Genomic DNA, 55,914 nt, shown 5'->3' on the forward strand with positions numbered 1-55,914 from the left:
GCGGGCCGGGGCTAGGGGTGGGAGGGGCGGGGCGGTGGGCAGGCGCGGGTGAGTTCCACGAACACCCGGCCCGGCGCCGACCAGCGCCGCGACGGCGTCCAGCCGGAGGCCGCCGCGTGCGCGGCCAGCGCCCCCGCGCCGACCCGCGCCCACGGGAACGGGGAGCCGAGGCCGCCGCGCCCGTCCGCGACCCGGACCTCGCAGCGCTCGTCCACCTCCACCTCCGCGCACTCGACCACCAGCGTGCCCGTCCGGGCCAGTACCTCCGCCATCCGCCGCAGCAGCGCCGCCGGGTCCCCGCCGATCCCGATGTTCCCGTCGATCAGCAGGGCCGTGTCCCAACGCCCCTCCCCGGGAAGGGAGTCGAAGACCGACCGGTGCAGGGCCGTACCGCCCGAGCGGGCCGTACGGGCCACCGCCTCCGGGCTGACGTCGATCCCCAGCGAGCGGTGCCCCCGGGCGGCCAGCGCCGACACCAGCCGGCCGGGGCCGCAGCCGATGTCCAGCACCGCTCCCCGGCAGCGGTCCAGCACCGTCCAGTCCGCCCCGTCGGGCTCCTCGCACCAGCGCTCCACGTCCAGCGGCAACAGCCAGCCGTCCCCCCGCCGCAGGAACAGCGGGCCCCGGCCGCTGCGCAGCGCCACCGTGTACGGGTCCGCCGACCAGGCCGCGACCGCCCCCGGCGCGCTCATCGGCGGGCCGCCGGGGCGAGCTGCGCCAGCCGGGCCGCGAACGCGCCCGCCGGGGCCTGGGCCGCCACCAGCCGGGCGTCCTCGGCGGTGTCCACGTCCCGCAGCACCGGCAGCCGCCCGATCCGCAGCCCGGCCGCGCGCAGCCGCTCGTACTGGACGGCGCCCGTCCGGGCCACGGACATCGGAACGCCGCGCAGCAGCGCCGGATCCGGGGCCGCCAGACCCAGCGCCCAGAAACCCCCGTCGGCGGCGGGCCCGAACCACGCGTCGCGCTCCGACCAGTCGACCGTCAGCAGCTCGGGCGTGACCTGCGGGGTGTCCATCCCGATGAGCAGCGCGGGCCCGGTGCAGCCCGCGAAGGCGGCGGCGAGCCGCTCGTCCAGGCCGCCGGCCACCTGCGGCACCACCTCGAACCCGGGCGGCAGCCACGGACCGGGCCGCCCCTCCAGTACGAGCACCCGCCGCTCGGCGGGGGTCCGGGCCACGGCCGCCAGGGTGTCCGCCAGCGCTGCCTCCGCCAGCGCGGCCGCCTCGGCGGGGGTGAAGGGCGGGGTCAGCCGGGTCTTGACCCGGCCCGGCAGGGGCTCCTTGGCGATCACCAGCAACGTACTCACCGGGCACCCCCGGCCACCGGGCGGCCGCCGGCGGGTTCCGCCAGCACCCGGCTCATGTCCCGCACGGCCTGCCAGGTGCCCCGCCAGGTGCCGGTCACCTTCGACTTCCCGGACCGGGGCAGGTACGGCACGTCCACCTCCCGGACCCGCCACCCGGCGTCCGCCGCCCGTACCACCATCTCCAGCGGGTACCCGGAGCGCCGGTCGGTCAGGTCCAGCCCCAGCAGGCCGGTCCGCCGGGCGGCGCGCATCGGGCCCAGGTCGCGCAGCTCCAGGCCGGTGCGGCGGCGCAGCATCCGGGCCAGCGCCAGGTTCCCGGCCCGGGCGTGCGCGGGCCAGGCCCCGCGGCCCTGCGGACGGCGCCGGCCCAGTACCAGATCGGCCTCACCGGCGGCCACCGAAGCCGCGAACCCGGTGAGCAGCCCCGGGTCCAGGGAGGCGTCGCAGTCGCAGAAGCAGACGATGTCCGCCTCGGCGGCGAGCAGCCCGGCATGGCAGGCGGCGCCGAAACCGCGCCGCTCCTCGTGCACGACGGTGGCGCCGAGCGCCCGGGCGATCCCGGCGGAGCCGTCGGTGGAGCCGTTGTCCACGACCAGGGCCCGCCAGCCGGCGGGAATGCGGTCCAGCACCCAGGGCAGGGCCTCGGCCTCGTTCAGACAGGGGAGTACGACGTCTACGGTCGCGGTCATGGTCACGCGATCACCGTAGGAAGCGGAAGGCCACGATGGGGCTCGGGAGTCCTTACGAAACGCGGACGTCACCCCCACCGGCCGGGCGGGCGCTCCCGCGCCCGGGCCCCGGATGGGAGGCTGTACGGCATGAGCATGGAAGCGCCCCCCGCCCGGATCCTCGTCGTGGACGACGACCCGACCGTCTCCGAGGTCGTCGCCCAGTACCTGCGGCGCGCCGGGTTCGCCGTGGAGGAGGCCGGTGACGGACCGTCCGCCCTGGACCACGCCGGGCGCGCCCGCCCCGATCTGGTGGTCCTGGACCTGATGCTGCCGGGGCTGGACGGGCTGGAGGTGTGCCGCAGGCTGCGCCTGGCCGGTCCGGTGCCGGTGATCATGCTGACCGCCCGGGGCGACGAGGACGACCGGATCGCGGGCCTGGAGGTGGGCGCGGACGACTACGTCACCAAACCGTTCAGCCCGCGCGAGCTGGTGCTGCGCGTGACGTCCGTACTGCGGCGCAGCCGCGCCGCCGGGCCCGCCGGAGTGCCGCGGGTGCTCGTGGGCGCCGGGCTCGCGCTCGATCCCGCGACCCACCGCGCCACCAAGGACGGGCAGGAACTCACCCTGACGCTGCGGGAGTTCGACCTGCTCGCGCACTTCCTGCGGCACCCCGGGCGGGCGCACGGCAGGGAGGAGCTGATGCGGGAGGTGTGGGGCTGGGACTTCGGGGACCTGTCCACGGTGACCGTGCACGTCCGGCGGCTGCGCGCGAAGATCGAGACCGACCCGGGCCGGCCGCGGCTGATCCAGACGGTGTGGGGGGTCGGCTACCGCTTCGACCCCACCGGCGCCGCGGATCCGGCTCCCACGGGCACGGGGGAGCCGGCATGAACGACATCCTGCTGATCGCGCTGTTCGCGCTCGGCGGGGCCGCCTGTGCCGGGGTGCTCGGCGCGGGCGTCCTGCGACTGGTGCGGCACCGCTCGGCCGCCGTCTCGCTCACGGTCGTCGCCGCCGTCACGGTCACCGCGATGCTGGCCGGAACCCTCGCCGTCGCGCAGGCCATGTTCCTGTCCACGCACGATCTCGGTGTGGTGACGCTGGTCGCGGCGATGGCGGCGGTGGTCTCCCTGGGGACCGCGCTCGTGCTGGGGCGGTGGGTGGTCGCCCGCAGCCGGGAACTGTCCCTCGCGGCCCGCGACTTCGGCGACGGCGGCAGCTTCGCGGCGCCGTCCGGGCAGACCACCGCCGAACTGGACGCGCTGTCCCGCGAGCTGGCGGCGACCAGCGCGAAGCTGGCCGCCTCACGGGAGCGGGAGCGCGCGCTGGAGGCCTCGCGGCGGGAACTGGTGGCCTGGATCTCGCACGACCTGCGGACCCCGCTGGCGGGATTGCGGGCGATGTCCGAGGCACTGGAGGACGGGATGGCCGCCGACCCGGGCCGCTACCACCGGCAGATCCGCACCGAGGTGGAGCGGCTGAACTCGATGGTCGGGGACCTGTTCGAGCTGTCCCGGATCCACGCGGGCGCGCTCAGCCTGACCCCGAGCCGGATGTCGGTGTACGACCTGGTCGGGGACGCGCTGTCGGGGGTGGACCCGTTGGCGCGCGAGCACGGGGTCCGGCTGGTGGGGGACACCGTGGAGCGGGTGCCGGTGGAGGTGGACGGCAAGGAGATGACCCGGGTCCTGGCGAACCTGCTGGTCAACGCGATCCGGCACACCCCGGCCGACGGGACCGTCGCGATCGGCGCCGAACGGCAGGCCGGGGCGGTCGTGCTGTCCGTCACGGACGGCTGCGGCGGCATCGCGGCCGAGGACCTGCCCCGGGTCTTCGACACCGGCTGGCGCGGCACGACCGCCCGTACGCCCCCGGCCGGAGCGGGGCTGGGCCTCGCCATCGTCCGCGGCATCGTCGAGGCCCACGCCGGCCGCACCACGGTCCACAACGTCCCGGGCGGCTGCCGCTTCGAGGTGACCCTGCCGCTCCCGGCCTGACCGCGCCCGGTGCCCCGGCGGTGTCGGAGTCGCCCGAGCGCGCCCGGCACCAGGTCGACGCGCCCCGGACCGGCCCGGAGGGGGCGTCCCGACGGAGCCGCCGGCCCCACGTCACGCCCCGGCCGGGCGGGCCGGGGCCCGGCGGTGCCGGGCCGGGCAGGTGGGGCTCAGGCCTGGCGTTGGGGGGCGTGGGCGAATTCCGTCATGCCCTTCTCGAAGGGGACCTCCGGGTGCCAGCCCAGGTCCGCGCGGAGGCGGCGCGAGTCGGCCGTGATGTGCCGGACGTCGCCCAGGCGGAACTCGCCCGTCACGACCGGTTCCGGGCCGCCGTGCGCGGCCGCCAGGGCCGCGGCCATCTCGCCGACCGTGTGCGGCTCGCCGCTGCCCGTGTTGTACGGGGTGCACGCGCCCGCCGGGAGCGCGCCCGCGGAGCCCAGCGCCTCCAGGGCCACCACGTTGGCCGCCGCGACGTCCCCGACGTGGACGAAGTCGCGCCGCTGGGCCCCGTCCTCGAAGACCCGCGGCGCCTCGCCCCTGGCCAGCGCCGAGCGGAAGAAGGAGGCCACCCCCGCGTACGGGGTGTCGCGGGGCATCCCCGGCCCGTACACGTTGTGGTAGCGCAGCGACAGCGCCCGGCCGTCCACGCACCGCGCCCACGCGGCCGCCAGGTGCTCCTGGGTCAGCTTCGTGGCCGCGTACACGTTGCGCGGGTCGGCCGGCGCGTCCTCGGCCACCAGGCCCGGCGCGAGCTCCGCGCCGCAGGCGGGGCAGCGCGGCTCGAAGCGGCCCGCGGAAAGGTCCGCGACCCGGCGCGGCCCGGGCCGCACGACGCCGTGGCGGGGGCATTCGTAGCGGCCCTCCCCGTAGACCACCATCGAGCCGGCGAGGACGAGTCCGCGGACTCCGGTTTCGGCCATCGCCGCGAGCAGGACCGCCGTCCCCAGGTCATTGGCCCCGACGTAGGCGGGCGCGTCGGCGAAGTCCTTACCGAGCCCGACCATCGCTGCCTGGTGGCACACGGCGTCCACCCCGCGCAGGGCCGCCCGTACGGCGTCGGGATCCCGCACGTCCGCCCGTACGAAGTCGGGCCCCGGCGGCTGCTCCGGGACGGGATGGGCGGCCGGCAGCAGGGCGTCGAGGACCACGGGGTGGTGCCCGCGCCGGCGCAGGGCCGTGACGATGTGCGAGCCGATGAACCCGGCTCCTCCGGTGACGAGTACGCGCATGCACCGGACGCTACGGATTCCGCCGCCCCGCCGGCGGCTCCGGCGCGGCGCCGTAAGGGTTCCGTCACTTCTCCGCAGCCCTGCGGCGGACCGGGCGGCGGACGGACGGGCCAGGGTCGCGGAAGCGTCAACTCCCCATAACGGCAAGGGATCCGGCGCATCTTCGGCCGCCCCGGGTGGCTTGAGGGCGCCGTAAGAAGGGCATAAGTCCGGCCTGGGGTCGCTCCTGCGGGAGGAGTGGCCGAATCCGCTCCCTGGGGGGACCCGTGCACTACTACACGGACATACTCAAGCGCTACGCGGACTTCCAAGGCCGGGCCCGCCGGCAGGAGTACTGGATGTTCGTCCTGTGGAACATCCCGATCGTCGCCGTCCTCACGGTCATCGACTTCGCGCTCGACAGCTACCCCGTCATCACCTGGATCTACTGCCTCGCCATCCTGCTGCCCAGCCTGGGCGTCTCCGTGCGCCGGCTGCACGACACCGGCAAGTCCGGCTGGTGGTACCTGGTCAGCCTGATCCCCTTCATCGGCGGGATCTGGCTGATCATCCTCCTGGCCATCGAGGGGAACCCCGGCTCCAACCAGTACGGGCCCGACCCCAGGCAGGTCGTCGCCGCCTGACCCGCGCCCCCACCGCACCGCCCGCTCCGAGCGCCGCCGCTGGCTGGAAACAGCCGGAGGCGGCGCTTTCGCGCGAGGGTGACATGTCTCTCGTGACCTCGCGGCCGGGGGGCTGTCCGGACCGGCCCGATCACGAGATATCTTGATGTCGAGCAATGTTGCAGACGAGAGACGCAGACTGTGGAGCGGAGCATCCGGTGACTGACTCGACCATCATCTACACGCACACTGACGAGGCCCCGGCCCTCGCGACGTATTCGTTCCTGCCTGTGGTCCAGGCGTACGCGTCGACGGCCGGTGTGAATGTCGAGACCCGTGACATCTCCCTGGCCGGTCGGATCATCGCCAGCTTCCCCGAGCACCTGGAAGAGGGGCAGCGCATCGCCGACGCCCTCGCTGAGCTCGGCGAGCTGGCGAAGACGCCGGAAGCGAACATCATCAAGCTGCCCAACATCTCGGCCTCGATCCCGCAGCTCAAGGCCGCGGTCGCCGAGCTCCAGGGCCAGGGCTACGCCCTCCCGGACTACCCGGACGACCCGAAGACCGACGAGGAGCGCGAGATCCGCGCCCGCTACGACAAGGTCAAGGGCAGCGCCGTCAACCCGGTCCTGCGCGAGGGTAACTCCGACCGCCGCGCCCCCGCCTCGGTCAAGAACTACGCCAAGGCCCACCCGCACCGCATGGGCGCCTGGAGCCCCGAGTCGAAGACGAACGTCGCCACCATGGGCGAGCACGACTTCCGCTCCACCGAGAAGTCCGCCGTCATGGCCGAGGCCGGCACGCTGCGGATCGAGCACGTAGCCGCCGACGGCACGACCACCGTGCTGCGCGAGTCCGTACCGGTCCTCGCCGGTGAGGTCGTGGACGCGTCCGTGATGCACGTCGACGCGCTGCGCACCTTCCTCAACGACCAGATCGAGCGCGCCAAGGCCGAGGACGTCCTGTTCTCCGTGCACCTCAAGGCCACGATGATGAAGGTCTCCGACCCGATCATCTTCGGCCACGTGGTCCGCGCCTTCTTCCCGAAGACCTTCGCCCGCTACGGTGACGCGCTCGTCGCCGCGGGCCTGTCCCCGAACGACGGCCTCGGCGCGATCCTCAAGGGCCTGGACGGCGTCCCGCTCGGCGACGAGATCAAGGCCTCCTTCGAGGCCGAGCTGGCCCACGGTCCGGCGCTCGCCATGGTCGACTCGGACAAGGGCATCACCAACCTGCACGTCCCGTCCGACGTCATCGTCGACGCCTCCATGCCGGCCATGATCCGCACCTCCGGCCACATGTGGGGCCCGGACGGCAACGAGGCCGACACCCTGGCCGTCCTGCCGGACAGCAGCTACGCCGGTGTCTACCAGGCCGTCATCGATGACTGCCGCGCGCACGGCGCCTTCGACCCCGCCACCATGGGCTCGGTCCCCAACGTCGGCCTCATGGCGCAGAAGGCCGAGGAGTACGGCAGCCACGACAAGACCTTCGAGATCGCCACGGCGGGCACCGTCCGCGTCGTCGACGCCGACGGCAACGTGGTCCTGGAGCAGGACGTCGCCGCCGGTGACGTCTTCCGCGCCTGCCAGACCAAGGACGCGCCGATCCAGGACTGGGTCAAGCTCGCCGTCACCCGCGCCCGCGCCACCGGCGTCCCGGCCGTCTTCTGGCTGGACGAGGGCCGCGCGCACGACGCGCAGCTGATCGCCAAGGTCAAGACGTACCTCGCCGACCACGACACCGACGGCCTCACCATCAAGATCCTCTCCCCGGTCGAGGCCACCGCCTTCTCCCTGGAGCGCATCCGCCGCGGCGAAGACACTATCTCGGTGACCGGCAACGTGCTGCGCGACTACCTGACCGACCTGTTCCCGATCCTGGAGCTGGGCACCAGCGCCAAGATGCTGTCGGTCGTCCCGCTGATGAACGGCGGCGGCCTCTTCGAGACCGGCGCCGGCGGCTCCGCCCCGAAGCACGTGCAGCAGTTGGTCAAGGAGAACTACCTGCGCTGGGACTCGCTGGGCGAGTTCCTCGCCCTGGCCGTCTCCTTCGAGCACCTCGCGACCACCACCGGCAACGCCCGCGCCCAGGTGCTGGCCGACACCCTGGACCGCGCCACCGGCACCTTCCTCAACGAGGACAAGTCGCCGAGCCGCAAGCTGGGCGGCATCGACAACCGCGGCAGCCACTTCTACCTCGCCCTGTACTGGGCGCAGGAGCTGTCCCGGCAGATCGACGACCCGAAGCTGGCGGCCGCCTTCGAGCCGCTGGCGAAGACCCTGGCCGAGCAGGAGCAGACCATCGTCGGCGAGCTCATCGCGGTGCAGGGCTCCCCGGCCGACATCGGCGGCTACTACCAGCCCGACCCGGCCAAGTGCGCCGCGGTGATGCGCCCGTCCGCCTCCTTCAACAAGGCGATCGCGACGCTGGGTTAAGCCCTTCCGCAGTTCGGACGTACCGCGTGTTCCGCCCCGGCCGGCCCAGTGCCCGGCCGGGGCGGTCCCGTGTCCGGGACCGGAAACCGGTTGTGGCCGGAGCGGGCCACCGGCTAGGAAGAGCGGATGATCGAAGGAAAGCTGATCCGGCTGCGCGCCCGGCTCCCCGAAGACGTACCCGTACTCCACACCGAGCTGTACGAGGACGTGGCCACTCGCTCGCGCGCCGACAGCCGCCCCTGGCGGCCCGTCGCGCCGGGCAGCAGTGGTTCCCCGTACGAACCCGCCGCCCCGGCCGAGGACGTCGCGTTCTTCTCGGTGGCCGACCGCGCCTCCGGGGAACTCGCCGGCGAGGCGCTGCTGTGGGGCATCGACACCCACAACCGCCGCGCCCACCTCGGCCTCTCCCTGCGCCCCGGCAGCCGCGGCCGCGGCCTCGGCGCCGAGGCCGTCCAGCTGCTGTGCCACTACGGGTTCACCGTGCGCGGGCTGCACCGGCTCCAGGTGGACACCCTCGCCGACAACGCCGCCATGATCGGCGCCGCCCGGCGCGCGGGGTTCACCCTGGAGGGCACCCTCAGGCGGGCCGCCTGGGTGTCCGGGGCCTGGCTGGACGAGGTGGTCCTCGGGCTCCCCGTCGAGGAGTGGCAGCCGCTGCCGCAGGGCTAGCCCCGCGGTCGGCGTAGGCACCCTGGTCCCCGTGACGTACGCGCGGCGGCCCGGCCGCACGCGAACGGTTGTCCGTACGCCCGGAATCGGCTCTACTGCTGTGCAGCCCCGCGCACGGGGCATATTCCGGGAGGGGCTTCGGATGAGGGCGGACCGGCGGGCAGCGCGGGCGGCACGTCCCTCCTCGCACCGGCGCCGCCCCCGGTTCCGGGCGCGCAGACCGCTCCTGGTGCTCCTGATCTCGGCCGTCCTGCTCGTCGGCGTCTGCGCCGCCACCGGAATCGCCTGGGACCCCTTCACCACCGAGGCGCGCCAGCAACGCTTCGCGACCGCCCCGGGCAGCCCCTGGCCCACCGGACCCACCGCCATCGCCCCGGCGCCCGGTCGGAGCCCCGGCCCCAGCCCCCGGACGCCGGACAAGGCGGTGCCCCGCGGCGCGGCGGAAAGCGGCGAGGCCCGCCCCGCCGGAGCGCTGCCCTTCGACCTGCCCGCGCCGGCCGCGCTGCGCTCCGGCGCCGCGGGCAGGAAGCTGGTGTTCGCCCACTACTTCACCCCGTACCCGCTCTCCTTGGACAACGCGAGCGCCGACGTCGACTACTACACCCGCAACTACCTCGACCCCGCGGGCGAGAGCGGCAAGCACCAGCGCTACGGCGGCCTGCTGCGCGACCGCCCGCTGCCGGTGCCGCCCAAGCCGGGCGACTGGGAGTACGCCAACCTCCAGCAGGAGGTGCGCACCGCGCGCGACGCGGGCATCGACGGGTTCACCCTCGACCTGCTGTCGCTGTCCGGGAGCAACTGGGACCGGGCCGAGCGGCTGATGGCCGCCGCCCACTCCGTCGACCCCGGCTTCAAGGTCATGCTGATGCCCGACATGACCGCCCTGACGTCCGACGACCCGGCGGTGCTCGCCGACGCCCTCGCCGCCCTCGGGGCCCAACCCGCCGCACACCGGCTCGGTGACGGGCGGCTCGTCGTATCGCCGTTCAAGGCGGAGGCCAAGAGCGCCGACTGGTGGTCCCGGGTCATGGCCTCCCTCAAGTCCCGGCACGGCATCCGTACGGCCCTCGTGCCGCTCTTCCTCGACTTCGGCGCGAACCACGCGGCGTTCGCCCCGATCAGCCACGGCTTCTCCGAATGGGGCACCCGCAGCTACGTCGGCCAGGAGGGCGCCACCGCCGACGTGCGGCGGGCCCACGACGCGGGCAAGCTCTGGATGCAGCCCGTGTCGGTCCAGGACAGCCGCCCCAACCAGGGCGTCTACGACGAGGCGGGCAACACCGCCACCCTCCGCTCGACGTGGGCGCACGCCATCGACGACGGCGCCGACTGGGTGCAGCTGACCACCTGGAACGACTACTCGGAGGGCACCCAGTTCGCCCCGTCCCTGCACAACGGGTACACGTACCTGGACCTGACGTCCTACTACCTGACCCGGTTCAAGACGGGCAGCCGTCCCCCGATCGTGCGGGACACGCTCTACCTGACGGCCCGCACCCAGTTCGCCGCCGCCGGCCCGACCGGCGGGCAGTCGCTGGTCATGGCGCCGCGCCGGGGCAGCGCCGCCCCGCGCGACACGGTGGAGGTGCTCAGCTTCCTCACGGAACCCGCGACGGTCCGTACGACCGTAGGATCCGTCCAGGGCGCGTACGAGGCACCCGCCGGCCCGCACGCCGAGCTGCTGCCGCTCAAGCCCGGCACGAGCTCGGCCCGGGCGGTCCGGGGCGGACGCGCCGCGGCGGAGGTGGAACTGCCGTACCCGGTGGACCGCACGGTAGAGGTCCAGGACCTCCAGTACTACGGCGCGACCAGCGGACGGCAGTAGCTCCGGGGCCCCGGCCACCCTGGCGCAATTGGCCCTACCGGTCCGTGCGGGGGCGCCGCATGCTCCGGAGGACCGTCCCACCGCCACCCCGGAGGAGCATCGTGACCGAGCCGACCAGCGGGCCGAAGAGCGTCCCGACCGCCGCACCGGGCGGCCCCCCGGCGTTCCCGGGCGGGCCGCAGCTCTTCCGCCTCGACCCGGCGATCGCCCACCTCAACCACGGCTCGTTCGGCGCCGTCCCGCTCCCCGTCCAGGAGGTCCAGGCGGCGCTGCGGGAGGAGGTGCACGCCGACCCCGACACCTTCTTCGTCGGCGTGGCCGACCGGATCGCCGCCGCCCGCGGCCGGGTCGCCGTGCACCTGGGGGCCGAGCCGGACGGGATCGCGTTCATCTCCAACGCCACCGAGGGCGCCAACCTCGCGCTGAACGCCCTCGAACTGGCCGACGGGGACGAGGTCCTGGTGACCGACCACGGCTACGGCACGGTGGTCGCGGCCGCCGCCCGCCGGGCCCGCGTCACCACCGTCTCCCTGGACCCGGGCCTCCCGGACGAGGACGCCGTACGGGAAGCCGTGCTGGCCGGCCTGACGCCCCGTACCAAGGTGGCGCTGCTCGACCAGATCAGCTCGCCCACCGCCCGGCTCATCGCCACCCCGGCGCTCCTCGCCGACCTGGCCGCGCGCGGTGTCACCACCGTCGTCGACGGCGCCCACGCCCCCGGCATGCTCGCCGATCCGCTCGCGGGCGGTGCCGACTTCTGGTTCGGGAACCTGCACAAGTGGGGGTACGCCCCCTCCGGCAGCGCCCTCCTCGCCGTCGCCCCCCGCCACCGCGGCCGCGTCCGGGCCCTGGTGCCGTCCTGGGAGGACGGGGACGGCTTCCCCCGCTCCGTCGAGAACCGGGCCACCGCCGACTACACCGGCTGGCTCGCCGCCCCCGAGGGACTGGACCTCCTGGAGCGGCTCGACGCCGCCAAGGTACGGGCCCACAACAGCGCCCTCGCCGGCTACGGCGCGGCCCTGCTCGCCGAACTCCCCGGGCTCACCCCGCTCCCGTACACCCCGGGAGTGGGCATGCGCGCCCTGCGGCTGCCGCCCGGCACCGCCGAAACCCCGGACGCCGCCCGCGAACTGCGCGAACGGATCGCCCGGGAGCTGCGGATCCGGGTGCTGATCTGGCCCTGGCCGGGCGGCGGCGGCATCCGCGTCTGCGGGCAGCTCTACACCCGCCCCGAGGAGTACGAACGCCTCGCCGCCGGCCTCCCGGCCTACCTCGCGGGGTAGCGGTTCAGCCGCGCCGCAGCAGATAGGTGTCCATGATCCAGCCCTTGCGGGCGCGGGCCTCGCTCCGCAGCTCCTCGATCCGGCCCGCGACCTCGGCCAGCTTCCCCGAGACCAGGATCTCGTCCGGCGTGCCCACGTAGGCGCCCCAGTAGATGAAGAGGTCCTGGTCCAGGTGGGCGGTGAAGGCGTGCCGCGCGTCCAGCATCACCACCACGTCGTCCACGTCCTGCGGCCAGCCATCGGCCAGCCGCCGGCCGGTGGTGATCTGGACCGGCCGCCCCACCCGGTTCAGATTCGTACGGTGCCGGGCCAGCAGGGAGGAGATGCTGCTGATGCCCGGCACCACCTCGTGCTCGAAGGCGACCCGCCCCCGCTCCAGCACCTCGTCCAGGATCGCGAGGGTGGAGTCGTACAGCGACGGGTCGCCCCACACCAGGAACGCGCCCGTCTCGCCGTCCGCGAGGTCCTCGGCGACGAACCGCTCGAAGATCTCGGCCCGTGCGCTGCGCCAGCCGTCCACCGTCGGGGCGTAGTCGGCCGGGGTCCGGTCGCGGTCCGGGTCGCGGCCCTCCACCAGCCGGTGGCCGGGGCGGGCGTGCGCTTCGAGCATCGCCCGGCGCAGCCCGGTGAGGTCCGCCTTCTCCTCGCCCTTCTCCAGGATGAGGAATGCGTCCGTGGCACCGATCGCCTTGACCGCCTGGAGGGTCAGGTGGTCCGGGTCGCCCGCGCCTATGCCGATCACTGAGAACTTCTTCACCCGGCTATTCTGCCCGTCATGCGTGCCGCCCTGTTCGTCACCTGCGTCAACGACGCGCTGTACCCGCGCACCGGCGCCGCCGTCGTACGCCTGCTGGAGCGGCTCGGCGTGGCCGTGGACTTCCCGGCGGCGCAGGGCTGCTGCGGCCAGCCGCAGTACAACACCGGCTACCGGTACGAGAGCGAACCGCTGCTGCGCCGTACCGCGGCGGCCTTCGCCGGACACCCGTACGTGGTCGCCCCCTCCGGCTCCTGCGTCGCCATGATCCGCGAGCACTACCCGCGCATCGGCGCCAAGGCGGCGGCCGAGGGGCGCGGCACCGAGCTGGCGGACCTCGCGGCCGACCTCGTACCGTGTGTGTACGAGCTGACCGAGTTCCTGGTCGACGTGCTCGCAGTGACCGATGTCGGCGCCCACTTCCCGCACACCGTCACCTACCACCCCTCCTGCCACGGCCTGCGCGCCCTCGGACTCGGCGACCGTCCCCGCCGGCTGCTGGCCGCCGTCCGGGGCCTGGACCTGGTCGAGCTGCCCGGCGCCGAGGAGTGCTGCGGCTTCGGCGGCACCTTCGCCGTCAAGAACCCCGACGTGTCGGCCGCGATGGGCGCCGACAAGATCCGCGCCGCCCGGGCCACGGGCGCCGAGGTGCTCTGCGGCGCCGACAACTCCTGCCTCGCCCACCTCGACGGAACGCTCCGCCGGGCCGGCTCACCGCTGCGGACCCTGCACCTCGCCGAGATCCTCGCCGCGACGGAGGAGACCATGACGGAGGAGACCGCGACGGACGAAACCGCGACGCAGCAGGAGCGTCGGCGATGACGGGCACCGACCTGGGCATGCCGGCCTTCCCCACGGCCGCGCGGCAGGCCGTACGGGACGACGTGCTGCGCGCCAACCTCCGCCGCGCCACGCACACCATCCGCGACAAACGGGCCCGCGCGGTGACCGAACTGGCCGACTGGGACCGGCTGCGCGCGGCGGGCAAGGCCGTCAAGGACCACACCCTGCGCCACCTCGACCACTACCTGCTGCGGCTGGAGGCGGCCGTGACCGCCGCGGGCGGCACCGTGCACTGGGCGGCGGACGCGGCCGAGGCCAACCGGATCGTCACCGCCCTGGTGCTGGCCACCGGCGAGCGGGAAGTCGTCAAGGTCAAGTCGATGGCCACCCAGGAGATCGGCCTCAACGAGGCACTGGAGGCGGCCGGGATCGCCGCGTACGAGACCGACCTGGCCGAACTCATCGTGCAGCTGGGCCACGACCGGCCCTCGCACATCCTCGTCCCGGCCATCCACCGCAACCGGGCCGAGATCCGCGACGTCTTCCGCGCCGAGATGGGCCGGTGGGGGCGGCCGGCCCCGGACGGCCTGGGCGACGACCCGCGCGAACTGGCCGAAGCGGCCCGCCTGCACCTGCGCGAGAAGTTCCTGCGCGCCAAGGTCGCCGTCTCGGGGGCCAACTTCATGGTCGCGGAGACGGGCACGATGGTCGTCTTCGAGTCCGAGGGCAACGGCCGGATGTGCCTGACCCTGCCCGAGACCCTGATCTCGGTGGTGGGCATCGAAAAGGTGGTACCGGCCTTCCGGGACCTGGAGATCTTCCTCCAGACACTGCCGCGCTCCTCCACCGCCGAGCGGATGAACCCGTACACCACGATGTGGACCGGCACCACCGACGACGACGGGCCCCGCGCCTTCCACCTCGTCCTCCTGGACAACGGCCGCACCGACACGCTCGCCGACGAGGTGGGCCGCCAGGCGCTGCGCTGCATCCGCTGCTCCGCCTGCCTGAACGTCTGCCCCGTCTACGAGCGGGCCGGCGGCCATGCCTACGGCTCCGTCTACCCCGGCCCGATCGGCGCGATCCTCAGCCCCCAACTGCGCGGCACCACGAGCGGGATCGACGCCTCGCTGCCCTACGCCTCCACCTTGTGCGGGGCCTGCTACGAGGCGTGTCCCGTCGCCATCGACATTCCCGAAGTCCTGCTCCACCTGCGCGAACGCGTGGTTCAGGGCGGCCCGGCGACCCGCGAGGGCGTCCGGGTACGGATCCGCCCCGCGCGCGGCCACACCGCCGAACGGGCCGCGATGCGCGCCGCCCGGCTGCTGCTGGAACGCCCCGGCGCGCTGCGCGCGGGGGAGCGGCTGCTGTCCCGGGCCCGGCGGCTGCGGCCGCGCCGGCTGCCCGGCCCCGGCCGCGCCTGGACCGACAGCCGCGAGCTGCCCCGGCCGCCGGCGGAACCCTTCCGCGACTGGTGGGCCCGCGAACGGGGAGGACGCGGATGAGCGGCCGGGACCGCGTGCTGGGCCGGATCCGGCGGGCGCTGGCGGAGCCGGGTCCGGAGGTCCCGGTCCCGCGCGACTACCTCCGTGTCCACGGCGCCCGTACCCCCGCCGAATCCGCGGACCTGCTCGCCGCCCACCTCGCCGAGTACCGCGCGCAGGTCCACCGCACCGGCGCGGACGGCCTCGCACCGCTCCTGGCCCGGCTGCTGGCCGCCCGGGGCGCGCGGACGGTGCTGGTACCGCCCGGCCTGCCCCCGTCCTGGCTCGGCGCCGCGCGGGTGACCCGGGTCGCGGACCGGGCCGGGTCCACCCCGTACGAACTGGACGCCGTGGACAGCGTGGTCACGGGCTGCGCCCTGGCCGTCGCCGAGACCGGCACGATCGTCCTGGACGGCGGCCCCGAGCAGGGGCGGCGCCGGATCACCCTGATCCCGGACCACCACATCTGCGTGATCCGCGCCCCCGCACAGGTGGTGGACTCCGTCCCGCAGGCACTCGAACGCCTCGACCCCACCCGCCCGCTCACCTGGATCTCCGGGCCCTCTGCGACCAGCGACATCGAGCTGGACCGGGTGGAGGGCGTGCACGGCCCCCGGACCCTGGAGGTGGTCCTGCTCGACGCCCCCGCACAATGAGGGGCATGTCCGCACACCTCGCCCTCACCGCCCTTCTGGTCCACGACTACGACGAGGCCATCGACTTCTACACCCGCGCCCTCGGCTTCACCCTCGTCGAGGACACGGCCCGGCCCGACGGCTCGCGCTGGGTCGTGGTCCGGCCGCCGGGCGCGACCGAATCCGCGCTGCTGCTGGCCCGGGCCAAGGACGACGCCCAGCGCTCCCGGGTCGGCGACCAGACGGGCGGCCGGGTCGGCTTCTTCCTGTACACCGACGACTTCGCCGGCGACCACGCCCGGATGACCGCCGAGGGCGTCCGCTTCCTGGAGGAGCCGCGGCACGAGACGTACGGCAGCGTCGCCGTCTTCGAGGACCTCTACGGAAACCGCTGGGACCTGCTCCAGCCCGCGGCCGCATAGGGGGTGTCTGACGGGTCAGGGCCGGCCCCGGCCCTGACCCGTCAGACACCCCCTAGCACCGGGGCCTCGCGGGCGGCGTCCACCGCGGCGCCGCCCTCCACCCGGGCGGCCAGCTCCCGGGCCCACCGGACCAGTCCGGGCACGTCGATCCCGGCCTCGGCCCCCTCGCCCGCGTCCACCTCGGCCAGGGCGTCGGCGCCGCGCCGCAGCAGCCGCGCCCCGCCGACCGCGTTCCCGCGCGCGGCGTGCGTCAGTCCGACCGCCAGCTGCGCGAGCCCCCGCCACAGCGGCGCCCGCGCCGCCGGGCCGGTCTTCCAGGCGTCCTCGAACACCTCGTGCGCGTGGAAGGGCATCCCGCCGTCCAGCAGCCGCTGCGCTTCCGCCACCGTCTCGGCCGGCGTCCGCACCACCCCCTCGGGCTGCCGCTCGACCCCCGGCGCCCCGTACGGCAACGGCCGCCCCAGCCCGTCCCGCGGCCGCGCGCTGCGCGCCCGCCCCTCACCATCGCGATCCCGTACGTTCACCCACCCATCGTGCCTCCCCGTCGATCACCCGTGCACGTACACCCCCCGGCGTGCGGTAATGTTCTGCATGTGCCCGCCGCGAAGGGGAAACCCCTGGTGGGAGGCACAGTGGCGAGGCACACTGCCGAGGCACGACGGGACGTGGCGCAGCTTGGTAGCGCACTTGACTGGGGGTCAAGGGGTCGCAGGTTCAAATCCTGTCGTCCCGACTTTTCGGAGTCGCAGATCAGGGGCCGTTTCAGAGACATCTGAAACGGCCCCTGGCCGTTGTGCGGGCGGAGTGCGTCCCGGTCCGGGTCGGGTGCGCCTGCCGCCGACACGGCCGGGGCCCGAGACAGCCGGGGGAAGCGGCGCGTAGGGTCCGGTGATCAGGACACGGCGGTACGGGCGTGGGGTGATCACGCCCTGGTCGGCCTGCTGAGGTCCCGCCGGTGCCGGGTACGCGTATCCGGGCGGGATGCGGGCAGGTGCACCCACAGCTGGACGGAAGGTGATGCCGGATGGTGTCGGGAGCGGGCAATGAGCGGTTCACGGTCGATGTGCGGGCCGTGGACGGAACCGTCGTCCTCGCCCTCGCCGGGGAGCTGGACCACGACACGGCCCAGCCCCTCCGGGAGGCCTTGGACGCGGCGGTCACCCCGGGTGGCCGGTTGCTGGTCGACGTGTCCGGGCTGGGGTTCTGCGACTCCACCGGCCTCAACGTGCTCCTGCACAGCAGGATCGCGGTCCAGGAAGCCGGCGGCACGCTGGGGCTGGCCGGTCTGAGCGGACCGGTCGCCCGGATGTTCCGCATCACCGGGGCGGACGGGGTGTTCCCGGTGTACGCGGACGTGGCGGAAGCGCTGGAACGGCAGCCCCGCTAGCCGCTCGGCCGGCCGGGGCGGCGCAGGCCCGTAGGGGCGAGGCGACACGAGGAGATGAGCCATGCAGCAGCGAGGGTCCCCCGGCCGGGCGCGGCTCCTGCTGCTGGAGGGCGCGGCCGACCCGGTGACCCGCAGCCGCGATTTCGCGCGCCGGGCACTGGCGTCCTGGAAGTGGCTCCCGGAAGCGGCCGAGGACGTCCTGCTGCTGGTGTCCGAGGTGGTGTCCAACGCGTGCCTGCACGGCGGGGGCCCCGGCACCCTGCTGCTGCACTGGACGCCGGAACGGCTGCGGATAGAGGTGACGGACGGCAACCCGGCGCCTCCGGTGCGCGCCCGGGCCGCCGAGCCGGGACGGCCGGGCGGACACGGGCTGCTCATCGTGGACCGGTTGTCCCGCAGTTGGGGCTCGCGCCCGGGCAACGGCGGGAAGTGCGTCTGGCTGGAGGTCAGTCCCGGGTGGCCGGCAGGTCGTCCAGGGCTTTCAGGGCCGTGACGATCTCGTCCGTCGAGCTCACCTTGCCGATGCGCGGGAAGATCTTGCCGAAGCTGTGGGCGTGCGAGTCGGCGTCCAGGTCGGTGGTGGCGTCCTCGGCGAAGACCAGCTCGTAGCTGTGCTCCCAGGCCGTGCGCGCGGTGGACTCGACGCCGATGCTCGTCGAGATGCCGCCCAGCACGATCCGGTGGATGCCGCGACGGCGCAGCTGGAGGTCGAGTTCCGTGCCGGTGAAGGCGCCCCAGTGGCGTTTGGTGACCACCACGTCCCCGAGCGCCGAGAGCTCCGCCGGAAGCTCGGAGAAGGCGGCGGGCGGAGCCGAGGCGGGGCCCGGCCGGTCGACATTGGCGGTGGGCAGGTCGCCGCCGTCCGGCGACCAGGCCACCTTGACCAGGACCACCGGCAGCCGGCGGGCCCGGAACGCCTCGGCGAGGGCGATGCCGTTCTCCAGGATCCGCGCGGCGGGCCTGGCGGTGGGGAGGGCGAGGATGCCCTGCTGGAGGTCGATCAGGACCAGCGCGGTGCCGCGGTCCAGGGTAGGGGCGGGCGCGGGGGCGGTCATGGGGGCTCCTCGGGTCGGTGGGCGGTTCAGTTCTCGGCCAGGCGCCGCAGCAGCGGAACGGCCTCGGCCAGCAGCCGCTGTTCCGCCGGGCTGAGCCGTTCGGCGATCAGCTCGGCGATCCGGCCGTGGCCCGCCTCGCGGCGCCGTCGTACGAAGGCCCGGCCCTCCTCCGTCAGCGCGATCAGCTGCCGGCGCCCGTCGGTGGGGTGCGGGCTGCGGGCGACGTGGCCCTCGGCCTGGAGGGAGTTCACGGTGGCGATCACCGACTGCGGCCGGATCCGCTCGGCTCGCGCCAGCTCGGACGCCGTGCACGGCCCGAGCCGGTCCAGCCGCTTGAGCACGGACATCTGCGCCAGGCTGACCCCGCCGCCGGCCGCGGCGCGCAGCTGCCGGACCAGCATGCCGAGGGCCAGTTGCAGCTCCTCGGCGGTGTCCCGGGGCCGCGCGTCGGCGGGCTGCGGATCGGTCATGCCCCCACGCTAGAGATCTACAGGCAAACTTGCAAGGTTGCCTTATGAATATCGTCGGGACGATCTTCCGCCCTGCCGCGCACGCTCCATACTGGCCGGTGTGAAGACCGACGACGCCTCAGCCGACACCGCCCTGTTCGCCATCGAAGGCCACACCGGGGTGATCACCCTCAACCGCCCCCGGGCCCTCAACGCCCTCACCCACCCCATGGTGCAGCGGATCGCGGAGGCGCTGGCGGCCTGGGAGCGGGAGCCCGCCGTCACCCAGGTCCTCATCCGCGGCGCGGGGGAGCGCGGACTGTGCGCGGGCGGGGACATCCGGGCCATCCACGACGACGCGAAGGCCGGCGGCAGCGCCTCGGTCGCCTTCTGGCGCGACGAGTACCGGCTGAACGCGCGGATCGCCGCCTACCCCAAGCCGTACGTGGCCCTGATGGACGGCATCGTGATGGGCGGCGGTGTCGGCGTCTCGGCCCACGGCGGCGTCCGCATCGTCACCGAGCGCTCCCGCGTCGCCATGCCGGAGACCGGCATCGGTTTCGTCCCCGACGTGGGCGGTACGCACCTCCTCGCACGGGCCCCCGGCCGGCTGGGCACCCATCTCGCCCTGACCGGCGCGGCCGTCGGGGCCGCCGACGCGCTGCTGTGCGGGCTGGCCGACCACTTCGTCCCCGCCGGCCTGCTGCCGCGGCTGACCGCCGACCTCGCGGGCGCGCCCGTGGCGGAAGTGCTGCCGCACTACGCCGGACATCCGCTGCCGCCCGGTGAACTCGCCGCCCACCAGGGGTGGATCGACCACTGCTACGCCGCCGATACGGTGGAGGAGATCGTGGAGCGGCTGCTGGAGGCGGGCGAGCCGGCCGCCAAGGAGGCCGCCGAGACGATCCTGGCCAAGTCCCCGACCGCACTCAAGATCACCCTGGAAGCGGTCCGCCGGGCACCCGGACTGGGCACGCTGGAGCGGGTGCTGGCGCAGGAGTTCCGCGTCTCCTCGCACGTGCTGCGCACGCCGGACCTGATCGAGGGGATCCGGGCCCAGGTCATCGACAAGGACCGCACGCCGCGCTGGCGGCCCGCGACCCTGCCCGAGGTGGACCGGGCGGACGTGGCGCGCTGCTTCGCCCCGCTCGGCGCCGGCCGGGAGCTGACCTTCGCCCCCGGTGGCGCGCGGTCTTGAACAACCCGCCCCCGTACCCGCACTGTTGGCCGAGCACACCACCTCGGTCAGGAGAGCCGGCTTGTCAGCCCAGAACGCGCACGCGCACGTCATAGACCCCGCGGGCGGCTGCCCGCACGCCCTCAACGCCCGGCTGCGGGCCCGGGGAGCCGTGGCGGACGTCGTGCTGCCCGGAGGGGTGCCGGGGGCCGTCGTCCTGGGACACGAAGCCCTCAGGGAGTTCCTCGGCCACCCCGATGTGGCCAAGGACGCCCGGCACTTCCCGGCCCTGCACGACGGCACGGTCCCCCCGGACTGGCCGCTGCGCGTCTTCGCCGACGCCCGGGGCATGCACACCGCCGACGGCGCCGACCACCGGCGGCTGCGCTCCCTCGTCGCCAACGCCTTCACCGCCCGGCAGGTGGAGCGGCTCCGCCCCCGGATCGAGGCGCTCACCGACGGGCTGCTGGACGACCTCGGCCGGGCCGCCGCCGCCTCCCCCGACGGGGTCGCCGACCTGCGCACCCACTTCGCGCTGCCCCTGCCCATGGGCGTCATCTGCGAACTGCTCGGAGTGGACCCCGAGCACCGGGACCGGCTCCACCGGCTCTCCCACACCGTGATCATCGCGACGGACACCACCCCCGCCGAGGTCATGGCCGCCGTACGGGAACTCGTCGAACTGATCACCACCATCGCCGCCGCCCGCCGGGCCGACCCCGGCGAAGACCTCACCAGCGCGCTGATCGCCGCCCGGGACGGCGACGGGGACCGGCTCAGCGAGGCCGAACTCATCGGCACCATGCGGCTGATGCTGGTCGCCGGCCACGAGACCACCCTCAACCTGATCAGCAACGCCGTCCGCGCCCTGTGTACCCACCGGGACCAGCTCGCCCTGGTCCTGGAGTCGAAGGCGGGCTGGTCGGACGTCGTCGACGAGACCCTGCGCTGGGACGGCCCGGTCAGCTGGTTCCCGTTCCGCTACCCCACCCGCGACGTGACCGTCGGCGGGGCGGTGATCCCGCGGGGCACCCCCGTCCTCGCCGGTTACACGGCAGCGGGCCGCGACGCGGCCGTCCACGGGCCGGATGCCGACCGTTTCGACCTCGCCCGCCCGGGCGCCGGACGCCACCTCTCCTTCGGACACGGCGCGCACTACTGCGTGGGGGCGCCGCTGGCCCGCCTGGAGGCGGCCATCGCCCTGGAACGCCTCTTCGCGCGCTTCCCGGACCTCGACCTCGCCGTGCCGGAGGCGCAGCTCGCGCACCAGCGCAGCTTCATCGGCAACAGCGTGGACGCGCTGCCCGTACGGCCCGGCCGGGCCCGGTAGCAAGGCCCCTCGAGGTCGCCCGACCGCGCCGGTTCATCTCGCCGGCGCGGACGGGGCCGGCACCTGTGAGCTCAGCCAGCCCAGCGCGTCGGGGTACATCCCGGTCCACGTCTGGAAGTTGTGGCCGCCGGCCGGGCGGACCAGCGTCTTGACCCGGACGCCGGTCCCCGCGGCGGCCCTGGCGAAGGCGTCCAGCTGTCGTGGCGGGCTGTCCTTGTCCTGCGCCGACGTGGCGAGGAACAGCCCGACATCGGCCTTCTTGGTGTGCGCGACCAGCCACATCGGGCTGTTGCGCTCCCGCAGGCCGCGGTCGGCCAGCACCCCCGCGTCCCCGGTCAGCGCGTCCGGGTCCAGCGCCGCCCCGGCGCCGAACACCTTCGGGTACTGGAGCGGCAGCTTCGCCGCGCAGAACGCCCCGGTAGAAATGCCCATCAGCGCCCACCCCTTGGGCTGGGGCAGCGTACGGAAGTGCCGCGCGACCAGCGCCGGCACGTCGTCCGCCAGCCAGGTGGCCACCTTGTGCCCCGGCACGTCGCTGCAGTCGGTGTTCACTCCGCCGGGATAGATCTCCGGGATCACCAGGACGAAGGGGTGCGACGCGCCCAGCCGGACCAGGTCCTCCAGCGCCCCCGGCATGTCGCCCAGCTCGGTCCAGGAGCGCGGCGAACCCGGATACCCGTGCAGCAGCGTCAGCACCGGGAAGCGGGTCTTCGCCGCACCCGGGGCGTCGTACTCCGGGGGAGTCCAGACGATCACCTGCCCGGCCAGCTTGGAGTGCGCCCCTCGGAAATACGTACTGCGGGTGCCGTCCGCGCCCAGGGTGAACACGGCCCGGCCCACCGGGGGCCCCGTCATCGCGGAGCCGTTCCCGCTCGGAGTGCCCAGCAGGTCGTCCCAGGAGGCGTAGAGCCCGAAGCTCCCGTTGATCCACGTCGCCACGACACAGATGGCGGTCAGCTGGCACAGGCCGATCATCAGCACCCGCGCGGTCCAGCGCAGCCAGCCGGGTCCGGGGAGCCGGTTCCACAGCAGCAGCGCCGCGAGCATGGCGAGCACGGTGACCACGACCAGGGTCACCAGGAACGACGTACTGGTCAGCTCCACCGACTCAATGTACGGCGCGCCCCGCCCGGGTCGGCGCCGGACCGCACCGTGTCGCCGGCCCGCACCCGCACCGTCACCGCGTGCCATCCCGTCGCCCCGTCCGGGACCGTCCCCCTGCGCTCGCCCGTCTGTACGGCGCCGGTCCGGTCCGTGGCCCGGACCTCCAGGGTGTGCCGCCCGGGCGTGGCCGGCCACGGCCACAGCCACTGGCGCCAGGTGTCGTCGCCGTCGGCGTCCGCCAGCCGGGCCTCCTGCCACGGGCCGCCGTCGACCCGTACCTCGACCCGGGCGATGCCCCGGTGCTGGGCCCACGCCACGCCGGCCACCATCACCCGGCCCGCCGCCGGTTCCGCGAGCGGCCGCGGCGTGTCGATCCGCGACTGCGTCTTGACCGGCGCCTGCTGCGCCCAGGACCGGCGCACCCAGTACGCGTCGTACGCGTCGAAGGTGGTCAGCCGCAGCTCGCGCAGCCACTTGCAGGCCGATACGTACCCGTACAGGCCCGGCACCACCATCCGCACCGGGAACCCGTGCGCGAAGGGCAGCGGCTCGCCGTTCATCCCGACCGCCAGCAGCGCCTCGCGGCCGTCCATCACGGCCTCGACCGGGGTGCCGATCGTCATCCCGTCCACCGACCGCGCCACCAGCTGGTCGGCCCGGCCGCCCCGCGACGGCGGCCGTACGCCCGCCTCCCGCAGCAGGTCGGCGAGCCGGACCCCGAGCCAGCGGGCGTTGCCCGCGTACGGGCCGCCCACCTCGTTGGACACACAGGTGAGGGTGATGTCGTGCTCGACGAGGGGCCGCGCGAGGAGCTCCCGCAGGTCGAGGGTCATCGGCCTGGTGACCCCGTCCCCGTGGATCCGCAGCCGCCAGTCGCCCGCGTCCACGCGCGGCACGACGAGGGCGGTGTCCACCCGGTAGAAGTCCCGGGCGGGAGTCAGGAAGGGCGACACGCCGGGCACCGGCACCTGGGCGCCGGCCGGTACCGGCGGGGCCGGCACCGCGGGCGGCGGCAGGACCAGGTCCGCCCGGGAGGCCGTCGCGCCCGCCGAGCCGTACGCGCCCAGGCGCCGCCCGGCGTACCAGGCGCCCGCCGAGGCGGCCGCGGTGGCCAGGGCCAGCCGCCCGAAGCCGCGCCGGTCCAGCGAACCCGGCCCGGCGGCCGGCGCACCCGCCGGGCGCGGCCGGTGCAAGGCCCTGACCAGCAGGTACAGCACCCCGGCCGCGACCAGGCCGCCCAGCAGCGAGGGCAGCGCGTCCTTCCAGGTCGCCTCGGGCCGGCTGAGCGCGGCCACGGCGCCGGCCAGGCCGAAGCCCGCGGCGACCGCGGTCCCGGCGCGGGGCCGGCGGACGGCCAGCATCCCGGCCCCCACGGCGACCAGGCCCAGCACCACGACGATGCCCAGGGTCAGGACCGCCTTGTCGGCGGTGCCCAGGCTCCGCACCGCCCACTCCTTGACGGCCGGGGGCGTGCGGTCCACCACCACTCCGCCGACCGCCGTCAGCGGAGCGGACTCGGGGCGTACGGCGGCGGCCGCCAGCTGCGCCGCCGCGAGCCCCGCGCAAGCGGCGAGCACCCCGCAGAGCGCGCCGAGCGCCGGCCCGGCCCGCGGACGCCCGGGTGCCGCCTTCCCACCGTCCATCAGGGTCACCGTCCGCCCGGGCTCGCACCGTCCCCCCTCCGACTGTACGAGCCCGCGGGCACGCCGGTACCCGGCTACGGGTCCATCGGTGGACGGGCCCGTCAGTGGACCGGCGCCGGGGGCACCCACCGCCCGGTGCGGGGCGTCCTGAGCCCGAAGTCGCTCCGCAGCTCCGTCGGGACGGCGTGGTGCATCACCCGCCCCCGGGTCAGCGCCGACAGTTCGAAGCCGGACAGCAGCGACCCGGCCTTGTCCAGGGCCCATTCCGCGAACGGGCTGCTGTCCTCGATGGTCTCCAGCAGCCCGATCACGACGGGAACCGCCCGCGCCGCCGTGTCCCAGGGGCTCTTCGGCACCTCCAGCCATCCGGCGATGGTGTCGCCGACGAGGTAGCGGACGGTGGCCGGGACCATCGGGTCGAACAGGGTGCCGGGGACCACGTCCTCGTAGAGACGCATCAGCTGGGCGTTCAGGACCACCCCCTCCGGGGAGGGCCCCAGTCCGCGCAGCAGGTACAGGTCGAGATAGGCGCGGGCTTCGGCCAGGGTCCGCGGCACGGCCGGCATTTCGCAGCCGAGCAGGGCGGCCACCACCCGCCAGGCGTAGAAGTAGGCCTCCGCGCCCTCCTCGCTCATGTGCACGCCCAGCCGGTGCATGGCGTCCAGTACCAGCAGCGAGAACAGGCAGAAGCCGCCGATCATGTCCTCCTGGCAGATCGGCACCCCGTCGCGTTCGACGTCCCAGTGGCCGCCCTCGCGCAGGTGGTGGCGTACCGCGGCGTGCAGCAGCCGCACCTTCTGCGCGGCCGGGAGGAACCGGCTGCCCTCCGCGAAGGAGTCGGTGCGCATCAGGTACGTCACGAACTGGCCGGTGTTGGCCATCCGGCGCGAGGGGTACGCCAGGGAGTGCGTCGAGGAGAGCAGCCGGGCCAGCCGGGGGATCGCGTACGTCACGGGCATCGAGGCGAAGGACAGGCCGGTGTTGACGTGGGCCGCGTTGTCCATGAAGAACAGCCGGGCCCGCTCCATGACGTCCCAGTCCACCCAGGCCGGGGGCACCGCCGTCGCCTCGAAGTACCCGGCGGCGGCCGCCGGGAGCCGGGCGGGGAGCGGATCGCCGGCGGTGGTGAAGAACCGCATCAGCGTGTTGAGGTCACCCACCTCGCCGCTGCGGAACAGCGCGGCGACGGTTTCGTCCGCGAGCGGGTCCCCCTGGTCGCGCAGGGCGTCGAGGGTGCTCTCGTCGTAACGGGACGCGGGTGAAGCGGGATCGGTGGCGTTCACGGCAGTCGTCCTTCGTGTCGGTTGCGGTGCGGGATGCCGCTAGAGCGAGCGCTCCGTCGCGGCGCGGGCCAGCTCGCGCAGGGCGGCCCGCGGCTGCGGCGGCATGGGTACGGTGTCCAGCGCCCCGGTGGCCTGCTGGATCCGCTCCCGGATCATGTCCTCGACCTGTCCGCGCGCCCCGCAGTCCTCCATCAACGCGCGGACCCGGCAGGCGTCTTGTGCGGTCAGGGCCGGGTTGCCGACCACCTCGGAGAGGAGCCGGCGGCCGGCGGCGTCGGCGGCCGCCAGGGTCAAGGCCAGCAACGCGGTCGGCTTGCCGTCGCGCAGGTCGTCCAGGTTCGACTTGCCGGTGCCGGCCGGGTCGCCGAAGGTACCGAGGACGTCGTCCCTGAGCTGGAAGGCCTCACCGAGCGGCAGGCCGTACGCGGAGAAGGCCTCCAGCAGCGCCCCCGGGCCGCCGCCCAGCGTGACGCCCAGGTGCAGCGGCCGTTCCACCGTGTACTTGGCGGTCTTGTAGCGGCAGACCAGCAGGGACTGCGCCACCTGGGGCTCGTACGCGTCCACCGCCCGGGTGCGCAGCACCTCCAGGAACTCGCCGGCCATCGTCTCGCGCAGCAGCGTCGACCACAGCGGCACCGTCCGCGCGAGGTAGCCGCCCGGCAGTCCGCAGGAGGTGAAGACGTGCGCGGCGTACCCCATCAGGAGGTCGCCCAGCACGATCGCCAGGGCCGTCGCCCGGTGCCCGGCCTGCGCGAACGCGGCGTGGGCGGTCGGCTGCCCGTGCCGCGTGCGGCTGCCGTCGATGATGTCGTCGTGCGTACAGGCCGCGGCGTGCACGAGCTCCATCGCCGCCGCGGCCCTGATCACCCCGTCGCAGTCGGGCTGGCCCGCCGCCCGCCACCCCCAGTAGAGGAACGCCGCGCGCATCCGCTTGCCCTGCGCCAGTGACCGGCGCAACTGCTCGGCCAGCGGCGCGAGTTCCTCGTGCAGACCGAGGAGCGCCCGCTCCTCCTCGTCGGCGAGCCGGACCAGCACCCCGTCCACGCGCTCCTTGAAGGCGCCGTGGTCATGCACGCGGGTGGCCGGCCCTCTCGGCGGCCCGCCGGGCCATGGTCTCCAGGTAGTTCTCGGAGCCGGCGGCGGTCCGGCGCGTGGCCAGTTCCCCCCGCTTGCGCAGCTCCACCACCCCCTCGGTGATCAACTCGCGCAGATCGGAACGCTGGAGCACCTCCTGCGCCCGGTCGCCGGTCTGGCGTAACTGGTCGATGGCCAGGTCGGCGGCCCCGGCCGCGAGCAGCGCCAGCAGCTCCAGCGTCGCGGAGGGCCGCTCCCGTTCGGTCTCGGACATGCCCCATGCACTCCTGACGGCGTAGGAAGGGGCGGCCGCCGGGAGTACCCCGACGGCCGCCCCTGTCGGGTCCGGGTCAGTGAACCGATGACCCGGACCGCGCGTCGCTGCGCTGCGCGCGCTCTCCCTCGCACGAGTGCCGAATTTCCCACGGGAGGGTGACGTTCACCCCCCGCCGGGCGGTGCCGCCGCCGGCGCGGTTCAGGTACCGGCCTTCGGCAGCGCCGCCGCCACCGCGGCGGCCAGCACGTGCGGGTCTCCGCTCGGCGTCGACGGATGGCGGGTGGTGCGCCGGGCCCACGCCTCCTCGAAGGCGTGCCAGTCGATCTCCTTCGGGGCGGCGCGCTTCACCAGCGCCTCCTCCAGCGAGGCGAAGTAGCGGTCCCAGCGGGCGGCGTACAACTCGGACACCAGACCGCTCCACTCGCGGTTCGCGTAGTCGTGCAGGAAGCCGCCCTCGCTGGTGCTCCGCTGCCCCCACACGCTCAGGATGGAGCGCGCGTCGTACTCGTAGCGGTCCTGCTCGGCCCGGTCGGCGCCCCGGGCGCGGGCGGCGGCCAGCCAGCGGCCCAGCAGGAAGTGGGAGTCGGAGCCGGTGACCGCGTCCAGCTTGCGCTCCTCGTCGCGCCACTGGGCGGTCAGCTGCCGCAGCCGGGTCAGGTCCTTGGCCTCGTAGGCGGCCCGGATCTTCGGCAGCAGCACCCGTGAGTGGTTGGCCAGCGCCTGGCGGGCGGTGTCCACCAGGTCGAAGCGGTAGGCGCTGGAGGACCTGAGCGCCGGGGGCACCGCCAGCAGGTGGTCCAGCGCCCGGCGGACCGAATCCGCTTGGTAGCGCATCGACTTGGGGCTCCAGTGCGCGGCGCCGGTGACCGTCAGGCTCGGCCGGGCGGTGAAGAGGCTGTCCTGCGACTCCGACCACAGGCCGGAAGAGGTGCTGTACGGGCCCTTGCGCAACTCCTCCCAGGCCGCCGCGGCATGGCCGTCGGGACGCCCGTAGCGGCGGGCCGCGAAGTCGGCGAACCACTCGCGCTGGTCCACCGGCCCCGGCTCCCAGGCCAGGTCGGTGAAGAGGTCGAAGGCCGCCGGGTTGGTGCCGGTGGCCTCCGGCAGGTACGCGGTGCCCCGCAGGGCACTGTCCGGCTTGTCGCGCCAGGCGCCGAACCGGTCGAGCCACACCGAGGTGTTGGCGCCGATCGTGGTGTGCCCGCCGAAGTTGTAGATGGTGCCCATCGCGTACGGAGTGCCGCCCCAACGGGCTTCCCGGTCCAGCCGGTTGTACCGGTCGGACAGGCCGTCCAGGATCAGCAGCTTCGAGGTGTCCACCCCGGCCAGCAGTTCCTTCGTCGGGTCGTCCTGCCAGCCGAGCACCGCCCACAGCGCGCCCGGGTGCGCGGCCCACAGCGCGCGCTGGATGGCCCCCGCGGCGGCGCGGACGTCCACCGAGCCCGTCCGGCCGCCCTCGTGCAGGGGGCTCATCCGGTACATCGTGCTGTCGCCGAAGACCTCCCGCTGCTCGCCGTAGTACGCGGCGGCCAGCTCCGCGAACGCCGGGGAGGCCGGGTCGAGCCAGTCCGGCCGGTCGAAGCCGGCCCAGTCGCCCTGCGCCACGGTGGACGCGCCCTGGTGGCGGGCGGCGAAGCCCGGCGGGACGGTGCCGAAGTAGCCGGGCAGGACCGGTGTCATGCCGAGGCCGCGCAGCTGGTCGGCGATCCGGGCGCCCACGTCGGCGCGCTCGCGCAGCAGCCGCTCCGTGACCGGGCCGCCGAAGCCGCTGAGGTTCTGCAGCAGCCACCAGCTCTGGTGGCCCGGGGCCGGGATCCACTTGCGCAGTTCCGCGGCCGAGTACCCGAACCGCTGGAGCGCCCGGTAGTACGGGTATTCGGCGCCGGTCTGGACGAACACCTCGTTGACGCCGTGCAGCGCGAGCAGGTCGATCTGCCGCTGGTGTTCCTCGAAGGTGCGGTACGGGCCCGAGTAGCCGTCGTCGGTGTCGTTGAGCGCGTACCGGTGGGGCACCCGGGCGGAACGGGTGACCGGGCTGGGCACGCCCGGCAGGGTGGCGGGCAGCATGCCGATGCTGTCGCCGGGCCAGCCGATGTCGGCGCCGGCGACGTGCTGGAGGTACCAGCCGACGCCGGTGAGCAGCGTCGCCCCGGTGGAGCCGCGCACGGTGATCGCGCCCGGGCCGCCGGAGACGGTGAAGGTGTCCTCCCCGGCCGAGGTGTCCGGTACCAGGTCGAACTGCGCGGCGTGGCGCGGCAGCAGCCGCCGCAGGGCGTCACGCGCCGGGCCGGTGTCGAAGGTACGGGGCCGGGGTGCGGGGCGCGGCTGCGCACGGACGCCGGCCGGGGCTTCGGCTTGGGTAAGGGCTCGTACGGGTGAGTCGGCGGGGGCCGCCGAACCGGGGGAAGTACCGAGGATCAGGGTCAGCAGCGCGGTGGGAAGCGTCGCGAGCGCGACGGATCGGCGCGTACGGGGGCGGCGTGGCATGGGGTGTGCGTCGTCCTCTGTGTCGGGTCCGGTGACGGGTCGGGCAGGCCGCGGGAGGGGGGGTGCCGTCAGACCGGCAGGGCCCAGGTCTGGTCGACCCGGTGGTCACCACAGGCGGCGAGCCGGAGCCGGTCGGCGGGGGCGTCCGGGGCGGCCGCCGCGGCGGGTGCGGTCAGGCACAGCCCGCTCACGGTCTCCGTCAGGGTGCCGCTGCGGTCGTGCTCCCAGCTCTGCCCCGGCTGCCCGGGCGCGCACCGGGCCAGTTCCACCACGCCCGCGTCACCCGCCGACAGGCACGCGCCGGCCAGCTTCAGCGTCGCCCCGTCCCCGAGGCTCCACCGCTGGTCGGCGGCGCCGGTGCAGGCGGCCAGCACCACGGCGCCGGGTCCGGTGGTGTTGGCCCCGTCGGCGCACCGGGCGCCCGCTCCGGCGATCTGCCCGGTCGGCACCGCCCCAGGGCAGCCGCGCGGGGTGAGCCGCCAGACGCCGGTGTCGTGGGCTGCCACCTTCCCGGTCAACGCGGCACCGATGCGGGCGCTCCTGCCGTGCCACAGGTCCTTGGCGTCAGCGGTGCAGCCGGGCAGGCCGACCTCGCCGAGCGGCACGGCGATGTCGCGGGCCCGGCCCGAGCGGTTGAGCACGGCCACCGCCCGGTCGCCGTTCGCCAGGGGCCGCACCAGGATGTCGAAGGTGGCGTTGGAGGAGACGACGGAGCCCTGACGGCCCATCGGGTCCTGGTCGAGCGCGATCAGATCGGTGTTGCCGAGGGCGGCGAGTCCGGCCGGGGTCAGCTCGGACACCTGCGAGGAGAGGATGAAGGGGGCCGCCATCATGGCCCACAGGCCGACCTGGCTGCGGCTCTCCGCCCCGCTCAGCCCGGGTGCGCCCGCGATCAGGAAGTCCGGGTCGTTCCAGTTGCCCGGGCCCGCGTACCGGCCGAGCCAGCGGTTGTAGCCGTAGTTGCCGAGTACCGAGCCCCAGCGGGAGGTGCTCGGCGCCTTCCGGTCGTAGACCTTGATGTCCTTGCCCTCGCGCCACAGCTGGCCGGTCTCGCCGACCCAGTGGAGCACCTTGTGCCACTCGGGTCCGCCCCATTCGCCCTGCTGGAAGTAGGCCGGCGCGGAGGCGGACAGCACCATGTCGCGTCCGCTGTCGCGCAGGGCCCGGGCGACGGCGTGGTAGGCGTCTCGGTAGGCCCGTTCCTTCGTGGTGCCGGGCGGCACGTGCAGGTTGCAGCCGTCCATCTTGACGTAGTCCACGTTCCAGGACGCGAACAGCCGGGCGTCGCGGGCGTAGTGGTCCGGGCCGCCGCCAGCGGGAGCGCCGCTGCCGGGGTAGCGCTCGCAGGTGAGGGAGCCGGCGTCCTGGTAGATGCCGAACTTCAGCCCCTTGGCGTGCAGGTGGTCCCCGAGCCACGCCATGCCGTGCGGGAACTTCCGGGTGTCGGTGACCAGATCGCCGTCCGCGTCGCGGGACTTCGTCATCCAGCAGTCGTCGACCGTCACCGTGTCGTAGCCCTTGGCGGCGAGCCCGGTGGACACGAGCGCGTCGGCGTTCGCGACCACCTTCGCCTCGTCGATGTCGCACATGTAGTGCGCCCAGTTGTTCCAGCCCATCGGCGGGGTCAGCGCGAGCGGGGTGTCGGAGGTGGCGGTGGGCTCGGCCGCCGCCGGGGCGGCGCCGAGGGCGAGGGCCAGCAGAGCGGCCGCGGTCAGACAGGGGAGCGACGCACGCGGGCGAGGCGGCACGGGATCTCCTTGAGTGGGGGAGGCACCGACGGGGCTGTCGAGCGCTCAGTGCAGCGGGGTGATCACGCACTGTCAACGGCCCTCGGGTCTTTCGTCCCGATGACCAGCAATATGGGCGCAGCCGTGTCACACGATCGAGGCGGCGCGGGAATGCGTGACGCCGTACGTGACGGCGTACGTGACAGCGTATGTTACGGTGTATCCATGCCGCGCAGATCAGCCGCCCTCGACCGCGCCACTCCCGGCGCGATCGCCGAAGCCGCCCTGGCGATCCTGGACGAGGAAGGGCCCGGTGCCCTGAGCTTCCGCGCCCTCGCCGACCGGCTCGACGTCTCCCACGCCACCGTCCAGCGGCGCTGCGTCGACCTCGCCGGGCTGCTGGACCTCTGCACCGAGCACCTGGCCGCCCGGCTGCCCGACGTCCCCGCCACGGCCGACTGGGCCGAGGCCGCCGAGCTGCGCTTCTCGGCCCTCTACCGGCTGCTCGTCACCCACCCCGGGCTGCTGGTGCTGCGCGGGGGCCGGCCCTGGCTGGGCCGTCAACTGCTCGCCCGGCTCGTCGAACCCGCCATCGCCGACAGCGTCGCCGCCGGAATGAGCGCCGCCGAGGCGATGACCGTCTACCGCCGGATGTACCTGCTCACCCTGGGCAGCGCCGCCTTCGTCGATCACCGTGATCCGGCGGGGGCCACCGCGGCCTCGCGCGCCGCGCTGGCCGCCCTGGACCCCGCCGAGTTCCCGGCGCTCTCCGCCGGGATCACCGACGTACTGCCCGCCCTGACCGACCACGAGGTGTACTACGGCGCCCTGCGCCAGCTCATCGCGGCGGCCCGCCCGGCCGCTTCCCGAGCCCGTCCCGCCGCCCGCTGAAAGGGACCGACGTCCATGGAACAGCAGCTCGACTACGCCGCCGTACGCGCCGCCGCCGGCCGGATAGCCGGAGTGATCCGGCCTGCCGCCGTGGTCCCCGCCGCCGAGGGCGTCTGGTACGCCCTGGAACACCTCCAGCACACCGGCTCCTTCAAGGCCCGCGGCGCCCACAACTTCCTCGCCGCCCACCGGGCCGCCGGCACCCTGCCGCCCGCCGGTGTCACCATCGCCTCCGGCGGCAACGCCGGTCTCGCCTGCGCCTGGGCGGCGCGTGCCCAGTCCGTGCCCGCCACCGTGTTCCTGCCCGTCAGCGCGCCCCGCGTGAAGCTGGAACGGCTGCGCGGCTACGGGGCCGACGTACGCCTCGTCGGCGACCGGTACGCCGAAGCCCTCGCCGCTTGCCGGGAGTTCGCGGCCGCCAGCGGCGCCCTGAGCAGCCACGCCTACGACCATCCGCTGATCGCGGCGGGCGCGGGCACCCTGCTCGACGAGATCCGGGCCGCGCTGCCCGGCCTGGACACCGTCGTCGTGGCGGTCGGCGGCGGCGGGCTGTTCGCCGGCGTCGCCACCGCCGCCCGCGAACACGGCGTGCGGGTCGTCGCCGCCGAACCGGACCGCTGCCGAGCGCTCAACGCGGCCCTGGAGGCGGGCCGGCCGGTGGACGTGCCGGTGGACTCGGTCGCCGCCGACTCGCTCGGGGCGACCCGGGTCTCCGTCGACGCGCTGGCCGCCGCCCGGCACGAGGGCGTCGACTCGGTGCTGGTGCCGGACGCGGCGATCACGGCCGCCCGGCGCGGACTCTGGGAGGACCACCGGATCGTGGTCGAGGCGGGCGCCGCCACCGCCCTGGCGGCGCTCGGCCGGACTCCGCGGGCACCGGGCGCTCGGGTCGCCGTCATCCTCTGCGGCGCCAACACGGACCCCGCCGACCTTTCCCCGGGCGCCCGGTAAAGCGCATTAGTCCGCTGCCGGGACCGGACCGGGAAACGTACACAAGAAGCCAACCTCCGCCGGGAAAGGCGCCCGTTGCGGAATCGACGTGACGGGCGGGAGATTGCCGACTAAAGCGCATGAGTCCAGGTGGCCACGGTATTGACGAAAAGGCCTGCGTCTGCCGGGAGTTCACCGTACGAACGGGATGCCCGCAGCGGCCCGGCCAGTGGGTCTGCGGCCACGTTGACGGGCCCCCGGATCCGGGCGAGCGTGGTCACCGCTCTCCGGCAGCGCTGCCGGAATCCCCCCTGGAGGCCGCGACGATGACCCGTTCCCCCATGACCCGCACGGTCCTCGCAGCCCTCGCCGCGGGCACCTTGCTGTCGGCCGCCGCGTGCGGGCTCGGCGGCCCGGGAGAGGCGCGGGAGGCGGCGAGGACCGGCGAGGTGGCCGGCGAGATCACCTTCCGCACCCTCCAGCTGAAACCGGTGTTCACCCCGTACGTCCAAGGGGTCATCGACGCCTTCCAGCGGAAATACCCCGACGTGAAGGTGGAGTGGGAGGACGTGCCGGGCGAGGGCTACAACGAAAAGCTCGTCGCCGACGCCCAGGCCGGCGCCCTGCCCGACGTCGTCAACCTCTCCACCGACTCCTTCCAGCTCCTCGGCGACCGCGGCATGCTCGCCGACGTCGCACGGCTCGACCCGGATGTGGCCGGGGAGTACGTCCCCGGAGCCTGGGAGCAGTTCAAACTTCCCGGCAAGGGCGACAGCGTCTTCGCCTACCCCTGGTACGTGACCCCGGAGATCCTCACGTACAACACGGACCTCTTCCGCAAGGCCGGACTGGATCCGGACAGACCTCCGGTGGGCGTGGAGCAGTTCTTCGACTACGCCGAGCAGATCGCCGACCGGTCCGGCGGCCGGTACGCCGCCTTCATGGCGGACCCCAAGGGACGGCTCCCCGGGGACTGGCAGAAGATGGGCGTCCCGATCCTGAACGGCGCCAAGAACGGGTTCGTCTTCGACACCCCGAAGGCCGTCGAGTGGGTCGATCGGATGAAGTCCCTCTACGCCAAGGGCGCCATGCCCAGGGAATCCCTCCTCAAGTCCGATGACATCAACCAGCTCTACGGCGCGGGCAGACTCGTCTTCGGCCCCGGCTCGCCGGGCTTCGTCAAGGACATCAAGCAGAACGCCCCCCAGGTCTACGCCACCACCCGGGTCGCGGGCGCGGTCACCGGACGGCTCGGCCACATCGGCGTCTACGCCCAGTCGCTCGGCATCCGCAAGGACACCCCGCACCCGGACGCGGCGGCGGAATTCGCCAAGTGGGTCACCAACGGCCCCAACCAGGTCGCGTTCGCCAAGAGGGCCACCATCTACCCGTCCAACGCCAAGGGGCTGGCGGACCCGTACTTCGCCGACCGGGGCGACGGCCAGGACGCCGAGACGCTGGCCCGGGCGGTGGGCGCCGAGGAGCTGAAAAGCGCCGAACTCGACGCCAACACCCCCGTGCAGTGGACCAACCAGGTCGGTGACGCGGTGGTCCGCGAGGTGCAGAAGGCCGTCAAGGGCGAACAGGACGCCGCGACGGCGGTGCGGAAGGCGCAGGAGGAGGCGAACAGGCTGCTCGCCGACGCGGCGGGAAAATGAGGGCGGCGGCGCCCGCCCCGGCCGGGCCCGCGTCCCCCGGGGCGGCCCGCCGGCCGGTGCGGTGGGCGCCGTACCTCTTCCTCGCCCCCGGACTGCTGCTGGTGGTCCTCTTCAGCATCTGGCCGTTCCTGAACACGGTGATCCTCTCCTTCACCGACGCCCAGATCCTGCGCGGCGGCCGGTTCACCGGCTTCGCCAACTACCGGCGCGCCTTCGCCGACCCCGACTTCTGGCTCGCGACCGGCAACAGCGTGCTCTACCTGCTGGTCGTCGTGCCCTGCCTGGTCCTGCTCCCGCTGGCCCTCGCGGTCCTCGTACGCACGAAGATCCCCGGCATCGGGTTCTTCCGGTCGGCCTTCTACACCCCGGTGATCGCCTCGGCGGTGGTCGTCGGCCTGATGTGGCAGTGGGTGCTGCGCAGCGACGGCTTGGTCAACACGGTCTTCCGCGGCCTCCACCTCGTCTCCGAGCCCGTCCCGTTCCTGACCGACAGCACCATGCTGCTGGTCTCCGCGATGATCGTGACCGTGTGGAAGGGCCTCGGCTACTACATGGTCTTCTACCTCGCGGCCCTCGGGAACGTCTCCGTCTCCCTCTACGAGGCGGCCGCCCTCGACGGAGCGGGCGCCGTCCGACGCTTCTTCAGCGTCACCGTCCCCCAGGTGAAACCGATGATGCTCCTCGTGGGCACCCTCTCGGCGATCTCCGCGCTGCGCGTGTTCACCGAGATCTACATCCTGGGCGGCGAGAGCGGCGGCCCCGGCGGGGGAGCCCGTACCCTGCCCTTCCTGATCCGCCAGGTCGGCCTCGGCTTCTCCGGCGAGACCGGCTACGCCTGCGCCGTCTCCCTCCTGCTGTTCCTCCTGACGCTGGTGTTCAGCCTGCTGGGCCACCGCCTCACGAAGGGGGACGAGAGGTGAGCGCACGCGCCGCGGCCGGCGGCGCACGGAGCCGGCGCGCGGGCCGCGGCCGCCGGCTGACCGGTCTGGCCGGCCGGTACGCCACCTTGAGCCTGCTGCTGGTCGTCATGCTCGGTCCGATCGGCTGGCAGTTCCTCACCTCGCTGCGCGGCCGTACGGAGAACGTGTACGACGGCGTCCTGCCGGCCCGGCCCACCCTCGACAACTACCTCCGGGTCGCCGAATCGTTCCCGCTCCTCCAGTACACCGGCAATACGCTGGTGGTGGCGGCCCTCGCCGTGACCTCGAACGCGGTCTTCGCCTCGATGGGCGGCTACGCGCTCTCCCGCACCGGCTGGAAGGGCCGCAAGATCGTCTTCACCGTGCTGGTGGCGACCCTGATGTTCCCCTTCGAGTCCGTCATGATCTCGATGTTCCTCACCGTGCGCGCTATGGGACTGGTGGACACGCTCATCGGGGTCTGGCTGCCCGGCGCCGTCTCCGTCCTCAACATCATGGTCATGCGGGCGGCCTTCCTCGCCGTCCCCCGGGAGATCGAGGAGGCCGCACTGCTGGACGGCGCCGGCGAGTGGACCCGGTTCACCCGGGTGTTCCTGCCGTCCGCCAAGGGCGCCCTGGCCGTCGTCTGCCTCACCAGTTTCATGGGGGCCTGGGACGACTTCCTGTGGCCCCTGCTGGTCCTGACCGACAGTGAGCACTACACCCTGCAACTCGGCCTGAAGACCCTGGCCGGCGCGACCACCGTCAACGACCAGCGGATCATCGCCGCCGGCGCGATGGCCGCGCTGATCCCGATGATGCTCCTGTTCTTCGCCCTCCAGCGTTACTTCTTCAAGGGCGTGGGCGAGGGAGCCGTCAAGCTCTGAGCCCCGCCCCGCCGCCCGCCCTTCCCTTCCTGGAGCAGCCGTCATGCACGACGACCGCAGCGTTGCCGAACTCCGCCTCCGCCGGGTCCTCAAGGAGCGCGTCACACCCGCCGTCCACTCCCGCTCCCTGCCGCTGACCGTCGAGCGCTGGGACGCACCGGGCGAGCCCGTCCCGGTGGGGGAGGGGCTGGCGGCCCGCTACCGGCCCTGCGCGACCGGAGATCCGTGGGGCCCCGCATGGGGCACCACCTGGTTCAAGGTCACCGGCACCGTCCCGGACGACTGGGCGGGGCGCAGCGTCGAAGCCGTCCTCGACCTCGGGTTCGACCGGATGATGCCGGGCTTCCAGTGCGAGGGCCTGGTCCACGGCGCGGACGGCTCCGAGATCAAGGCCCTCAACCCGTACAACGACTGGGTGCGGGTCGCCGACCGCGCCGAGGGCGGCGAGCGGATCGAGTGGTACGTCGAAGCCGCCGCCAACCCGGTGCTGGTCGAGCACCGGCCCACCTACGAGGGGGACCGGCAGACCAGCGGGGACCAGCCCCTCTACCGGCTCGCCCGGATGGACCTCACCGTCTTCGAGAGCGAGGTGTGGGAACTCGTACAGGACCTCGACGTCCTGCACGCCCTCATGACGCAGCTCGACGGGGACGACGCCCGGCGGTACGCGGTCCTGCGCGCCGTCGACGCCTCGCTGGACGCCCTGGACCTGGACGACGTCCCCGGTACGGCGGCCGCGGCCCGGGCGCGGCTGGCCGGGGTGCTCGCCACCCCCGCCACCGCCTCCGCGCACCGGATCAGCGCGGTCGGCCACGCCCACATCGACTCCGCGTGGCTGTGGCCGCTGCGCGAGACGGTCCGCAAGGTGGCGCGGACGGCGTCGAACGTGGTGAACCTGATGGACGAGCACCCCGAGTTCGTCTTCGCCATGTCCCAGGCCCAGCAGCTCGACTGGATCAAGACGCACCGGCCCGAGCTCTTCGAGCGGATCAAGAAGAAGATCGCCGACGGACAGTTCGTGCCCGTCGGCGGCATGTGGGTGGAGTCCGACACCAACATGGTGGGCGGCGAGGCCATGGTCCGCCAGTTCCTCTACGGCAAGAAGTTCTTCCGGGAGGAGTTCGGGATCGAGACCCGCAACGTCTGGCTGCCCGACTCCTTCGGCTACACCGCCGCCCTGCCGCAGATCGTCAAACTCACCGGCTCCACCTGGTTCCTGACCCAGAAGATCTCCTGGTCCCAGGTCAACGCGTTCCCCCACCACACCTTCTGGTGGGAGGGCATCGACGGCACCCGCGTCTTCACGCACTTCCCGCCCGTCGACACCTACAACAGCGACCTGGGCGGCGCACAACTGGCCCACGCCGCCCGCAACTACCGCGAGAAGGGGCGTGGTTCCCGCTCCCTGGTGCCCTTCGGCTGGGGCGACGGGGGCGGTGGCCCCACCCGCGAGCACCTGGCGAGGGCGAGGCGCCTGCGCGACCTGGAAGGCTCGCCGCGCGTGGAGATCGAGCGGCCCGACGCCTTCTTCGAGAAGGCGCACGCGGAGTACCGGGACGCCCCCGTCTGGGCCGGAGAGCTGTATCTGGAGCTGCACCGGGGCACTTACACCTCGCAGGCCAAGACCAAGCAGGGCAACCGGCGCGCCGAGTCACTGCTGCGCGAGGCGGAGTTGTGGGCGGCGACCGCCGCGGTCCGGGTCGCCGGGTACGCGTACCCGTACGAGGACCTGGAGCGGATCTGGAAGACCGTGCTGCTCCACCAGTTCCACGACATCCTGCCGGGCTCCTCCATCGCCTGGGTGCACCGCGAGGCGCGCGAGACGTACCGCCGGGTACGGGAGGAGCTGACCGGGATCACCCTGGCCGCGCAGCTCGCACTGGCCGGGAAGGGGACCCGGGAACTGGTCTTCAACTGCGCCCCGCACACCCGGCGCGGAGTCCCGGCCGGGGGCGCCGGGGCGCCTGAGCCGGCCGCCGGGCCGGTCACCCTCGGCGAGCGGCCGGCCGGCGGGTACGTCCTCGCCAACGGCCGGCTGCGGGTGGAGGTCGACGGCCGCGGGCTGATCGTGTCGGCCTACGACCTGGAGGCCGGCCGCGAGTCCGTCGCGCCGGGGGCCGCCGCGAACCTGCTGCAGATCCACCCCGACTTCCCGAACATGTGGGACGCCTGGGACCTCGACGCCTCCTACCGCCACCAGGTCACCGACCTGGTGGACCTGGAAGCGCTGGAGGCGACCGCGGCCGGGCCGCGGGCGGCGGAGGTCCGGGCCGTCCGCTCCTTCGGCTCGTCCCGGGTGGTGCAGTCGGTGGCGCTGCGGGCGGGCGCCAAGACGGTCGACATCCGTACCGAGGTGGACTGGTACGAGACGGAGAAGATCCTCAAGGCCGCGTTCCCGCTGGACGTGAAGGCCGACCGCTCCGCCGCCGAGATCCAGTTCGGGCACGTGTACCGGGCCACCCACACCAACACCTCCTGGGAGGCGGCCAAGTTCGAGATCTGCGCCCACCGGTGGATCCACACCGGGGAACCCGGCTGGGGCGCCGCCGTCCTCAACGACTCCACGTACGGCCACGACGTGACCCGGGACGTACGCCCCGACGGCGGGCAGACCACCACCGTCCGGCTCTCGCTCCTGCGCGCCCCGCGCTATCCCGACCCGGAGACCGACCAGGGCACCCACACCGTGGCCTGCTCGCTGGCGCCCGGTGCGACGATCGGCGACGCCGTGCGCGAGGGGCACGCGCTGAACCTGCCGGAGCGGGTGGTGTCCGGGGCGGCCCCGGTGGCGCCGCTGGTGGTGGTGGACAACGACGCGGTGGTGGTGGCGGCGGTCAAGCTGGCCGAGGACCGCAGCGGGGACGTCGTCGTCCGGCTGTACGAGTCCCTGGGCGGCCGGGCCACGGCCACCCTGACCGCGGACTTCGGGCCGGTGGCAGCCACCGAGTGCGACCTGCTGGAGCGGCCCCTGCCGGCCACCGCCCTCGGCGCCCCCACCCCCGGCGGGGCCCTCCCGCTGACCCTGCGCCCGTTCCAGATCGTCACGGTCCGCCTGCGCCGCACCTGACCGGTCAGCGTACCCACCGCGGGCGAACGGGCGTCCGCGGGGGCGTGAACTGCGCCACAAGCGGGGCCGTCCTCCCCGGGAATCCCGGGGAGGACGGCCCCCAGGCTGTTATGCACCTAGTTGCAAAACCTGGGGTCCCTCGCTAGAACAGGTCCATCACCCCCGCGCGAGGAGGCGCCCCCCATGTCCCAGAGCCGGTACCCGCACCTGCTGAGCCCCCTGGACCTCGGCTTCACCACGCTGCCGAACCGCGTGATCATGGGCTCCATGCACACCGGCCTCGAAGAGCACGCGGGCGGCTTCGAGCGCCTCGCCGCCTTCTACGCCGAGCGCGCCCGCGGCGGCGCCGGCCTCATCGTCACCGGCGGCATCGCCCCCAACGACGCCGGCCGCCCCTTCGAGGGCGGCTCCCGCCTCACCACCGAGGACGAGGCCGCCGAGCACCGGGTGATCACCGAGGCGGTGCACGCCGAAGGCGGGAAGATCGCGATGCAGATCCTCCACTTCGGCCGCTACGCCTACCACAAGGACCTGGTCGCCCCCTCTCCCCTCCAGGCGCCCATCAGCCCGTTCGTCCCGAACGAGCTCACCGACGTACAGGTCGAGCGGACGGTGGAGGACTTCGTCCGCGCCGCCCGCCTCGCCAAGCTGGCCGGCTACGACGGCGTCGAGATCATGGGCTCCGAGGGCTACCTGATCAACGAGTTCATCGCCGCCGCCACCAACCGGCGCACCGACCGCTGGGGCGGGGCGTACGAGAACCGCGTCCGCTTCCCGCTGGAGATCGTGCGGCGCACCCGCGAGGCCGTGGGGGAGGAGTTCATCCTCATCTACCGCCTCTCGATGCTCGACCTGATCCCGGGCGGTTCCACTCTGGAAGAGGTCGTCCGCCTCGCCAAGGAGATCGAGGCGGCCGGCGCCACCATCATCAACACCGGCATCGGCTGGCACGAGGCCCGCATCCCCACCATCGCCACCTCCGTCCCGCGCGGGGCCTACACCTGGGTCACCAAGCGCCTCATGGGCTCGGTATCCGTTCCCCTCGTCACCAGCAACCGGATCAACACGCCGGAGACCGCAGAGGAGCTGCTGGCCGACGGGCGCGCCGACCTGGTGTCGCTGGCCCGCCCCTTCCTCGCCGACGCCGATTTCGTCAGCAAGGCGCGCGCCGGTGCCGCCGAGACCATCAACACCTGCATCGGCTGCAACCAGGCGTGCCTCGACCACACCTTCAGCGGCAAGATCACCAGTTGCCTGGTCAACCCGCGCGCCTGCCACGAGACCGAACTGGTGCTGTCGCCGACCCGGACGAAGAAGCGCGTCGCCGTCGTCGGGGCCGGCCCGGCCGGACTCGCCTGCGCCGTCTCCGCCGCCGAGCGCGGCCACGCCGTCACCCTGTTCGAGGCCTCCGGGCACATCGGCGGCCAGCTCGACATCGCCCGCCGCATCCCCGGCAAGGAGGAGTTCGCGGAGACCATCCGCTACTACGCCAACCGGCTCACCGCCCACGGCATCGACCTGCGCCTGAACACCCGCGCCGACGTCGAGACCCTCCAGGGCTACGACGAGGTCGTCGTCGCCACCGGCGTCACCCCCCGCACCCCCGACATCGAGGGCGTCGACCACCCCAACGTGGTCAGCTACCTCGACGTCCTGCGCGACGGCGCCCCGGTCGGCGAGCGCGTCGCCGTCGTCGGCGCCGGCGGCATCGGCTTCGACGTGGCCGAGTTCCTCACCGACAACGGCGAGGGCGCCGCCCAGGACCCGGCCGTCTACTTCCGCCACTGGGGCGTCGACACGGCGTACACCGGCCCGGGCGGCCTCACCGCCCCCGAGCGGCCCGCGCCGCCGCGCCGGGTCCACCTGCTCCAGCGCAAGACCACCAAGGTCGGTGCCGGCCTCGGCACCACGACCGGCTGGATCCACCGCGCCGAACTCAAGCACCGCGGCGTCGTCTCGGTGGCCGGGGCGACGTACGACCGGATCGACGACGAGGGCCTGCACATCACCGTCGACGGCGAGCAGCGCCTGGTGCCCGCCGACACCGTCGTGCTCTGCACCGGGCAGGAGCCGCGCCGTGACCTGTACGAGGCGCTGCGCGCGGCCGGTGTCGACGCCCACCTGATCGGCGGCGCCGACGTGGCCGCCGAACTGGACGCCAAGCGGGCCATCCGGCAGGGCACGGAGCTCGCCGCGAGCCTGTGACCCGGTAGGACCGGTTCCAACCCCGGGACGGGGAAATCGTGTTGTGGCGGCCCCCGGCGGGCCGCCACAATCCCCTGATGACCCTCACACCGGCAGACGCCGACCGGATCCTCGCCGAGAACTTCGCCCCTTGGGTGCTCGCCCTCGGCCTCACCGTCCGGGAGACCGGCGAGCGGCACGCCGTACTGCGGCTGCCGTGGTCCGCGGAGCTGGCCCGGGACGGCGGCGGGCTGTCGGGCCAGGCCCTGATGGCCGCCGCCGACACCGCCACCGTCATCGCCGTCTGCGCCGCCCGCGGCGGGTACGGGCCGATGACCACCGTCCAGCAGTCCACGAGCTTCCAACGGCCCGTCGTGGACGCCGACGTGTTGATCGACGTACGGATCACCAAGCTCGGCAAGCGGATGGCCTTCGCCGACATCACCATGACCCCCGACGGCTCGGCCGAGCCGGCCGCGAAGGCCTCGACGGTCTACGCGCTGCTCGGGTGAGTGCGCTCTCCCGCAACCAGGACTTCAACGTCTTCTGGCTCGGGCAGACGCTGTCCGTCCTCGGCGGGTCCGTCTCCGCGGTCGCGCTGCCGCTGCTGGTGCTGGCCGCGACGGGGTCGGTCTTCCAGATGGGCCTCGTCACGGTGGTCTCCGCGGCCACCGCGGTGGTCACCGGCGTCTTCGCCGGATACGTGGTCGACCGGGCGGACCGGCGCCGGTTGATGATCGGCTGCGATCTGGCGCGGGCCCTGCTGCTCGGGGTGGTGCCCTTCCTGTGGCCGGCCACCCACGGCGTCTGGCTGCTGTACCTGCTGACCGCGCCGGTCGGCGTGCTGAAGGGCCTCTTCGACGTGGCCTACGTGACGGCGGTGCCCGCCCTGGTGCCGCCCGAGGACCTCATCCGGGCCAACGGGCGGCTGATGAGCGCCTTCGCCCTGGGCACCCTGCTCGGACCCGTGATCGCCGGCGCCGTAACGGCCGGGGTGGGACCGGCCTGGGCGCTGGGGCTGGACGGCGCGACGTTCCTGGTGTCCGCCGTCAGCCTGCTCCGGGTCCGGTTCGCCCCGCGGCCCGGCGACGCGCGGGAGCGGCCTGGACCGGGCGCAGCCGCCATGCTGCGCGAGATGTTCGCGGCCGGGTTCCGGTTCCTGTGGGCGCACCCGCTGCTGCGCCCGCTGACCGTCCTGCTCACCCTGCTGACCTTCGTCACCCTCGGCGCGACCGACCTGCTGATCTACCGGGTCGAGCACGACCTGCACGAGGGCTCCGCCACCCTCGGTTACGTGATGGCGGCGAGCGGCGTGGGCACGCTCGCCGGTGCCTTCGCCGCCGGGCCGCTGCGCCGGCGCCTCGGGTTCGGGGTCTGCTGGCTGGGCTCGGTCGGCGCGATCGCGGTGGCCTTCGCCGGGATCGGCGTCAGCCGGAGCGCGCCGGTCATCGCGGGGCCGGCCGCCCTGTTCATGTTCGGGCTGACCCTCGGCGGCGTCTGTTCCATGACCGTGCGCCAGGAGGTGACCCCGGAACACCTGCTGGGCCGGGTCACCTCCGCCTTCTGGACGGTGCACAACGCCTCGGGCCCGGCGGGGGCGGCCGTGCTCACCGCGCTGGCCGCCCGGCACGGGGTCCCCGCCGTCAGCCTGGGCGCCGGGGCGTTCTGCCTGCTGATCGTGGGCGCGGGACTGCTCACCCCGCTGCGCGCGAGCGGGCCCCGGGCGGGTTCCGGGGCCCCGGCCGCGCCGCTCAGCCGGCTGCGGCGGCCACTGCGGGGCCGACGCCCGTGAGGCGCTCCGCCACGGCCCAGAGCCGGGCGTTGGCGGCGGGATCCAGGGCGCGCCGGGTGATGCGGGACTCGGCCGTCGGGCCGACCAGGCCGAACAGGCCGCTCGGGCCGTAGTAGCCGCCTGCGGTCGCGTCCGGGCTCGTGGCGGCGTACAGCAGCGGTTCCGTACCCGGTCCGACCTCCTGCTTGGGGAGGAAGTCCAGCTTGCTCACGAGGCCGTGCAGCCGTGAGGGCTCGCCCCGGCCGAGGCTGGCGCCGGCGGTCTGGAGGTTCGTCTTCGTGTAGCCGGGGTGGGCGGCGGTGCTGCGCAGCGGCCACTTCTGCCCGGCGGCGAGGACGGCCAGGTGGCGGGCCATCATCAGGTCGGCCAGCTTGGACTGGGCGTAGGTGAGCATCGGGACGTAGCGCCGGCGCTCCCACTGGAGGTCGTCGAAGTCGACCTTGCCGAAGTTGGCGGTGCTGCTGCTCATCGTGGTGACGCGCGGGGCGGGCGCGGCGAGCAGGGCCGGCAACAGCCGTACCGTCAGCGCCAGCGGGCCGAGGAAGTTGCTGCCGAACTGGAGCTCGAAGCCGTCGGCGGTGGTCATCCGGGTCGGGGGAGCCATCACCCCGGCGTTGTTGACCAGCAGATCGAGCGGGACGCCGTCGGCGAGGAACGCGTCGGCGAAGGCGGCCACCGAGGCGAGGTCGGCCAGGTCGATCCGGCGCACCTCCACCCGGGCGTGCGGATGCCGGGCCAGGATCTCGGCGCGGGCCTGCTCCCCCTTGGCGGGCGTACGCACCGCGAGCACGACGCGCGCGCCCGCCTCGGCGAGCCGGCGTGCGGCCTCCTTGCCCGTGCCGCTGTTGGAGCCGGTGACGACGGCGAGCTTTCCGGACTGGTCGGGAACGGCGTACATGACGTACTCCTCGGGGAAGTGCGATAACAGACCGGCGGTCTGATGCTCCTTCCGAAGCTAGCAGACCGCTGGTCTGATAACAACAGACCGCAGGTCTGTACGCTGGTCGGGTGACCCTGCCTACGAAGTTCCAGCGCGCCCGCAGCGAGGAGCAGCGTGCCGCCCGCCGCCAGGCGATCCTCGACACGGCGGCCGCCATGCTCACCGAGATGCCGGTCGCCCAGCTGACGCTGAACGAGCTCGCGCGCCGGGTCTGCCTCGCGAAGTCGAACGTGCTGCGCTACTTCGAGTCCCGCGAGGCCGTCCTGCTGGAACTGCTCGCCGCCGCGTCCCGTGAGCTCGTCGACCACCTCGACGGCGCGCTGGCCCGGGCGGTGGCGGACGCCCCGGCGGCCGAGCGGGCCGACCGGATCGCGGACTGCCTCGCGCAGGCCCTCGTCGCCCGCCCGGTGCTGTGCGACCTGATCAGCGCCCAGGCCGCCGTACTGGAGCGGAACGTCTCCCCGCAGGTCGCCGCGGGCTACAAGCGGGCCGCCATGGCCGGCGCCACGGCGCTGGCCGGGCAGATCGCCTCCCACCTGCCGGAGCTGGGCGAGGCGGACGCCTTCCGGTTCGTCCTGTCCGCGACCATGATCAGCGGCGCGGTCTGGGCCCACGCCCACCCCTCCGCCGCCATGCGCGCGGCCTACGAGGCCGATCCGTCGCTCGCCGCCTTGTGCGTCGACTTCGCCCCCACCCTGCGCGGGACGCTGGAGCTCCTGCTGTCCGGGCTGCTGGCGCGGGCCCGGACCGCCTGACCGGCCGGACCGGCGCACGGCAATGCCCCCGCGCCACGCGGGCGTCGGGGGCGTTGCCGGCCCGCGTTCAGCCGGCCGGCCGGACCGTAACGAGCACGATCAGAACAGGAAGGGCGTCGGAAGCGACGGGTTCGGCGACGCGGAGCGCCGCTCGGCCGAGCCGGGAGCGCTGCGGCACGTCACGTCCCGCGCCGGCAGCCGCCCGGTGGTCAGGTACGCGCCGACCGGTGCCATGACGCAGGAGGCGGGGTCGACCAGGTACACGCCGTGCCCCTCACCGCCCTCCGCCAGCACCATCCGCGAACCGGTCAGCGCGCGGTGCAAGCCCTGGCCGCTGACCAGCGGGGTCTGCGAGTCCCACTCGTTCTGCACCGTCAGTACCCGCGCCGGGGTCTTCATCGGCGTCGCGGCCTCGATCGGCCTCGGCCAGAAGGCGCACGGCTTGATGTTGGACGAGAAGTCCCCGTACAGCGGGTACGCGGCCTTGTCCCGGACCGTCTCCCGCTCGTACTGCTCGGGATAGCGCGGCCATTCCGTGTCCCCGCACACCACGGCCAGCAGCACGGCCGTACCGTTGTCCGAGGCCGGCTCGGCGGCGGGCCGCAGCAGCTCGCGCTGCGCCGGTGACAGCGCGGTCGGCCTGCCCTCGGACGCGTCCTTGAGCGCCTTGACGGCGGGAGCCGCCTGCGCGGGGTAGAAGAAGACCGCCCGCAGCGCCCGGACGTCGTCACCCGTCAGCTTGGCGCCGTCGAGCGGGATCGGGTCCTTGTCGGCGCGGGCCACCAGCGCCCAGAACGTCGCCGAGACCGCCTGCGGGGTGTCGCCCAGCCCGTACTCGGCCGACCGCTGCGCCGTCCACCGCGTCCAGCGCGCGAACGCGGGCTCCGTCTCGCTCGCCCACACCTGGAACATGCCGCGCCAGATCCGCTGCGGGTCGACGCCGCTGTCCAGTACGAAGCGGTCCGTGCGGGCCGGGAACAACTGGGTGTACACCGCGCCCAGGTAGGTCCCGTACGAGTAGCCCAGGTACGAGATCTTCCGCTCGCCCAGTGCCGAACGGATCGCGTCCATGTCCCGAGCGGTGTTGCGCGTGGTGATGAAGGGCAGGACCGACCCGGATGCCGCACGGCACTTGTCGGCCACGGTCCGCGCCCAGGCCACGTCGGACGGGAAGCCCTCCGGCCGGTAGGGCCGCAGGACGTCCTGCTCCTCCGGGGACAGTCCGCAGCTGATCGGACTGCTCGCGCCGACCCCGCGCGGATCGAAGCCGATCAGGTCGTACTGCTCCCGGACCTCCTGGGGCAGTTGCTCGTTCATCTGCAGCGGCAGGTCGAGCCCCGAGCCGCCCGGACCCCCCGGGTTCAGCAGCAGCACGCCGTGCCGCTTCGCGGGGTTCCCGCTCTTCATCCGGGATATCGCGAGGTCGATCGTGCGCCCCGCGGGGCGCCGGTAGTCCAGCGGGACCGTGACGGCCGCGCACTCGTACGCGGCCGGCTGGTCCGCGCTGCACCGGTGCCAGGCGGGCTGCCGCGCGACGAACCCGGTGTCCGGGGCGGCGGACGCCTGGGGGGCGGTCAGCAGCGGGAGGGCGGTGGCGATGAGCCCGGCTGCGGCGAGCAGCGGGGTGAGGCGTTTCATGCGCACGGGGAGGCCGTTCCTTTCGGCGGGGGCGACGGTTCCCGTCCACCCTGTGGCACGAGGGCCCGGAGCGGATCCTCCCGGAGAGCTGGTCGGGCTCCTCCCCGCGAATGAAGGCAATTCCGGACAACTGGCCGACACGCCCGGCGGATTGGGCTCCCCGTGGGGCAGAGGCCGAACGCGGCACCGTACCAGCCGTACGAGGCGTTGCCCGGATCTTTGTCCGTTCGTGATGGTCCTTCCGAACGGGCACCCCGACTGGCACTAGCGTCCCTTGGCACCCAGGGAGCTCGGGTGCACACGGCGTGGCCGCCGGACACTCCGGCCATGCCGCCCCTCCCTGCCCACGCAGCAAGGAGGCACAGTGCTGTCATTCCGCCGGCCGAACGGCGCCGCCATGTCCGTCGCCTCGCGACACGTGATGGGGACGCTCATCGTCATCGGCGCCCTCGCGTTCACGCTGGTCGCGCTGCTGATCCCGGTGCAGAAGTTCGGTGGTACCGCGGCCGCGGCCGCCGCCCCCTCCGGCGACGACGACGGCGGCGGAACCATGAGCACCGCCTTCGGGCCGCTGACGCCCCAGGACCGGGACTTCGTCCGCAAGGTGCGGCTCGCCGGACTGTGGGAGCTTCCCGCAGGACGGCAGGCGCAACAGCGGGCCACCCGGCCCGCCGTCCGCACCGCCGGCGAGCACCTCATCGAAGGCCACACCGCACTCGACCGCCATGTCAGGGAGGTGGCACAGGCCCTCGGCATGGAACTGCCCGACCGGCCCAGCGCCCAGCAGCAGGGCTGGCTCGACCAGCTCGACAAGGCCCAGGGCAACGAGTACGAGCGGCTGTTCGTCCAGCTGCTGCGCCGGGCGCACGGCAAGGTGTTCGCCCTCGTCGCCCAGATCCGCGCCCAGACGCGCAACTCGATGGTGCGGGACCTGGCCACCGACGCCAACTCCACCGTCCTGGACCACATCTCGGTCCTCGAAGCCAGCGGCCTCGTCGATTTCGACGGCCTGGCGGACGTCTCGCCCGCCCCTTCCACCGTTCCCCGACCGACGAAGTGAAGTGATCGCATGAGCCCAAAGGGCCACAAACGCCGACTGAGGCCGTCCCACAAGGCCCTCGCCCTCGTATCCGCCCTGGTCCTGGGCGGCGGCGGAGTCGTGATCGTCGAACAGGCGGCCTCCGCGGGACAGGACTCCGCGCGCACTGCGCCGGTGACCGCCACCATCGACTGTCCCGACGTGGGCGACCGGCTCCGCGAGGTACCGGACCCCGTACGCGCCGAAGTCGACCAGGACCTGGCGCAGTTGGACACCCAGATAGCCGACTCCTACCAGCGCCTCGCCACCGGCCGGGCCAAGGGCGACGCCCTGCTGGGCGAGTTGAAGGGCAAGCGGCAGAAGACCATCACCGGGATGGCCGACGCCATCGGGCGGTCCACGGCCCGCCCCGACGGGCTGGAGGCGCTCAGCGGCTGCTCGATGCAGCAGGCCGCGGCCGCCGACGCCGCCGATACCGCCGCCGAGGCGGGCGCTCCGGCCGACGCCCAAGGATTCGCCCAGGGCAAGAGCGCCGGTGGCAAGGGCAGCGGCCCGGCCCGCTCCGACTTCGTCGTCATCGGCACGGTGAAGCCCAACGTACGCACCCCCGCCCCCCAGGCGAGGGCGTCCACGGGCTCCTTCGCCGTCCAGTGCGGACGCAACGAGAACCGCCACCTCAACCCGGACAACGTGATCGTCGCGCCGGGCGTGAGCAACGGGGCGCACCACATGCACGACTACGTCGGCAACAAGACGACGGACGGGTTCTCCACCAACAAGAGCCTCGCCGCCTCCGGCACCACCTGCACGAACGGCGACCAGTCCACCTACTACTGGCCGGTGCTGCGGCTGCGCGACGGCCGGGCGGAGAAGGACGCCAAGGCACCGGGCGGCGGCCAGGACGCCAACGTCGGCACCATCCTCCAGCCGAAGCAGGTGACGATCGACTTCAAGGGCAGCGCCACGGGACCGGTCACCGCCATGCCGCGCTTCCTGCGGATCATCACCGGTGACGCGAAGGCGCTCACCAACGGCACGGCCAACGCGAACGCCTCCTGGAGCTGCACCGGTTTCGAGAACCGCCAGTTGAAGGACAAGTACCCGGTCTGCCCCAAGGGCAGCGACGTCGTACGGACGTTCAGCTTCCAGAGCTGCTGGGACGGGAAGAACGCCGACAGCGCCAACCACCGCACCCACGTGGCCTTCGCCCGCCGTGACGGCTCCTGCCCGGCCGGCTTCAAGGCCATCCCGCAGCTCGTACAGCGGATCACCTACGCGGTGCCGCCCGGCGCGCGGTTCGCCGTGGACAGCTTCCCCGAGCAGCTGCACAAGCCGGTGACCGACCACGGCGACTTCATCAACGTCATGTCGGACGGCCTGATGGCCGGCGCCGTGCGCTGCATCAACGGCGGGCAGGCCTGCCGCTGAGACCCTCGGGGCGACGCCCCCTCCCACTCCCCGCGTCGCCCCGAGAGCGGTGCCGGTCCGAAGCCGACTTCGGACCGGCACCGCGCCGTGCCGCCGCCCGGCGGCGGCACGGCCCCGACGCATGCGAGGAGCGATCGTCATGTCCGGCTCTCACCGCACCACGGCCGGTGCACCACCCGACGGCGGGGCGCCGCCCAGCGAGCGGGAACTCACCCGGCGGCTCAGGCGGTCCTACGCCCGGGGCGCCACCGACCCCTCTGTCTGCGACCTGCTGTACCGGCGCCACCGCGGTGCCCTCCTGGCCTGCGCGCGGGGCTGCTGCCGGGCCCCGCAGGACGCCGAGGACCTCGTCTCCGAGGCCTTCGTCCGCACCCTCCAGGCCGTCCGGTCCGGCGCCGGACCGCGGGACCACTGGCGCCCGTACCTGCTGGCGGTGGTCCGGCACACCGCCAGCGAGTGGCGGGCCGGTGACGGCCGGACCGTCCTCACCCCGGACGTCGAACCCTGGTGCCGCCCGGGGCCGGCCGGCGAGGACCCGCAGCAGCGGCTGCTGTCCGAGGAGGACCGCCGGCTGGCCGCCCGCTCCTTCCACACCCTGCCCCGGCGCTGGAAGGACGTGCTGTGGCACACCCTCGTCGAGGAAGACTGCCCGCACCAGGTCCCGGCGCTGTTCGGCATCACCCCGAGCGCCGTGACCTCGCTGGCCTTCCGGGCCCGCGAGGGACTGCGCGAGGCCTACCTGAGCGCGCACCTCGGCCAGGGCCCGGACGGCGACGACCGCTGCCGGCCGTACGCCCAGATGCTCGGCGCGGCCGTCCGGCGCCGCGGCGCGCCCCGGGCCGGCGGGCTCGGCCGGCACCTGGCGGGATGCCGGTCCTGCTCGCGGGCGTACGCGGAACTGCTCGACCTGAACGCGGTCATGGCCGCGCACGCCCACGGCCCCGGTTCCGCGCCGCGCTGACGGGGGCGGGAACCGGGGCCGGATATCTGGGGGCCAAGAGCCGGGAGACTAGAGGCCGTTGACCCGGGCCATCCGGCCGGCGCCGAGCGGCGGCCGGAACTCGGCGGTCACGACGCGGGCCCGGCGGCTGACGCGCGAGTGCTGGCGCCGTACTTGAGCCATCAGACGGCGGGTGCGCAGGGCCATCTCCAGCTCGAACCGGGTGCGCGGGTCCCGCAGGCCCGTCCCGAAGAGCTTCTCCAACTGCCGCATGCGGTAGCGCACGGTCTGGGGGTGCACGCTCAGCGCCTTGGCCGCCTCCGGTGCGCCGCCGCCCTCCAGCCAGGCGAGCAGGGTCACTTCGAGCCGCTCGCTCTGGCGCGGGGTCAGGTCCGCCAGCGGCCGCAGCCAGCGCGCGGCCAGCGCGTGCGCCAGGGGTTCGTCCTGGAGCAGCAGCAGGGTGGAGAGGTGGTCGTCCACGAAGACGGCGCGGGCCTCGGCGCCGGGCCGGACCGGGGTCAGGTGGAGCAGTCTCAGCGCCCAGCGCAGCGAGGAGGCGGTGTCCCGCAACGCGACGGGGTGCCCGACGGCGGCGAAGCGCCCGCGCAGCGCGCACTCCAACGGCCCGCGGGCGTCCGGATCGGGTGCGGGGACCAGCAGGCACGGCTGCCCGCCGACCATCCCGGTGAGCGCGTCGTCCAGTACGCCCGCCAGCTGCTGCATCTCCCCGGGGGTGGCCGGGGCGACGGCGCGTACGGTGGCCGGCAGGGGCCATCCGGCCGTGGCGGCCAGTTCCGACAGGGCTATTTCAGACATGGGCATGTCACCCGTAAGGCTGGTGAAGAGCTCCCGCCGCGCCCGTTCCGCCGCAGTGCCGTGAGCTTCGGAGCGCGGTGAGGGAACGGCCTTGAGGGGCACCAGCTGGCCGCCGGCGGAAGGCTCCCGGCCGGGGCGTCCGGACTCCTGCGGGTGTTCCCCCTCGGGCTCGGAGCAGGACTCCCGGTACCCGAGGACGGTGAGCAGCGCCGTCTCCACCCGCTGTCTGACCACCTCTTCGTCGGTGTCCCCGATCAGTTCGCCGAATCCGGGAATGCCCTCCCGGAGCTCCTCCACGATCCCCGCGGCCAGCGCGGGCAGTTCCCTTCGCAGGACCCGGGTCCATTCGCCGCGGGGGCGGGACCAGATGCGGTTCAGCAGTTCGCACATTGTTACCTCGTTCATGCCGGGGTATGGCCTGCCCCGTGGGAGGGTGACAAGCCTGTCGGGGCCGCCTCCCTCCCCCGCCGGCGTCAGTGCCGGCGGAGGAGTTCGAACGCCTCGTACTCCCTCCAGGAGCGTGCCATCCACTTGCAGTCCCGCGACCTTGCCTGGATTTTGCCGTCGGGGAGGTGTGGCGGCGGACAAGGCGTCAACCTCGTCGTGACCGCACCACTGGAAGGGAATCTTCCGGGGATGTTCGATGCGATGACTGCGCGGGCGCCAGAAATTATCACGTTTCGATAAATCCCGTGGAGGTGCTGCGAAGCTCCACGATGCTTCTGCACTCCGGCCCCCGCTCCCCGGTCGGTGAGGCGCCATCTCCCGCCCGCCGCGGAGCAGTTCCGACGACTACCCCGGGCGCCGAGCGCGAGGTGGAGTGCTCGGGTCCGGGCGTATGGGAGAACCAGATGCCCTTGCCCCAGCCGCGTACGCCACGCTCACACCGGGCCCGCCGCACCAGACGCCACGCCGGTACGGCCACCGCGGCGGCGGGACGGCGCGCCGTGCGCCGGCCGCCACTGCTGTCCGCCGCCGGGGGGCTGCACCCCGCCGCGCTGTCCGCCGCCGCCCTCGCCGGCCTGGTCTCACTGACCGTCGCGGTCCAGGCGGGCGCCCTGGCCCGGCTGTGGGACTTCCTGGACTACGGCGCGGGCGTCCTCTCGCTCGTCTCGCTCACCTCAACGGTCCTGTGGGGCCTGGCCGCCACCGACCGCACGGTCCTGGCATCCGGCCACCGGCTCGTCGCCCAAGGAGTGCACCGCGGACTCGCCGTCGCCGGGCTGGCCTTCCTCGCCCTGCACATCTGGGTCAAGGTCGCGCAGGCGCAGACCGGCGCCGCGTCCGTCGTCCTGCCGTTCGCCGATCCCGACCGGCCCGTCCTGATCGGCCTCGGCACGCTCGCCGGGTACCTCTTCGTCGCCGTGGCCGTCTCGGGCGCCGCCCGCAGCGCGTTCGCCACCAAGGGCCGCTCGATCTGGTGGCGGGCCCTGCACGTGGGCGCCTACCCGGCGTGGGGAGCTTCCCTGGTCCACGGCCTCAAGGCCGGTCGCCCCGCCTCCGGTTGGGTGACCGTGGCGTACGGACTCTGCCTGGCCGGCGTCGCCGCCGTCCTCGTCGTCCGGCTGCGCGCGCGCCTGCGTGCGCTTCCGGGCCGCCCGCCCGTCGCCCCGCCGACCGCGCCGCGCGTGCCCGGGCAGGGGCCGCCGCGCACGCCGAGGCCGTTCGTCCGCAAGCCCGCCGAATGGGCGGCCGCGCGGCTGACCGCGCGGCTGGCCCGGCAGACGCAGTCGGCCGCCGCGGGCGGGCCGAGCCCCGGTCCGCTCGGCGATGCGCCGGCCGCCGCCCGGGCGGCGGCCGGTCCGTCGGCCCCGCCCCGGCCGGCCGCGCAGCCGTATGCCGGACAGCCGTACGCCGGGCAGTCGGTCTCCGGCCAGTCGGTCGCCGGGCAGCAGTACCCCGCGCCGCCGTACGAACCGCCGCCGGCCGCCGCGCCGCCGTACGAGCCGCCGCCGTACGGCACGCAGCCGTACCCCGCGGTGTTCATACCGAGCAGGCTCGGCGTGGCCGACCGCCCCGGTGAACCGCTCGGCGGGGCGCGGGGGCGCCAGTGACCGGCGTGTCCCGCCCCGCCCTCGGCTGCGTGGGCAGCCCCCGGCTGCTGGCGGGGCTCGACCTGGCCGCGCGCCTCGACCTCGCCGGGCACCTGGCGGTGCACGGGGCCCTGCCCCGCTATCCCGCCGAGGAACTGGCGAACCTGGCCGAGAGCGTGGACCTCAAGGGGCGCGGCGGAGCGGGCTTCCCCTTCGCCCGCAAACTCCGCGCCGTCACCCGCTCCGCCCGGGGCCGCGACGGCCGGACCGCCGTCGTGGTCAACGGCAGTGAGGGCGAGCCCAGTTGCCTCAAGGACACCGCCCTGCTGCTGCACGTCCCGCACCTGGTGCTCGACGGGGCACTGCTGGCCGCCGACGCGCTCGGCGCCGAGGACGTGGTCGTCGGCGTCACCCGGGACGACGTGGAGGGTTCGCTGCGCGCCGCCGTCGCCGAGCGCGACCCGGCGGACCGCCGGGTCCGCGTGGCCCGGCTCCCCGAACGCTTCGTCACGGGGGAGGGCACCGCCCTGATCAACGGCATCGAGGGCGGCCCCGCGCTGCCGTCCGGACAGAAGGTGCGGACCAGTGACCGGGGCCTGGGCGGGCTGCCGACGCTGCTGTCCAACACCGAGACCTACGCCCAGCTCGCCGTCGCCGCCCGGCTCGGAACCGCCGGGTACGGGATGGCCGGCCTCGACGACGAGCCGGGCACCGTCATGCTGACCGTCGGGGGAGCCACGGTCGTCGAAGTGCCGACCGGGACGTCCCTGGCGTACGTCCTGGAGCTCTGCGGATCGGAACCCGGCCAGGGCGTCCTGGTCGGCGGCTACCACGGCCGCTGGCTGGGCCCGGCCGCCGCCCGCTCCGCCGCGCTCTCCCGGCGCTCGCTCGCCTCGCTCGACGCCGTACTCGGGGCGGGCGCCGTACTGCCGCTGCCCCACGACACCTGCCCCGCCGGGGAAGTCGCCCGCGTCACCCGCTGGATGGCGGACGAGTCCGCCGGGCAGTGCGGGCCGTGCGCGCGCGGACTGCCCTCGCTCGCCGACGCGGTGGACGCCCTCGTCGGCGGCGGGGGGCGCCCGGCCCTGGAAGCCGTCCAGGCGCGGATGCGCTCGGTGCTCGGCCGCGGCGCGTGCAGCCACCCCGACGGCACCTCCGCCTTCGTGGCCTCCGCGCTGGCCGTGTTCCCCGACGAGTTCCGCGACCACGCGCTCGGCAGCGGCTGCGGGCGCCGCGCCCTGGGCGCGCTGCCGCTGCCGGCCGACGAGAGCCCCGAACGGCTCGTCGTGGACTGGACGCTGTGCAAGGGCCACGGCCTCTGCGTCGACCTGCTGCCCGACATCGTCAGGCTGGACCCCGACGGTTACCCGGCCCAGGGCGTCATGCCGGTCCCGGGACGGCTGCGGCCGAAGGCGCTGCGCGCGGTCCGCCGCTGCCCGGCGCTTGCGCTGCGCATCCAGGAGTGAGCAGGGCCAGAAATGAGCGGGGCTTCCAGGTACGGGCGCGCAACCGGAAATGAGCGCGCCCCGAAAGCCGTGAACGGCTGCGGTCGGCCCCAGTTCAGCCTTTGGCGCGATCTGACAAATTCCCGGCCATTCGAATTCGGGGGGCTTCCCAGGCCTTATGAATGACCCAGGAAGAAAAACCACCGAATGGAAACGCAGGGAGTGAGCAACCGTGAACAACAAGCGTCGTGGGGCGGCCGCAGCCGGATCGGTGATGGCGGTACTGATACTCGCCGCCGGATGCGGGAGCGGCGGGTCGAACGCCGGCCGCGCGGGAAATTCCGTACAGCCGGTCGGGGACAGCAAGGCCATCGGAAGCGGATACGGCACCGCATACGGCTCGGGCGGCTCGGGAGCGGATCCGGCCGCCGGAGCGGCCGCCGGCTACGGCGGCGACGCGGCGGCCGGGACGTCGGCGCGGGCCGGCCAGCTCGCCGTCCGGGACGTCGCGAACGTCGGCAGCGTGGTCACCGACAGCGCCGGTATGACCCTCTACCGGTTCGACAAGGACACCGCCAAGCCCCCCACCTCGAACTGCTCCGGCGACTGCGCCACCGCCTGGCCGCCCGTCCCGGCGGCGGACGCCTCGGCCGCCGCCGGCATCGACGCCGCCATGCTCGGCGAGGTCACCCGCGCCGACGGGAGCAAACAGCTGACGCTGGGCGGCTGGCCGGTGTACCGCTACGCCAAGGACACCCAGGCCGGCCAGGCCACGGGTGAAGGCGTCGGCGGTACCTGGCACGCGCTCGCCGCCGACGGCAAGAAGGCCGTCGACCAGAAGGGCGGCCAAAAACCCGGGACGCCCGCCACCGGAGGAACGGGCGCGGGAATGGGCGCCGGAATGGGCAGCGGTTCGGGAAACGGCATGGGCGACATGAACACCACATCCGGTACCGAACTCTCCGTCGCCACCGACCCGAAACTCGGAAAGATTGTCGTGGACGGGCAGGGGCGCACCCTTTACCGGTTCAACAAGGACAGCGCCTGGCCGATGAAATTCGGCTGCCTCGGCGCCTGCCTGGACACCTGGAAGCCCGCCCTGCCGGTGGACAAGACGAAGGTGTCCGGGATCGCCGCCAAGCTGGTCGGATCGGTGAAGCGCCCGGACGGCACGGAGCAACTGACGATCGACTGCTGGCCCGTCTACCTCTTCACCGGTGACACCCAGCCCGGCCAGACCAACGGACACAACAAGCAGGGCCTCTGGTTCGCCGTCGACGACGCCGGCAAGAAGGTCCCGGCCGGCCAGTAGCCCCCTTGCCCCGAACCCCTGCGAGGGAGACATGCCGCAATCACCCCGTATCACCGTCCGCCACCTGGCGCCGTGCGTGGCCGTGCTGCTCGCCTCCCTGCTGTGCGGCGGGTGCGGGACCGGACACGCCAAGGCCCGCGCCGCCGCCGCGACCCCCGCGGCGGGCGGCGTC

50 protein-coding genes and 1 tRNA gene (1 of these 51 cut by a window edge) are annotated in these 55,914 nt (G+C 74.0%); 33 read left to right on the forward strand and 18 right to left on the reverse strand.

Annotation, left to right across the window (positions count from 1 at the left end):
* Positions 1-11: 11 nt before the first annotated feature.
* From ACZ4M3_RS01700 to ACZ4M3_RS01710, 3 genes are read right to left on the reverse strand one after another with little or no spacing between them, the layout of a single operon-like run.
* Positions 12-692, reverse strand: a complete 681-nt coding sequence (locus tag ACZ4M3_RS01700) for a class I SAM-dependent methyltransferase (protein WP_467729178.1) — start codon at positions 690-692, stop codon at positions 12-14.
* Positions 689-1,306, reverse strand: a complete 618-nt coding sequence (locus ACZ4M3_RS01705) for a TIGR04282 family arsenosugar biosynthesis glycosyltransferase (protein ID WP_467729179.1) — start codon at positions 1,304-1,306, stop codon at positions 689-691. The genes ACZ4M3_RS01700 and ACZ4M3_RS01705 overlap by 4 nt, the downstream gene beginning before the upstream one ends.
* Positions 1,303-1,995 carry a glycosyltransferase family 2 protein gene (locus tag ACZ4M3_RS01710; RefSeq protein WP_467729180.1) on the reverse strand — a complete coding sequence of 231 codons (693 nt, stop codon included), beginning with the start codon at positions 1,993-1,995 and terminating at the stop codon, positions 1,303-1,305. Before ACZ4M3_RS01710 ends, ACZ4M3_RS01705 begins: the two co-directional genes overlap by 4 nt.
* 129 nt (positions 1,996-2,124) lie before the next feature.
* On the opposite strand from ACZ4M3_RS01710, the gene ACZ4M3_RS01715 reads away from it, so the two are divergent.
* Together ACZ4M3_RS01715 and ACZ4M3_RS01720 are read left to right on the forward strand one after the other, a co-directional pair.
* Positions 2,125-2,868 carry a response regulator transcription factor gene (locus tag ACZ4M3_RS01715; protein WP_467729181.1) on the forward strand — a complete coding sequence of 248 codons (744 nt, stop codon included), beginning with the start codon at positions 2,125-2,127 and terminating at the stop codon, positions 2,866-2,868.
* On the forward strand, positions 2,865-3,974 hold the full coding sequence (locus tag ACZ4M3_RS01720; RefSeq protein WP_467729183.1) for a sensor histidine kinase: 1,110 nt from the start codon (positions 2,865-2,867) through the stop codon (positions 3,972-3,974). Before ACZ4M3_RS01715 ends, ACZ4M3_RS01720 begins: the two co-directional genes overlap by 4 nt.
* Positions 3,975-4,141: 167 nt before the next feature.
* On the opposite strand, the gene ACZ4M3_RS01725 is transcribed toward ACZ4M3_RS01720, so the two are convergent.
* The gene (locus ACZ4M3_RS01725; protein ID WP_467729185.1) at positions 4,142-5,200 is read right to left on the reverse strand and encodes an NAD-dependent epimerase/dehydratase family protein; all 1,059 of its coding nucleotides are present in this window, start codon (positions 5,198-5,200) and stop codon (positions 4,142-4,144) included.
* A 266-nt stretch (positions 5,201-5,466) separates the two neighbouring features.
* Here ACZ4M3_RS01725 and ACZ4M3_RS01730 point away from each other — a divergent pair, with 266 nt between their 5' ends.
* From ACZ4M3_RS01730 to ACZ4M3_RS01750, 5 genes are all read left to right on the forward strand, one after another.
* Positions 5,467-5,823: a DUF805 domain-containing protein gene (locus ACZ4M3_RS01730; protein WP_467729186.1), complete on the forward strand. Its 357-nt coding sequence runs from the start codon at positions 5,467-5,469 to the stop codon at positions 5,821-5,823.
* A gap of 197 nt (positions 5,824-6,020) precedes the next feature.
* Positions 6,021-8,240, forward strand: coding sequence for an NADP-dependent isocitrate dehydrogenase (locus ACZ4M3_RS01735; protein WP_467729188.1), 2,220 nt, complete (start codon positions 6,021-6,023; stop codon positions 8,238-8,240).
* Positions 8,241-8,366: 126 nt separating this feature from the next.
* The gene (locus tag ACZ4M3_RS01740; protein ID WP_467729190.1) at positions 8,367-8,909 is read left to right on the forward strand and encodes a GNAT family N-acetyltransferase; all 543 of its coding nucleotides are present in this window, start codon (positions 8,367-8,369) and stop codon (positions 8,907-8,909) included.
* Positions 8,910-9,138: 229 nt separating this feature from the next.
* Positions 9,139-10,734, forward strand: a complete 1,596-nt coding sequence (locus ACZ4M3_RS01745) for a glycoside hydrolase family 71 protein (RefSeq protein ID WP_467729192.1) — start codon at positions 9,139-9,141, stop codon at positions 10,732-10,734.
* A 101-nt stretch (positions 10,735-10,835) separates the two neighbouring features.
* The gene (locus tag ACZ4M3_RS01750) at positions 10,836-12,017 is read left to right on the forward strand and encodes an aminotransferase class V-fold PLP-dependent enzyme (RefSeq protein ID WP_467729193.1); all 1,182 of its coding nucleotides are present in this window, start codon (positions 10,836-10,838) and stop codon (positions 12,015-12,017) included.
* A 4-nt stretch (positions 12,018-12,021) separates the two neighbouring features.
* Here the strand turns inward: ACZ4M3_RS01750 and cobF are convergent, their stop codons facing one another.
* Positions 12,022-12,774, reverse strand: coding sequence for a precorrin-6A synthase (deacetylating) (gene cobF / locus ACZ4M3_RS01755; protein ID WP_467729194.1), 753 nt, complete (start codon positions 12,772-12,774; stop codon positions 12,022-12,024).
* A gap of 18 nt (positions 12,775-12,792) precedes the next feature.
* Between cobF and ACZ4M3_RS01760 the strand changes: the two genes are divergently transcribed.
* Genes ACZ4M3_RS01760 through ACZ4M3_RS01775 form a run of 4 tightly spaced genes read left to right on the forward strand, consistent with a single transcriptional unit; the run spans position 12,793 to position 16,095 of the window.
* Positions 12,793-13,593, forward strand: a complete 801-nt coding sequence (locus ACZ4M3_RS01760) for a (Fe-S)-binding protein (RefSeq protein ID WP_467729196.1) — start codon at positions 12,793-12,795, stop codon at positions 13,591-13,593.
* Positions 13,590-15,059 (forward strand): lactate utilization protein B, encoded by a 1,470-nt coding sequence (locus ACZ4M3_RS01765; protein WP_467729198.1) that lies wholly within the window; start codon positions 13,590-13,592, stop codon positions 15,057-15,059. The genes ACZ4M3_RS01760 and ACZ4M3_RS01765 overlap by 4 nt, the downstream gene beginning before the upstream one ends.
* Positions 15,056-15,694, forward strand: a complete 639-nt coding sequence (locus ACZ4M3_RS01770) for a LutC/YkgG family protein (protein WP_467729199.1) — start codon at positions 15,056-15,058, stop codon at positions 15,692-15,694. The genes ACZ4M3_RS01765 and ACZ4M3_RS01770 overlap by 4 nt, the downstream gene beginning before the upstream one ends.
* A gap of 5 nt (positions 15,695-15,699) precedes the next feature.
* Positions 15,700-16,095: a VOC family protein gene (locus ACZ4M3_RS01775; RefSeq protein WP_467729201.1), complete on the forward strand. Its 396-nt coding sequence runs from the start codon at positions 15,700-15,702 to the stop codon at positions 16,093-16,095.
* A 41-nt stretch (positions 16,096-16,136) separates the two neighbouring features.
* On the opposite strand, the gene ACZ4M3_RS01780 is transcribed toward ACZ4M3_RS01775, so the two are convergent.
* The gene (locus ACZ4M3_RS01780; protein ID WP_467729203.1) at positions 16,137-16,619 is read right to left on the reverse strand and encodes a DUF309 domain-containing protein; all 483 of its coding nucleotides are present in this window, start codon (positions 16,617-16,619) and stop codon (positions 16,137-16,139) included.
* 135 nt (positions 16,620-16,754) lie between these two features.
* Here ACZ4M3_RS01780 and ACZ4M3_RS01785 point away from each other — a divergent pair.
* The 3 genes from ACZ4M3_RS01785 to ACZ4M3_RS01795 all read left to right on the forward strand — a co-directional run bounded on the left by ACZ4M3_RS01785 (position 16,755) and on the right by ACZ4M3_RS01795 (position 17,975).
* A tRNA-Pro gene (locus ACZ4M3_RS01785) sits at positions 16,755-16,828 on the forward strand.
* A gap of 291 nt (positions 16,829-17,119) precedes the next feature.
* A complete protein-coding gene (locus tag ACZ4M3_RS01790) occupies positions 17,120-17,482 on the forward strand; it encodes an STAS domain-containing protein (RefSeq protein ID WP_467729204.1) in 363 nt (120 codons plus the stop codon).
* A 61-nt stretch (positions 17,483-17,543) separates the two neighbouring features.
* Entirely contained in the window at positions 17,544-17,975 is a 432-nt protein-coding gene (locus ACZ4M3_RS01795) for an ATP-binding protein (RefSeq protein ID WP_467729205.1), read from the forward strand.
* Here the strand turns inward: ACZ4M3_RS01795 and ACZ4M3_RS01800 are convergent.
* Positions 17,929-18,537: a hydrolase gene (locus ACZ4M3_RS01800; RefSeq protein WP_467729207.1), complete on the reverse strand. Its 609-nt coding sequence runs from the start codon at positions 18,535-18,537 to the stop codon at positions 17,929-17,931. The two genes, ACZ4M3_RS01795 and ACZ4M3_RS01800, sit on opposite strands and share 47 nt — an antisense overlap.
* A gap of 26 nt (positions 18,538-18,563) precedes the next feature.
* Entirely contained in the window at positions 18,564-19,007 is a 444-nt protein-coding gene (locus ACZ4M3_RS01805) for a MarR family winged helix-turn-helix transcriptional regulator (RefSeq protein WP_467729208.1), read from the reverse strand.
* Between the two features lie 100 nt (positions 19,008-19,107).
* Between ACZ4M3_RS01805 and ACZ4M3_RS01810 the strand changes: the two genes are divergently transcribed.
* On the forward strand, positions 19,108-20,184 hold the full coding sequence (locus ACZ4M3_RS01810) for an enoyl-CoA hydratase/isomerase family protein (protein ID WP_467729210.1): 1,077 nt from the start codon (positions 19,108-19,110) through the stop codon (positions 20,182-20,184).
* 61 nt (positions 20,185-20,245) lie between these two features.
* Positions 20,246-21,493, forward strand: a complete 1,248-nt coding sequence (locus ACZ4M3_RS01815; RefSeq protein ID WP_467729212.1) for a cytochrome P450 family protein — start codon at positions 20,246-20,248, stop codon at positions 21,491-21,493.
* 33 nt (positions 21,494-21,526) lie between these two features.
* On the opposite strand, the gene ACZ4M3_RS01820 is transcribed toward ACZ4M3_RS01815, so the two are convergent.
* The 7 genes from ACZ4M3_RS01820 to ACZ4M3_RS01850 all read right to left on the reverse strand — a co-directional run bounded on the left by ACZ4M3_RS01820 (position 21,527) and on the right by ACZ4M3_RS01850 (position 31,109).
* Entirely contained in the window at positions 21,527-22,597 is a 1,071-nt protein-coding gene (locus tag ACZ4M3_RS01820; RefSeq protein ID WP_467729213.1) for an alpha/beta hydrolase, read from the reverse strand.
* Positions 22,588-24,240, reverse strand: a complete 1,653-nt coding sequence (locus tag ACZ4M3_RS01825) for a molybdopterin-dependent oxidoreductase (protein ID WP_467729214.1) — start codon at positions 24,238-24,240, stop codon at positions 22,588-22,590. The genes ACZ4M3_RS01820 and ACZ4M3_RS01825 overlap by 10 nt, the downstream gene beginning before the upstream one ends.
* Positions 24,241-24,341: 101 nt before the next feature.
* Entirely contained in the window at positions 24,342-25,523 is a 1,182-nt protein-coding gene (locus ACZ4M3_RS01830) for an oxygenase MpaB family protein (RefSeq protein WP_467729216.1), read from the reverse strand.
* A 39-nt stretch (positions 25,524-25,562) separates the two neighbouring features.
* A complete protein-coding gene (locus ACZ4M3_RS01835) occupies positions 25,563-26,597 on the reverse strand; it encodes a polyprenyl synthetase family protein (RefSeq protein ID WP_467729218.1) in 1,035 nt (344 codons plus the stop codon).
* Positions 26,590-26,871 (reverse strand): hypothetical protein, encoded by a 282-nt coding sequence (locus tag ACZ4M3_RS01840; RefSeq protein WP_467729220.1) that lies wholly within the window; start codon positions 26,869-26,871, stop codon positions 26,590-26,592. Before ACZ4M3_RS01840 ends, ACZ4M3_RS01835 begins: the two co-directional genes overlap by 8 nt.
* A 201-nt stretch (positions 26,872-27,072) precedes the next feature.
* On the reverse strand, positions 27,073-29,361 hold the full coding sequence (locus ACZ4M3_RS01845; protein WP_467729222.1) for an alpha-N-acetylglucosaminidase: 2,289 nt from the start codon (positions 29,359-29,361) through the stop codon (positions 27,073-27,075).
* A 68-nt stretch (positions 29,362-29,429) separates the two neighbouring features.
* Positions 29,430-31,109 (reverse strand): ricin-type beta-trefoil lectin domain protein, encoded by a 1,680-nt coding sequence (locus tag ACZ4M3_RS01850; RefSeq protein WP_467729224.1) that lies wholly within the window; start codon positions 31,107-31,109, stop codon positions 29,430-29,432.
* Positions 31,110-31,313: 204 nt separating this feature from the next.
* Between ACZ4M3_RS01850 and ACZ4M3_RS01855 the strand changes: the two genes are divergently transcribed.
* The 9 genes from ACZ4M3_RS01855 to ACZ4M3_RS01895 all read left to right on the forward strand — a co-directional run bounded on the left by ACZ4M3_RS01855 (position 31,314) and on the right by ACZ4M3_RS01895 (position 43,396).
* Complete coding sequence (locus tag ACZ4M3_RS01855) at positions 31,314-31,979, forward strand: TetR/AcrR family transcriptional regulator C-terminal domain-containing protein (protein ID WP_467729225.1); 666 nt, start codon at positions 31,314-31,316, stop codon at positions 31,977-31,979.
* 15 nt (positions 31,980-31,994) lie between these two features.
* Entirely contained in the window at positions 31,995-32,930 is a 936-nt protein-coding gene (locus ACZ4M3_RS01860) for a serine/threonine dehydratase (protein ID WP_467729227.1), read from the forward strand.
* Between the two features lie 305 nt (positions 32,931-33,235).
* Positions 33,236-34,567: an ABC transporter substrate-binding protein gene (locus ACZ4M3_RS01865; RefSeq protein WP_467729228.1), complete on the forward strand. Its 1,332-nt coding sequence runs from the start codon at positions 33,236-33,238 to the stop codon at positions 34,565-34,567.
* The gene (locus ACZ4M3_RS01870; protein WP_467729230.1) at positions 34,564-35,487 is read left to right on the forward strand and encodes a carbohydrate ABC transporter permease; all 924 of its coding nucleotides are present in this window, start codon (positions 34,564-34,566) and stop codon (positions 35,485-35,487) included. The genes ACZ4M3_RS01865 and ACZ4M3_RS01870 overlap by 4 nt, the downstream gene beginning before the upstream one ends.
* Positions 35,484-36,353 carry a carbohydrate ABC transporter permease gene (locus tag ACZ4M3_RS01875; RefSeq protein WP_467729232.1) on the forward strand — a complete coding sequence of 290 codons (870 nt, stop codon included), beginning with the start codon at positions 35,484-35,486 and terminating at the stop codon, positions 36,351-36,353. Before ACZ4M3_RS01870 ends, ACZ4M3_RS01875 begins: the two co-directional genes overlap by 4 nt.
* Before the next feature lie 43 nt (positions 36,354-36,396).
* Positions 36,397-39,420 (forward strand): alpha-mannosidase, encoded by a 3,024-nt coding sequence (locus ACZ4M3_RS01880; protein ID WP_467729233.1) that lies wholly within the window; start codon positions 36,397-36,399, stop codon positions 39,418-39,420.
* 183 nt (positions 39,421-39,603) lie between these two features.
* Positions 39,604-41,625 (forward strand): NADPH-dependent 2,4-dienoyl-CoA reductase, encoded by a 2,022-nt coding sequence (locus ACZ4M3_RS01885; protein ID WP_467729235.1) that lies wholly within the window; start codon positions 39,604-39,606, stop codon positions 41,623-41,625.
* A gap of 77 nt (positions 41,626-41,702) precedes the next feature.
* Positions 41,703-42,116, forward strand: coding sequence for a PaaI family thioesterase (locus ACZ4M3_RS01890; protein ID WP_467729237.1), 414 nt, complete (start codon positions 41,703-41,705; stop codon positions 42,114-42,116).
* Complete coding sequence (locus ACZ4M3_RS01895) at positions 42,113-43,396, forward strand: MFS transporter (RefSeq protein WP_467729239.1); 1,284 nt, start codon at positions 42,113-42,115, stop codon at positions 43,394-43,396. Before ACZ4M3_RS01890 ends, ACZ4M3_RS01895 begins: the two co-directional genes overlap by 4 nt.
* Here ACZ4M3_RS01895 and ACZ4M3_RS01900 read toward each other — a convergent pair.
* Positions 43,356-44,294, reverse strand: a complete 939-nt coding sequence (locus tag ACZ4M3_RS01900; RefSeq protein ID WP_467729241.1) for an SDR family oxidoreductase — start codon at positions 44,292-44,294, stop codon at positions 43,356-43,358. The two genes, ACZ4M3_RS01895 and ACZ4M3_RS01900, sit on opposite strands and share 41 nt — an antisense overlap.
* A gap of 116 nt (positions 44,295-44,410) precedes the next feature.
* Between ACZ4M3_RS01900 and ACZ4M3_RS01905 the strand changes: the two genes are divergently transcribed.
* Positions 44,411-45,091 (forward strand): TetR/AcrR family transcriptional regulator, encoded by a 681-nt coding sequence (locus tag ACZ4M3_RS01905; RefSeq protein ID WP_467730100.1) that lies wholly within the window; start codon positions 44,411-44,413, stop codon positions 45,089-45,091.
* Positions 45,092-45,190: 99 nt separating this feature from the next.
* On the opposite strand, the gene ACZ4M3_RS01910 is transcribed toward ACZ4M3_RS01905, so the two are convergent.
* Positions 45,191-46,729: an alpha/beta hydrolase gene (locus ACZ4M3_RS01910; protein WP_467730102.1), complete on the reverse strand. Its 1,539-nt coding sequence runs from the start codon at positions 46,727-46,729 to the stop codon at positions 45,191-45,193.
* 364 nt (positions 46,730-47,093) lie between these two features.
* On the opposite strand from ACZ4M3_RS01910, the gene ACZ4M3_RS01915 reads away from it, so the two are divergent.
* The 3 genes from ACZ4M3_RS01915 to ACZ4M3_RS01925 all read left to right on the forward strand — a co-directional run bounded on the left by ACZ4M3_RS01915 (position 47,094) and on the right by ACZ4M3_RS01925 (position 50,157).
* Positions 47,094-47,789 carry a DUF4142 domain-containing protein gene (locus ACZ4M3_RS01915; protein ID WP_467729243.1) on the forward strand — a complete coding sequence of 232 codons (696 nt, stop codon included), beginning with the start codon at positions 47,094-47,096 and terminating at the stop codon, positions 47,787-47,789.
* A 9-nt stretch (positions 47,790-47,798) separates the two neighbouring features.
* Positions 47,799-49,196, forward strand: coding sequence for a DUF1996 domain-containing protein (locus ACZ4M3_RS01920; protein WP_467729245.1), 1,398 nt, complete (start codon positions 47,799-47,801; stop codon positions 49,194-49,196).
* Positions 49,197-49,335: 139 nt separating this feature from the next.
* Positions 49,336-50,157, forward strand: coding sequence for an RNA polymerase sigma factor (locus ACZ4M3_RS01925; RefSeq protein ID WP_467729247.1), 822 nt, complete (start codon positions 49,336-49,338; stop codon positions 50,155-50,157).
* A 48-nt stretch (positions 50,158-50,205) separates the two neighbouring features.
* Here ACZ4M3_RS01925 and ACZ4M3_RS01930 read toward each other — a convergent pair whose 3' ends face one another.
* The gene (locus ACZ4M3_RS01930; RefSeq protein ID WP_467729249.1) at positions 50,206-51,357 is read right to left on the reverse strand and encodes a PucR family transcriptional regulator; all 1,152 of its coding nucleotides are present in this window, start codon (positions 51,355-51,357) and stop codon (positions 50,206-50,208) included.
* Between the two features lie 446 nt (positions 51,358-51,803).
* Between ACZ4M3_RS01930 and ACZ4M3_RS01935 the strand changes: the two genes are divergently transcribed.
* From ACZ4M3_RS01935 to ACZ4M3_RS01950, 4 genes are all read left to right on the forward strand, one after another.
* Complete coding sequence (locus tag ACZ4M3_RS01935) at positions 51,804-53,006, forward strand: hypothetical protein (RefSeq protein WP_467729251.1); 1,203 nt, start codon at positions 51,804-51,806, stop codon at positions 53,004-53,006.
* Complete coding sequence (locus ACZ4M3_RS01940) at positions 53,003-54,451, forward strand: NADH-ubiquinone oxidoreductase-F iron-sulfur binding region domain-containing protein (RefSeq protein ID WP_467729253.1); 1,449 nt, start codon at positions 53,003-53,005, stop codon at positions 54,449-54,451. The genes ACZ4M3_RS01935 and ACZ4M3_RS01940 overlap by 4 nt, the downstream gene beginning before the upstream one ends.
* Positions 54,452-54,662: 211 nt before the next feature.
* Positions 54,663-55,742 carry an SCO0930 family lipoprotein gene (locus tag ACZ4M3_RS01945; protein WP_467729255.1) on the forward strand — a complete coding sequence of 360 codons (1,080 nt, stop codon included), beginning with the start codon at positions 54,663-54,665 and terminating at the stop codon, positions 55,740-55,742.
* A gap of 31 nt (positions 55,743-55,773) precedes the next feature.
* Positions 55,774-55,914, forward strand: partial view of a hypothetical protein gene (locus ACZ4M3_RS01950; protein ID WP_467729256.1) — the beginning only. Its footprint extends 381 nt past the window's final position; only the first 141 of its 522 coding nucleotides appear in the window; the start codon lies at positions 55,774-55,776; its stop codon lies beyond the right edge, outside the window.

Source organism: Streptomyces sp. NPDC026522, from assembly GCF_055567555.1.

Excerpts from the sequence above, each read along its gene's own strand:
- ACZ4M3_RS01770 (WP_467729199.1), top strand. The coding sequence starts at position 15,056 with ATGAGCGGCCGGGACCGCGTGCTGGGCCGGATCCGGCGGGCGCTGGCG.
- ACZ4M3_RS01935 (WP_467729251.1), top strand. The coding sequence starts at position 51,804 with ATGCCCTTGCCCCAGCCGCGTACGCCACGCTCACACCGGGCCCGCCGC.
- ACZ4M3_RS01855 (WP_467729225.1), top strand. The coding sequence starts at position 31,314 with ATGCCGCGCAGATCAGCCGCCCTCGACCGCGCCACTCCCGGCGCGATC.
- ACZ4M3_RS01845 (WP_467729222.1), bottom strand. The coding sequence starts at position 29,361 with ATGCCACGCCGCCCCCGTACGCGCCGATCCGTCGCGCTCGCGACGCTT.
- ACZ4M3_RS01710 (WP_467729180.1), bottom strand. The coding sequence starts at position 1,995 with ATGACCGCGACCGTAGACGTCGTACTCCCCTGTCTGAACGAGGCCGAG.
- ACZ4M3_RS01860 (WP_467729227.1), top strand. The coding sequence starts at position 31,995 with ATGGAACAGCAGCTCGACTACGCCGCCGTACGCGCCGCCGCCGGCCGG.
- ACZ4M3_RS01825 (WP_467729214.1), bottom strand. The coding sequence starts at position 24,240 with ATGGACGGTGGGAAGGCGGCACCCGGGCGTCCGCGGGCCGGGCCGGCG.
- ACZ4M3_RS01910 (WP_467730102.1), bottom strand. The coding sequence starts at position 46,729 with ATGAAACGCCTCACCCCGCTGCTCGCCGCAGCCGGGCTCATCGCCACC.
- ACZ4M3_RS01715 (WP_467729181.1), top strand. The coding sequence starts at position 2,125 with ATGAGCATGGAAGCGCCCCCCGCCCGGATCCTCGTCGTGGACGACGAC.
- ACZ4M3_RS01920 (WP_467729245.1), top strand. The coding sequence starts at position 47,799 with ATGAGCCCAAAGGGCCACAAACGCCGACTGAGGCCGTCCCACAAGGCC.
- ACZ4M3_RS01880 (WP_467729233.1), top strand. The coding sequence starts at position 36,397 with ATGCACGACGACCGCAGCGTTGCCGAACTCCGCCTCCGCCGGGTCCTC.
- ACZ4M3_RS01760 (WP_467729196.1), top strand. The coding sequence starts at position 12,793 with ATGCGTGCCGCCCTGTTCGTCACCTGCGTCAACGACGCGCTGTACCCG.
- ACZ4M3_RS01765 (WP_467729198.1), top strand. The coding sequence starts at position 13,590 with ATGACGGGCACCGACCTGGGCATGCCGGCCTTCCCCACGGCCGCGCGG.
- ACZ4M3_RS01930 (WP_467729249.1), bottom strand. The coding sequence starts at position 51,357 with ATGAACGAGGTAACAATGTGCGAACTGCTGAACCGCATCTGGTCCCGC.
- ACZ4M3_RS01720 (WP_467729183.1), top strand. The coding sequence starts at position 2,865 with ATGAACGACATCCTGCTGATCGCGCTGTTCGCGCTCGGCGGGGCCGCC.
- ACZ4M3_RS01870 (WP_467729230.1), top strand. The coding sequence starts at position 34,564 with ATGAGGGCGGCGGCGCCCGCCCCGGCCGGGCCCGCGTCCCCCGGGGCG.
- ACZ4M3_RS01885 (WP_467729235.1), top strand. The coding sequence starts at position 39,604 with ATGTCCCAGAGCCGGTACCCGCACCTGCTGAGCCCCCTGGACCTCGGC.
- ACZ4M3_RS01805 (WP_467729208.1), bottom strand. The coding sequence starts at position 19,007 with ATGACCGATCCGCAGCCCGCCGACGCGCGGCCCCGGGACACCGCCGAG.
- ACZ4M3_RS01740 (WP_467729190.1), top strand. The coding sequence starts at position 8,367 with ATGATCGAAGGAAAGCTGATCCGGCTGCGCGCCCGGCTCCCCGAAGAC.
- ACZ4M3_RS01900 (WP_467729241.1), bottom strand. The coding sequence starts at position 44,294 with ATGTACGCCGTTCCCGACCAGTCCGGAAAGCTCGCCGTCGTCACCGGC.
- ACZ4M3_RS01725 (WP_467729185.1), bottom strand. The coding sequence starts at position 5,200 with ATGCGCGTACTCGTCACCGGAGGAGCCGGGTTCATCGGCTCGCACATC.
- ACZ4M3_RS01795 (WP_467729205.1), top strand. The coding sequence starts at position 17,544 with ATGCAGCAGCGAGGGTCCCCCGGCCGGGCGCGGCTCCTGCTGCTGGAG.
- ACZ4M3_RS01700 (WP_467729178.1), bottom strand. The coding sequence starts at position 692 with ATGAGCGCGCCGGGGGCGGTCGCGGCCTGGTCGGCGGACCCGTACACG.
- ACZ4M3_RS01775 (WP_467729201.1), top strand. The coding sequence starts at position 15,700 with ATGTCCGCACACCTCGCCCTCACCGCCCTTCTGGTCCACGACTACGAC.
- ACZ4M3_RS01925 (WP_467729247.1), top strand. The coding sequence starts at position 49,336 with ATGTCCGGCTCTCACCGCACCACGGCCGGTGCACCACCCGACGGCGGG.
- ACZ4M3_RS01790 (WP_467729204.1), top strand. The coding sequence starts at position 17,120 with ATGGTGTCGGGAGCGGGCAATGAGCGGTTCACGGTCGATGTGCGGGCC.
- ACZ4M3_RS01840 (WP_467729220.1), bottom strand. The coding sequence starts at position 26,871 with ATGTCCGAGACCGAACGGGAGCGGCCCTCCGCGACGCTGGAGCTGCTG.
- ACZ4M3_RS01890 (WP_467729237.1), top strand. The coding sequence starts at position 41,703 with ATGACCCTCACACCGGCAGACGCCGACCGGATCCTCGCCGAGAACTTC.
- ACZ4M3_RS01865 (WP_467729228.1), top strand. The coding sequence starts at position 33,236 with ATGACCCGTTCCCCCATGACCCGCACGGTCCTCGCAGCCCTCGCCGCG.
- ACZ4M3_RS01800 (WP_467729207.1), bottom strand. The coding sequence starts at position 18,537 with ATGACCGCCCCCGCGCCCGCCCCTACCCTGGACCGCGGCACCGCGCTG.